The sequence below is a fragment of the Streptomyces sp. NPDC057565 genome (assembly GCF_042801455.1).
Taxonomy (GTDB): Bacteria; Actinomycetota; Actinomycetes; order Streptomycetales; family Streptomycetaceae; genus Streptomyces; species Streptomyces yanii.
Window position 1 is genome coordinate 57,672 of sequence record NZ_JBHVFU010000027.1, and the last position, 48,302, is coordinate 105,973.

Here is a 48,302-nt window from a genome sequence, read left to right on the forward strand (position 1 = left end):
GCTCGCGACGCCCAGTTGCTTCTTCTGCTCAGCAGTGAACGCACCGGCTGCGCGCACCGACTCCCACATCCGGACGGCGGCGAGCAGCGCGGTGGAGTTCTGCCCGGACTGGAGGCCGTTCACGGAGGTCTCGAAGTTGACGCCGGCGTCGAGGGAGGCCGCGTGCGCCAGGGTGTCCTCGATCTTCTGCAGGGCGTCGTTGCCCGAGAGCCCTTGCTGGCCCATCATCCCGGGCAGGTAGTTCGCCCGGTAGAAGGTGTTGCTGCGGATGATCTGTGCGTAGCTCGTGGGGCCGATCTCACCCCAGCTCGCCCTGGATTGGGCGTCCCAGGTGTTCGACGCGAGGTTGCTGCACTCGGTGATGAAGTTCTTGGTGGTGACCTGCCGGTGGACGCCGTTGACGAGCCGTGCGAAGCCGTAGCCGCCCCAGCCGTTGTAGCCGGTGCCTTCAAGGCCGTCGTAGGACGTGGCGTGGACGCCGCTGGTGTTGTAGGCGGTGGCCAGCCGGGTCGCGATCTCGTCGGTGATCGGCAGACTGGCCAGCGCGCCGCCGTAGCCGTTCTGGATGAGCCGGGCGACGGTGGTGCCGGCCGGGTAGTCCTTGGCGGCCGAGGACCACTGTGCCCGCTTGAGGCCGCCGACCTGCCACTCGGTGTTGCTGACCTTGGTGACGGAGCCGTAGGTGATGAACTCGTCGCCGATCCGCAGCCGTTGACCGTCGACGCCGGAGGCCAGCAGGCCGCTGGCATCCACATACAGCGTGGTGTCCGACCCGGCCAGCGGGCGGGTGAGCCGGGCGGAGCCGCCCAGCGCGAGCCGTGGATCGGCCGGCGCCTTCACGTACGGGTCGTTGGTGTCGATGAAGGTGGACAGGGTGTGCACCCCGACCTCGATGCCCTCCTTCGCCGCCGCGGCCACCAACTGGGCGGCCGCCGCGTCCGATCCGCCGAAGTTGCCGTTGAACTGGTAGTGCCCGTGCGACACCCAAGGCCCGTTGCCGCTGATCGCGTAGATGTTCCGCACCCCGGCCTGCGCGGCGAGCTTGGCGGCCGCGGTGACGTTGCCCGTGTTGAGGTCGTGGACCCAGAAATGGGTCTGTGAGGTGCGCTGGGCCACCTTCTGCCACTGGCCGTCGAGGGTGGGGTACGCCTGGCCGTGCTCCTTGGCTATCTGGCTGAGCACGGTCAGGGCGAGATCCGGCGCACTGCCGAACAGGGCGATCTTCGACCCGACGATCCGGCCCTCCGGCCCAGGCAGCGGGCCGAGCGGGATCTCGTAACCGTTGGTGCGCTGCCGGACGCGTGCCTTGCTGTAGTCGTAGGTAGTGGCGCGCAGGACACTGCCCCACGTGGTCTTCGCGGCGACGTTGCTCGCCAGCCACTCGTCCTTCTCGCCGGTCTGCAGTCCGTACGGATTCCAGACGAGATCGGGACCGAACCCGTACGCCAGATGCTCGTTCGGCCACCCGCCCACTGTCTTGTCGTTCAGCGGCCGGACCCCCATGACGAAATCGGAGTTGGCGACCACACCGACCGTCTCGCCGATGGTGTCGTCGAGCGTCGTCGGCAGCGGACCCCACAGCAGCGTCTGCACGTCCACACCCGAGGCGGCTGTCAGGCCGACGACTTCAAGTGTGGAATGCGTGGGAAACCCGACGGCCTCTACCTGGATCGTCACGCTCTCGCCGACGAACTCCAGGACCTGCCGGTGGTGCGCCCGGTCACGCGACACGACCCGCACCTTCGCGGGAACCACGTGCTTGCCGTCGGCCACCACGCTGACCAGCGGCACGGGGGTGTCCTTGGCCAGGTGGTCGGTGCCGTCGCGCAGGTCCACCAGGCTGTCCACGTGCCCGGAGCCGCTGATGCCCACCGACAGGAAGCCCGCCCCGATCCGTAGCGACGGGGATGCCTTGGGCCTGGCCGTTCGCGCGGCATGCGCGGGGCCGGCGGCCATGGCCACGGCCGTGGCCGAACTCAAGCCGCTGGCAACCAGAAAGCGACGCCTGTCCATATGTCCTCCTAGGTGAAGTGACTCTCGATGACGCGCGGGATCGCTGATCAACTGCCCGTGAACAGCGCAGAGGGCCGCAAGGCCGGCAAACGTCCAGCGACGAACGAGGTCACCTGGATAGTTCGTATTCTTCAGCGGAGATGGTTCGCGCTCTTCCGGGGAGCGGGATCGGTGGGCGGCCGTGAGCCGGAGGACCCATAGGCCTGCCCGTGCAGGGAAGAGCGCTTGCTTCTCCTGTGTAACTACCGCAGCACAAGTGCGGTCTAGCGTGCACGGCACGCGAGCGGCCGTCAAGGCTTAGTTCGGATCTATTCCCGATGGCGCGGGTGCTCCGTGGGGCGATCCGAGCACCCCTGAACCGGCGGCCCAGGAGGTATCTTGGGGGCCCAGCACTTGGCATTTCGTGGCCTGCATGCATCGGATACATGGAGCAACATGACTGGATCTTCCCGGCCCGCGTCCGCGGCATCGGATTCGGAGACGGAGGCGGCTCCCTACCGTCCCGGCTACGAGGTCGCGGCGGAGCGCATCCTGGAGTACGTCGCCCGGCAGGGGATGGGGCCCGGTGACCGGCTGCCGACGGAGAAGGATCTGGCGGCCGAAGTGGACATGAGCAGGACGGTGGTGCGAGAGGGCGTCAAGATCCTCTCGGCCCTCGGGAGGCTCTCGGTGGAGAAGGGGCGCGGCATTTTCGTGGCGCATCCCAGGAACGACCTGTGGTCCGACACTTTCTCCCGGTTCCTGCCGACCGACCCGAGCCGCGTCGGTGAACTGTTCGAGTTCCGGCGCTTCACCGAGGCCGAGACCAGCGGGCTCGCGGCCACGCGGGCCACACCGGTTCAACTCAGGGCGATCCGCGAGGCGGCGCAGCGCTCGGCGGAGGCCGCCGAGCGCGACGACCACGAGTCGTTCGGCCGGGCCGATGCGGAGTTCCATCAGGCGATCGGCGCGGCAGCGGGGAACGCATTCCTCTCCAGCCTGGTCGACGCGATCCAGCGGCTGCAGCGCCAGGTCACCATCGTGGCCCTGGCCGACTCCGCACCGGGATCACTCACCGGGGCCGCGGAGCAGCACCTGGCGATCCTGGAAGCGATCGGGGCCGGTGAGCAGGAACAGGCCTCCGCCCTCATGACCCGCCATATCGACACGACGGAACTCCAGGTCCAACGAGAGATCCGCAACCGCATCTTCGCCGCTCCCGCCGGCCCGGACGGCCCGGACGGGGCGTGACCGTGAACGACGGCCTCGATCAGTAGTGCCCCGTCGGCCCCCGCCCCGCCGCCCACGCCGGAAACGACCGGGCGACGGGGCGGGGGAAGCGTGCCGGGGTCGTAAACCGCGCCCCGACGCGTCTCGTTCCTGTGAAGCGAATCCGTAGGGTCCGGCGAAACCCTAGCGGCATGTATCAGATCTATTGCTTCTTGATTGAGGTAATAACTCCGTCTCATCTCTTGACATGCCGTCGTGCGCGGACTTCCATACTCCAAGGTGCCCTGAGGGGCGAACGCTGAGGAGAAGCAGTCGCCCCCGAGAGCAGCAGGACTCTGGGAAGAGTCTGAACCATGTGACGGATTCGGTGGACGGTCGGCAGCGGGATTCCCTCTCTCGTCTCGGTACGAGCAGACAGCGACTCGGTACCGCCCCCGGACAACGACGGGTTAGGGGAAGTTGGACATGACGCGCAATCCGATACTCACGAGAACCGCCGCCCTCGCAGGTGCCCTCCTCCTGGCCGGGTGCACGGCTGGCAGTTCCGGTACGAGTGCGTCCAAGGGCGACGGCGACAAGGTGACCCTGACGTTCCTCACCTTCGAGACGCCCAATCTGGACGCGAAGTACTGGGACGCCGCGATCGCCCGCGCCTCGGCGAAGGTGCCCGGAGTGACGATCAAGAAGCTCGTGTCGCCCAGTGCTGACCGCACCGGATACGCGAAGCAGCTGGACAGCACTGGGCAGTTCCCGGACGTCATGATTGGGCTGAACCCCGCCGGATTTGCCGAGGCGGGCAAGCTGGCGCCGTGGACGGACAAGGAACTGGCGGCGTACGAGAACCCGCACGCCAACACGTACGGCGGCAAGGTCTACCAGCTGCCCTATGCCGCCCAGACGACGCTGGTCTACTACAACAAGAAGGACTTCGCGGCGGCCGGCATCGCCACCCCGCCGCGCATGTACAGCGAACTGTTGGACGACAGCGCCAAGTTGAAGAAGAAGGGCATCAATCCCTTCGTGGTCGGCGGTGGTGGCAAGGATTCCTGGGCCGACATGTTCCCGCTGATCTGCACGGTGGCCACCGACGTCTACAAGAAGACGCCGGACTGGCTGTCCCAGCGCGGCCAGGGCAAGGTCAAGTTCACCGACGAGGCCTTCGTGACCGCCGCCCAGAAGGTCGCCGACCTGGCCGGCAAGGGCTACATCGACCGGGCGGGGCTGTCTCGTTCCTACGCCGACACCGAGCAGGCCTTCCGTGACGGCAAGGGCGCGATGTATCCGATGGGCAGCTGGTTCTCCGCCTCGGCCGACGCGAAGAAGCCGAGCTTCGACACCGGGGTGTTCGCATGGCCGACCGACCAGGGAGCCCCGGCACTTCCGGGCGTCCTCGGCGGCGGAATGACGGTGAGCTCCAAGGCGTCGGACGTGCCGCTGGCCAAGAAGTGGGCGAAGGCGTTCATGGAGGACCAGAAGAACCTGGACGCCGGCGTCAAGGCCGACGGGCTCATCATCGACATCAAGGGCTACACCGCGCCGGACAATATGGGTCCGGTCTACAAGGACACCGTGAACGCGTACCGGCAGGCCCAGAAGGGCGACGGAATCGTCAACTCCTTCTCCCAGGAGACCGGTGACGGCTCCCTGCCGCCGGGCATGGCCGACAAGGCCGCCACCGGCATGCAGAAGCTCCTCAGCGGACGCATGACGGCCAAGGAATTCGGCGCCTACATGGACGAGCAGTGGGACAAGGCCACCCGATAATGCGCATACGCACCCTGACCCGACCGGAGGGTTCCGCTGCCGCGCCCGCGGCGAAGGACACGGCAGCGGCCCGCCGACCACAGAACGCCCCCGCGCGGCGGTCGTCGCGACCGTCCCGGCGCTTCCGCCCGAACGGCGGACCGGGCCGCTTCGCCGTCTTCGCGGCTCCGGGACTGCTGGCCTATCTGGCCCTCGTCCTGGTACCGATCGGCATGACCGCCGGCTACAGCCTCACCAACAAGAACCCCTTCAACCCGCCGACCCGGTGGGTGGGCCTGGACAACCTGACGAACCTGGTCTCCGACGACGATTTCCTCAAAGCACTGCAGAACACCGTCGTCATCACCGTGATCGTGACCCTCGTGACCAACGCGGGCGGGCTCGCGATCGCTCTGCTCCTCGACCGGCGCGGCTGGCTGTACAACGCCCTGCGCAGCGTGTTCTTCGTGCCGGTCGTGCTGAGCGCCGTGGTGGTCAGCGTCATCTGGCAGGCGATCCTCGTCGACGACGGCCTGCTCAACTCCATGCTGAGCCAAATGGGCGTGAGCCATCCGCCGGGCTGGCTGTCCGACCCGAGCCTCGCCCTCTACACGGTCTCGTGGGTCATCGCCTGGCAGGGACTCGGCTTCTGCGTGGTGATCTACCTGGCCGGCCTGCAGGGAATCCCGCAGGAGTTGCACGAAGCGGCCGCGATCGACGGCTGCGGACCGTTGATGCGGTTCCGCCATGTCACCTGGCCGATGCTGGCACCCGCCGTCACCATCAACACGGTCATGTCACTGATCGGCGGATTCAAGGCCTACGACCAGATCCAGGTCCTCACCAACGGCGGCCCCGGCCCCGGCACCACATCCACCCTCGCCTTCCAGGTGATCCAGACCGCGTTCAACGGCAACCACGTCGGCTACGCCTCCGCGATGGCCGTGGCGATGCTGATCCTGGTCGCGACCGTCTCCGTGATCGCGCTCGGGTGGCTGCAGAAACGCGAGGTGTCCGCATGAGCACGAACACGAAGATGAACCCGGACCTGAACGCGAGCATGAACAGGGGTGGAACAAGGGCGTGGATACGCCCGGTCGTCGCGCTCCTCGCCGGCCTGCTGTTCTTCCTGCCGATCTACCTCGTGCTGGTCAATGTGTTCAAGGACGGTTCGGCGATCGTGTCGAACCCGGTCGGCCTCCCGGTCCCACCGACCCTGGACAACATCCAGAGCGTGCTGTCACGCCCGGACCACCTCTTCTGGTACGGGCTGGTCAACAGCACGGAGGTCACCGTGATCTCCATCCTCGTCATCACCGCGATCTCCGCCATGCTCGGCCACTACCTGGCCCGGTCGACCGGCGTCCTGTCCAAGGTCATCATGGTCGTCCTGCTCTGCGGTCTCATGGTGCCGCCCGCGGTGATCCTCACCCCGATCACCGAAGTCCTGCGCACGCTGGGGCTGATGAGCAGCGTGCCCGGACTGGTCCTGGCATACGTCGGCTACTACATGCCCTTCGGGGTATTCGTCTTCGCGGGCTTCGCCAAGACCATCCCCCGAGAGCTCGAAGAAGCCGCGGCGATCGACGGCGCCGGAGCGTTCCGCGCCTTCTGGCAGGTCGTCTTCCCGCTGATGCGACCGGCGTCGGCCAGCGTACTGATCTTCCTCGGCGTCTGGATCTGGAACGACTTCCTCAACCCGCTGATCGTCCTCGGCCCGGCCGCCGGCACCACGGTGACCGTCGGCATCTACCGCGCCATCGGCGAACACCAGGCCGACTACGGCTCCGTCTTCGCCCTCATGTTCCTGGCGACCCTGCCCATCCTCGTCTTCTACCTGGCCTTCCAGAAGCAATTCGTCAAGGGCCTCACCGGAGGAGCGACGAAGGGCTGAGATCGGCCGGTACGGCTGGGCATGTGACAGGGGGGCGGGGACCGACGCAAGCTCCGCCCCCCTGTCACATGTCGCGGACTTCGGACGCTCACGCCCCTTCACGCCCGTTCATGTCCGTTCACGTCCCTTCAGCGAGAGGCACTCCTCACCCCATGCACCCCATGCACCCCACAGCACCCGTGCGCACCGCCACCGCCGTCGACGCACTTTCACTGGGTGCCGCCGCCCTGGGGAACCTGTTCCACGCGGTCAGCGACGAGGACGCGGCCGCCACCGTGGAGGCCGCGTGGGCCTGCGGCATCCGTGCGTTCGACACCGCTCCGCACTACGGACTGGGTCTGTCCGAGCGCCGGCTGGGAGCCGCGCTGCGCACCCGGCCCCGTGTGCAGTTCACGCTGTCCACCAAGGTCGGACGCCTGCTGCGTGCACGCGCAGGGCTGCCCGGCGACGACCTGGCGAACGGCTTCGCCGTCCCGGCCACCCACGAGCGGGTGTGGGACTTCACCGCCCGCGGTGTACGCACCAGCGTCGAGGAGAGCCTCACCCGGCTCGGCCTCGACCGCGTGGACACCGTCTATCTGCACGACCCGGACGGCCACGAGCGCGAGGCCTTCGACTGCGCCTACCCCGAGTTGGAGCGGATGCGTGCGGAGGGGATGGTCGGTGCGATCGGTGTCGGCATGAACCAGACCGCGATGCCGACACGCTTCGTCCGCGACACCGACATCGACGTAGTCCTGCTGGCCGGCCGCTACTCCCTGCTCGACCAGAGTGCTCTGGCCGCACTGCTGCCGCAGGCGGCGCAACGTGGAGTGTCCGTGCTGGTCGGCGGGGTGTTCAACTCGGGCCTCCTCGCCGATCCCCAGCCGGGCGCGACCTTCGATTACGCACCGGCCCCAGCACACCTGCTGGACCGGGCGCTGGCCCTGCGCACACTGTGCGAGACCTTCGGGGTTCCGCTGCGGGCAGCAGCCCTGCAATTCCCGCTGGGGCACCCGGCGGTGGCCGGTGTGCTGCTCGGGGCACGCAGCGCCGCCGAGGTGACGGACGCCACCGCGATGATCAGTCACCCCGTCCCCGAGGAGATGTGGCTCGCCCTGCGTGCCCACGGTCTGCTGCCGCCGGGCGTGCCGGTGCCTGCACCGCGTCAGGACGGCGTACTTCCTTGATCGCGGACGGCGGTGTGCGACCGGGTCCGCGGACCGCAGGCTCCCCGTACTGTTTCGGCTTTATCCTTGCGCGCCTCTCGCGGGTCGCGGCATGGCACCGATACTGCTCTGAAACTTCCGTCGCGGAAACGCCTCGGGCATCGGGCGACGGCCAAGGCGACAAGCGTCGTGGAGTGGTTCGTATCAATCGTTCGCGGCACAGGGCCGGGTCCGGGCCTTGGCCCGGACCCGGCCGTTCTCTCTGTGCACCCGCTCCATCAGCACCTTCGCCAGATACAGGAACATCATGCCGAGCACATTGTCAGAAACAACCGACCTGACTGAGCCCGTCCCCGTGACCATCATCGACGCCCACCAGCACGTCTGGGACCTGTCGGTCCGCGACCAGGACTGGATCACGGGCCCCGAACTCGCCCCGCTGCGACGCGACTTCACCCTCGACGACCTGCGACCGCAGGCCGCGGCCGCCAGTGTCGACGCCACGGTGCTGGTCCAGACGATCTGCGTACCCGAGGAGACACCCGAATACCTGGCGCTGGCCACGGCCGACCCGCTGGTGGCCGGCGTCGTCGGCTGGACGGACCTGACCTCACCCGCGGTCGCGGACGCCCTGGCCGCACTGCGCGCGCTGCCCGGTGGCGACCGTCTCGTCGGCATCCGCCACCAGGTACAGGGCGAGGACGAGGCCGACTGGCTGCTCCGTCCCGACGTGGGCCGCGGCCTGGCCGCCGTCGCATCCGCCGGCCTCGCCTACGACCTGGTCCTGCGCCCTGAACAGCTGCCCTCGGCAGTCGCCGTGGCGAGGCAGCGGCCCGAACTCAACTTCGTACTGGACCACTTGGGGCAGCCACCGATCCGCCCTCGTCGACCGGACACCTGGGCCGCAGACCTGGCCGCCCTGGCCCGCCTCCCCAACACCGTGGCCAAACTTTCCGGGCTCGTCACCGAGGCCGACCGGCACACCTGGAGCCCCACCGACCTGCGGCCGTTTGTGTCGGTCGCGCTGGAGGCCTTCGGCCCGGAGCGGCTCATGTTCGGCTCGGACTGGCCGGTGTGTACCCTGGCGGCCGATTACGAACAGGTGGTTGCCGTCGGCCGCGAGCTCGTGGCGGACCTGTCGGAGCACGAGCGGACGGCGGTGTTCGCAGGCACGGCCGCGAGGGTCTACGGTCTGTGACCCGCGGCAGGCAAGCGGCAGGGGGCGGACGCAGCTGCGTCCGCCCCCTGCCGCTTGCCCCTGATGTCACTCGAGATGGAAGACCTCTTCGGCGGGTGCCCACCACTCGCCGTCGCCGACGCTGTCCAGTGGCTGCTGGCAGGGGTCGGTACGGGCCCACCAGGTGCGGGTGACCGGGCATTCGGCGATGAGCGCGGTGTCGGCCGCGTAGTCCTCGCCGGTGTATTCGAGGTAGCTGAAGAGCAGGCCGTCACGCAGGAAGATCGAGTAGTTTCCGATGTTGGCGCGCTTGAGGGTCGCGAGGACCTCGGGCCAGGCCGCCGCGTGCAAGGCACGGTATTCCGCCTCGAGTTCCCCACGCAGGCGTATGACCGAGGCGTAGCGTTGCACGGGCATGGTGTGGCTCCTTTCACGAGGCGCTGAGGCACTGAGGCGTTGAGACGCTGGAAGCTGAGACATCGTCAAGTACATTCTGTAGCTGTCCTGTTGGTTCGGGGAGGAGTCGTCACCAGCCCGGTTGGTCGAAGCCGATGCCGGGGGCTGTCGGTGCCCGCACCAGCCCGTCGGCACCGACCGCCGGCTCGCGCTGTACGGGGTTGGTGTACACGAGGGACTCGTAGTAGGTGGTGTTGGGGATCGCCATGCACAGGTGGGCGTTGACCACTCCGCTGCCGTGCACCTCGGCCCGCAGGTTGTAGCTCTCGGCCAGGTGTGCGATGCGCAGGGCTCCGGTGATTCCGCCTTTGTACTGCGCGCTGGTGCGGACCCGGCTCGCCGCGCCCGCCATGATGAAGTCGCCGGTGTTGAAATGCGCGCCGTCGGAGGTCTCCGCGACCAGCAGCGGAATGTCGACCTGCTCGGCCAGCCACCGGTGGGCGGTCACGCTGAACTCGCGCATGGGCTCCTCGTACCACAGGTAGTCCGCCTCGGACAGTGCGCGGCCGAGGTACACCGAGTCCGCGAGGTCGAACCCGGCCGAACCGTCGTACATGAGCGGGACGTCGTCACCGACGTGGGCCCGCAGCTTCTGGCACAGGTCCGCGTCGGCTCGCGGGTCTCCCCACGCGTGCAGCTTGATGGCGGAGTAGCCGAGCTCCAGGCACTGGTCGGCCACATCGAGGTACTCCTCGACGCTGCCGAAGGTGACCGTGCTCGCGTAGGCGGGGATGGCCTCGCGGTAGGGGCCGAGCAGCCGGTGGACCGGCTGCCCGGCCGCAAGGCCGGCCAGGTCCCACAGCGCTACGTCGATCAGGCCGAGCGCGTAGATGGGGAATTCCTCTATGCGGTCCAGCTCCCACAGTCGATGCCACAGCAGCTCGCGCATCAGCGGGTCGCGGCCGAGCAGGTCCTCACGTATACGGCGCTTCACTAGATCGGCGACGATCAGCCCACGTCTCGTGTGCGCCTCGCCCACCAGGCCTTCGTCCGTGTGGACCCGCAGGATCCCGCCCACGACCGCCGGCTCCGAACCGGGCAGCCCTGCTCGCCACCGGAAGGGCGGCTGAGCGGGCAGATCGACCAGTTCCACAGTCACGTCGGTGATTCGCATGGATGTCCTTCATGGGTGGTGGTGTGGGGTTCAGGTGTGGGGGTGGAGGTGGTGGGGGGTGATGCGGTGTCGGATGTGTTGTTGGAATTGGTGGGTGGTCTGGTCGATGTGGTGGGCCATGAGGGTGTGCGCGTGCGTGTGTTCGCCGGTGGCGATGGCGTGGGCGATGGCTTCGTGCTGGGCGGCGGCGTCGTGCAGGGAGCCGCCCGCGAGGCCGGCCAGTCCTATGGCGGTGACCTGGTGTTGCAGGCGACGCAGGGTGTCGATGGTGGCGGTGAGGAAGGAATTGTTGGTTGCGATGGCAATGGCGGTATGGAAGGTGTCGTCGGCGTGGCTGAAGGCGTCGATGTCACCTTGCTGGGCGGCTCGGGTGGACTGGTGGGCGGCCGCTCGGACGGCTTTGACCTGGGCGGGGGTGGCGCGTTGGGCGGCCAGGCGGGCGGTGGTTGTTTCCAAGTGTCGCCGGAATTCGAAGAGTTCGTCGACCTGGTGCAGGTCGGCGGGCAGGAAGTGGGTGAGGGAGTGCTGCCAGGAGGACTGGTCGGGCTGGGCGACGTAAATGCCGCGACCCTTGTGCACGGAAAGCCGGCCCAGCGCGGCGAGGATCTTCACCGCCTCGCGGACCACGGTCCGGCTCATCCCCACCTGGTCGGCCAGGTCCTGCTCGGTGGGCAGCCGGGCGCCGGGCTCCAGACCGGCCAGGACGAGGTACTCGAGGATGCGTTCGGCCGCGACCTCGTAGCCGGGGCGGTAACCGGGCCCGTCGCCCGGGGGTTGCGGCGCGGGTGCGATGCTGCGGGCTGCGCGGGTCAACGGCGCTCCCCTTTCACGTCGATCCATGTCACGGCGGTCCGGACGGCACAGCGGTCCGTGTCGGGCGTGAGGTCGCCAAGCGACATAGAGGCGCCTCATGCGCGATATGTTTCGGATACATCAGCCAATCCGGGGCCAGTGAATCACATTCAAACTCTTGACGCCAGGATCCGGCGAGCCCAGACTCGTTCCGTCCCACACCGGCCGCCCCGCCCTACCTCTCACCGGGTCGGCATCTCTCCCCCGCCGGGCCGCAGCACCCCCGAGAGCCTGGCTGCCCTGGCGATCGACGTCACCCCGACCCCCTCGGAATCAGGCACAAACCCACCACGCAACCGGATATGTTCCAGATCTATCATCCGGTCATCCTGGCCCTGCTGGGGTCGAAACCTTCTGAAAGGGCAAGCACCTTGGACGACATCAGGCTCGGCGTCATCGGCCTGGGCAATCGCAGCGACCTGGCCGACCTGGCCCACCAGCCCGGATCGGGCTCACTGGTGGCCGCCGCCTGCGACCGCGACCGACAGTTGCTGGCGCGCGCCGAACAGCGATTCGGCACCCAGGTGCGGACCGCCGTGGATCACCACGAGCTGCTCGACGCGGGACTCGACGGCGTGATGGTGCTGACTCCGGACCACACGCACGAGGAGATCGGCCTGGACTTCCTGGAGGCCGGTGTACCGGTGTTCCTGGACAAACCGATGGCGATCACTACCGAGGGCTGCGACCGGCTGCTCGCAGCAGCCGGCCAGTACCGGACCCCGCTGTACGTGGGCCACAACATGCGGCACATGCCGGTCGTAGTGGCCATGCGTGAACTGATCGTCAACGGGGCGATCGGCGAGGTCAAGGCCGTCTGGTGCCGCCATTTCGTCGGCCACGGCGGAGACTTCTACTTCAAGGACTGGCACGCCGACCGCCGCAATACCACCGGCCTGCTGCTCCAGAAGGGCGCCCACGACATCGACGTCATCCACTGGCTGGCCAGCGGATACACCCGGCGGGTGAACGCCATGGGCGGGCTGACGGTCTACGGGGGCATCGACTCACACCGCGACCGCAGCGGGGAGCGGATGACCGAGTGGCTCTCGACGGAGAACTGGCCACCACTGAGCCATACCGGTCTCCACCCGGTAGTGGACGTGGAGGACCTGAGCATGATGCAGATGCAGCTGGACAACGGAGTCTTCGCGAGCTACCAGCAGTGCCACTACACACCGGACTACTGGCGCAACTACACGGTGATCGGCACCGAGGGGCGCCTGGAGAACTTCGGCGACTCGGAGGGAGCTGAGGTCCGCGTGTGGAACCGCCGCTCCGACTACCGCGCCGAGGCCGATCTGGTGGTGCCCGTGCACACACCGACCGGCACGCACGGGGGCGCCGATCCCGTGCTGATCACGGAATTCCTGCGGTTCGTACGGGACGGCGGAGCCACCGTCACCTCGCCCGTCGCGGCCCGCGAAGCGGTGGCCGCCGGCTACGCGGCCACCATGTCGCTGCGGGACGGCGGCCGGGCCGTCGAGGTCGAGGCCCTGGACCGGAAGGTGGCCGCGTACTTCGGGCACGGCCAGAGCTGATTCAGGCGGAAGCCGGCGGAAGCGTAGGCTGGAGTCCTTGTGTGTCGTTCCCGCCCTTCGGCACGGGCCTTCAGACGCGCAAGGTTGCCACTTGTGCCGGCCATGTCTTCAGCGTCGGGCAACGCGCTGCTGTGCTTCTTCGCGGCGGGTGTGTTCGCAGTCCGGGCACAGACCGCCCTGCGTGGGGCGGTAGCTGTCGAGGCCCGTCCTGCCGGGCTCGACATGGGCCTGGCAGGACGGGCACGCCCAGACCGCGTCCAACCGGGCCGGTTCCCCGCCCCGGTACTGCTGCTCCAGACCGCGGGTGGCCTCGTGCTCCTGGCGGCGCTGCTCCTCGCGTGCGTCGTACTCGTCCTCCGTTCCCGTGTCGGTGAGGGCGTCGGTGATCGACTGCCAGTCGCTGTGGCCGAAGCGCCATACCTGAGGTACTGACATCACGGTGCCGAACACCACCGGCAAAAACCCACGGATCATCGCTCACGGCCGCGTTCATCGGCGTCGTCGCGGCCCACCCGCACAAACCCATCCTTCGGATGGCGGATCCACGATCCCGCACCCCTCAACCAAAACCAGGCACCTGACCAGCAGGAATGGCGAAACGCACTGGACTGCCAACGCGGGCCGAATACCCGCTCAGCGAGGATGATGGCGCTTGTGCGGGCGTTCCGAGCGGGGGCGGGTTGTGCGGATCTGATTGCTGAGGACGAACCGTTCCTCGCGCGGGCCCTGGCCGCTGGGCTGCGCCAGCAGTCCCTGGCGGTGGACGTGGCCGCGGACGGGGCGCAGGCGCTGGAGCGGCTCGCGGCCATCGCTTTCGACGGGGTGGTCTCGGTCTCGGAGCACATCGCGTACCGGACCGACGACGCCCGGCGTTCACCCACTGGCACGTGAGACATCCACGCCGGGGGTTCACAACTGCTGGGCCGGCACATCGTTTTGGCGAACATGAACACGATGGGGTGAACGGCGCGACGAGCTGCGGGCATGCCCGGCGGGGTGTGCGTAACGTTCTCGGTGCGATCCGGGACGCCGGGTGTGGTGTCAGCGGTCGGGGCCCCCGTGTCACCAGCGAGATGGTTCGGGGCCTCCCCGTCGCCTCCGGCCACACCCACATGGCCAGGTCGTAGGGATTCCGCCCGCCCGGGACGGACCGCATACGGGATATGCGCCGCCGACCGGGACGCGAAAGCGGAGGACCAGTGCGCCCAAGACCGTTCGGGGCGTGCCGGTGAGCCAGGACTCACTCCCGCTCACTGCCCAGGAACGGTCGGAGAAAGCCTGGCGGGGGACCGCCAGCCCCCGCTGAAGTGACGAGCACGCCGCCTGCCGTAGCTGACCGAACCAAGGAGCAGCCCGGCAAGATCACCAAGGCCTCTGGGCCCGAGGACCAGCGCGAAGGCATTGCGCCCGTTGCTGACCAGGGCGGACGCCGCGCCCTCATGCAGCACCTCGCTCGACAGCGGAACCGCAGGAATGCCCTTCCTGGACCGTTCCGAGGCAACGGCGATCAGGCCGAGCGCCTCATCGTTCGGCGCGGCCGCATGCACGAGGTGGAGAGGGACATCATGTCGGACCGCCTCGTCGACGGCCCAGTCCACCGCCTCAAGGCTCGCCTCGGATCCGTCGATGCCGACCACCAGAGGAAGCGCCATCGCTCATGTCTCCTCTCGTGCCGGGTCCCGCGTGCGCTCCAGGACAGTTTGGGGTACTCCTCGGATGAGGAGCGGTTGTGCTTCGACGAGCTGACACAGACGCTCGTACATCGAGTACCCCTTACGGTCGCCTGCACCGCCTATGACAAGGGCAGCGGGATGGCAGCAGGCTGGACAGACGGACTCGGTCACCGCCGTTCCAGCTTCTTGAGAGACGGAGGAAGCCTCCATGGCGCCAGTGATCACCGTGGGTCTCGACGGCTCACCCGAGAGCCTTGCCGCTGCCCGTTGGGCCGCTGACGAAGCCGAGCGGCGCCGGCTCACTCTGCGCCTGCTGCACGCGTGGCCTCTGCTGGTCCCGGAACCGACCCTTGTCCCCGCGGAGGTGGATCAGAACTACTGGGCGAAGCGGCTCGTGCACAACGCGCGAGCGGAGCTCCAAGCACGCCACCCCGGTCTCTCTATTGTCGGCAACCTGGTTGCCGACGACGCCCAGGACGCATTGCTGCGGGCGGCCTCGGAGTCCGAGATGATCGTGCTCGGCTCGCGGGGGCTGGTGCCCGTCGAGAGCTACTTCCTGGGCGACATCAGCATGCCCGTCGTGGCTCGGGCTGACCGGCCGGTGGTTCTGGTACGTGCCGAAACGCAGGAGGAGTGGCCGCCGCCCATGCCAGGTACCGCAGGCGACGTAGTGGTGGCACTGAAACTGCACGGCCCATGCGAAGACCTGCTCGAATTCTCCTTCGCCACCGCCGCAGCGCGGGGCATGCCCCTTCGGGCCCTCCATGGTCGAAGTGTGCCGCTCCATGCATATGCGCCCTGGGGTGTGGACCACGATGTCACCCATGAGATCAGGCAGGACGCACAGCACCACCTGAGCCAGGCTCTCCGACCCTGGCTCGAGAAGTTTCCGCAGGTCGCAGTGACCGACAGCATCGACCTCGAAAGCCCCGCCAAGACCGTCGTACGAGCCGCCGAGGGCGCCGGGCTGCTGGTGGTCGGCCGACGCAAGCACCGTCCCGCCCTGGCACCACGCCTGGGGCCTGTTGCCCAAGCCGCCATCCATCACGCGCGATGCCCTGTTGCCGTCGTTCCCCATGACTGAGCCGAGCCGCCGCGGGGAGCCGATGACGCCAGTACACGAGCCCTGATGCTCCCCAGCCACCATGCCTCCCGGCGGGATGCCGCCGACGGCTGGTGCCTGACCGGTGACTTGGTCAGGCGGAGCGGGCGGCTGGTACCGGTTCGTCGGCCGCGCCGACGACGTCATCAGGTCGGCCGGTCACCTCATCGGCCGTTTCGAGGTCGAAAGCGCACTGATGGAGCACCCGGCCGTCGCCGAGGCCGGGGGCATCGGACGAGCGGACCCCGTGGCGGGGAACATCGTCAAGGCGTTTGTGCCGTTGAACCCCGGCGTCGAGCCGACTCCACACGAGCCAGCTGCTGAGCGGTTGCGCAAGTCGCTGTGCACCATTGGTAACGGCGGCTTCACCACCCGTGGTGCGGTGCCGGGGAGCAGGGCAGGCCTGGTGCACTGCCCTGCGATGCCCAGGCCGTGAGTCATGCGTGACGACCTTCGACGCACAGGCTGATGGCGATCTCGGGCGGCGAGTCCAGAGTGTTCTTGACCGTAAAGTGAGACACGACTGCGTGCAGGGCCTGTTGCCGCTCCCTGGGCAGAGCAGGTGCACGCACCTTGAGCTGGGCGCGCCGGGTACGGATCACGTGGTGTGCTTGATTTCGATGTGCTTGGCCTCCGCCTTCTCCTCACGGAGTCCCACACTGATGGTGAGCATGCCGTTGGTGTAGTCGGCCTGGATGTCGTCCTCGTTCGCGTCGGCGGGCAGGGCGACGCTGCGGCTCATGGACCCGTAGCGGATCTCGCTGCGGTTCTTGTCCACTTCGCGTTCCGTGCGCTCAGCCTTGACAGTGAGAATGCCGTCGTCGATGACGACGTCGATGTCCGCGGGGTCAATGCCCGGGAGTTCCGCGCGTATGGCGTAGCGGCCGTTCTCGATGTAGTCCTCGATCCGAACCGTCGAGAGGTCGCTCATCGTGGGCATGGCGAATCGCGTGGGGAAAGCCTCGAACCAGTCGGGCAGGTCCGGGAACGAGAACCTTTGCCTGCGTGCAATGGTGGTCATGGCCGTGCCTCCTCGGCGTGTACGCCTGTTGGCACGTCCAGTCCACCACGCCCGATCCGCACATGCTGGGGCCGAACAGTCCGTAGTGGGGCCCGAAGGTCCCGCCTGTGAGGTGGCGGAACCTGGGGGCTCAGACCAACGGGTGGTCTCGCGTCCCGGCCGCCCAGCACCGCCGTATCGACTCTTCATGTTCCGCGGTCCGCAAGCCGGCTTTCAGGCCACGCGGCTCGGTGCCTGGTCGGTTCCGCGGCCACCAGCAATGTCGCCGCGGCCACCGCTCTGGGGATCACGGCTTCGGGCACCATGGTCCACTCCTGCATCGAGGCATTCCCCAGCGAAGAAGAGGCGTTCCGCGCCTCCGTGCGAACCCACCCAGGCCCGGTCACCTTCCTCGTCGATACCTACGGCACCGATCGGGGAGTCACGACCGCGGCACGAGTCCTCAGGGAGATTCACCGCGGGCCGGGCTGTGCGATCCGGCTGGACAGCGGTGACCTCGCAAAGTTGGCACAACGGGCACGCAAGGTACTCGACGTCGCAGGCCTGCCCGACGTTCGCATCATTGCCAGTGGTGGTCTGGACGAGTACGCCATCGACGATCTGGTGCGGGCAGGAGCCCCGATCGACGTGTACGCGTGGGCACGCGTGATGGGTCGACCGCCGACCGGAGGACACGGGCTCGGCCGCGGCGACGCATCCGGTCAGGCTGCCCGGACAGCTCATGGTGTGGGCGATAGAGGGCGACGACATGCTGGGGCCGGCGTCCACCGGCCGTCGAGGCCGTCCCCCCGTCCGCTCGGCCGGGTCGGTGGAGCAGCCGAAAGACGTCGTGCGGCACGTGGACGAGGCGACGCGAGACCGCGAAACATTCCACCGGGCCGGAGCCGCGCGGGCCGGGTTCAGGCACACAGCACACGCGGACGTTGTCGTGCGTCCAGCAGCCCGCGCGAAGCAGTGGGCCGGTCGGTCCCCGCCCCTGCCCGGTCGGCCTCTCGGCGTGCGGGCGTCACGGCCGGAAGCTGAGTAGGTCAACCGGAGCATCGGAGCGACGAGATGACCGACGAGAAGAGCCGGGTACACGCCCTCCTGGCCGACGGTACGACCGTGTCGATACGGGCCGTCGGCCCGGACGATCACGACGGCGTACAGCGCCTGTATGAAGAGATGTCGCCGGAGAATCTGCGGCTGCGGTTCTTCGGGGCGAGCCGCAGGTCGACGGAGCAAGCCGCCGCCCGGCTGGCCAAGGCCGCCCTGCCCGGCTACCGCGCGCTGGGCGCCGAGCACGCCGGCTGCCTCATCGGGATCGCTGAGTACGAGGAGCTGCCGGAAGCTGCGACCGAGGCCTTCCGAGATCTCCCGTCAGGCTCACGCACCGCCGAAATCGCCCTCGCCGTCGCCGACCCCTGGCATCACCGCGGTGTCGGAACGCTGCTGCTGGAGCACCTGATCTCGACGGCCCGCGCCGACGGTATCGCCGCCTTCACCGCGGACGCGCTCGCCGAGAACCATGAGGTGCTCAAGGTCTTCGCTGACCTGGGGCTGCGCACCAGCCGCCACTTCGACGGGCCGGAGGTCCGCTGCATCGTACGGCTGGCCGAGACCGACGATTATTTGAGCTGCGTGGAAGAGCGCGGGCGGGCTGCGGATGTGGCGAGTCTGCGCCCGCTGCTGCGCCCGCAGTCGGTCGCGGTCGTGGGCGCGGGCCGGAGGCCCGGATCCGTCGGCCGGGCCGTCCTGCACAATCTGCGGGGCGCGGGCTTCCCGGGCAGACTGCTCGCCGTCAACCCGAACGCCGACGCCGTCCTCGGTGTCCCCGCCTCCCCAACGGTCGGCTCCCTTCCCGAGACCCCGGACCTGGCCGTGCTCGCCGTTCCCGCCCCGGAGATCCCGGCCGTCGCCGAGGACTGCGGGAAGCGCGGCGTCCACGCCCTGGTGGTCGTCTCCGCCGGGCTCGACGAAGGGCAGGCCCGCACCCTGCTCGCGCACTGCCGTGCGTACGGCATGCGGCTCGTCGGGCCCAACTGCCTAGGTATCGCCAACCCCGAGGACGGCACACGCCTCGACGCGACGTTCGCCGCCGCCCACCCCCTGCCCGGCACGGCGGGTGTCGCCGCGCAGTCCGGGGGAGTCGGCATCGCCCTGCTCGGCGGCCTGGCCAGGCTCGAAATCGGCGTGTCCAGCTTCGTCTCCCTGGGTGACAAGTACGACGTCAGCGGCAACGATCTCCTGCAGTGGTGGGAGTCCGACGAACGCACTGACTTGGCGCTGCTGCACCTGGAGTCCTTCGGCAACCCGCGTGCCTTCTCCCGTACCGCTCGCCGGGTCACCCGGCGCATGCCGATCTTGACGGTCGACGCGGGCCGTACCGACGCGGGCCGCCGCGCCGCCGCCTCGCACACCGCGGCCGCCGCCACCACGCCCTTGACCCGGCAGGCCCTGTTCACCCAGGCCGGCATCACCGCCACCCGCTCCGTCTCCGAACTGCTCGAGTCAGCGGCCCTGCTGCACGCCCAGCCGCTGCCCACCGGACGCCGCGTCGCCGTCGTCACCAATGCGGGAGGTGCTGGGGTCCTCGCCGCCGACGCCTGCGCCGAAGCCGGGCTGACCCTGCCACCGCTGGGCGCGGACCTGGTCGGCGACCTGCTGGACGTACTGCCCCGGGGGGCAACCGCCACCAACCCCGTCGATGCCACCGCAGCCGTCACCGAGGACCAGCTTGGAGGCTGCTTGGACCGGCTCGCCACGAGCGAAGCCGTCGACGCGGTGCTCATGGCTCTGGTGCCCACCGCGGTCTCCACAGCGACCGGCGACGTCCTGTCGAGGGTGCTCACCCGGGCCACCGCACGCCGCTCCCACACGGTCGCCGCGGTCCTGCTCGACCAGGAACAGCCCGTCACGCTGCTGTCCGGCGCCACGGCCGCCGTACCCGCATACACCGATCCGCAGGCCGCCGCACGCGCCCTCGCGCATGCCGCGGCCCGCGCCGCGTGGCTGGCCCGCCCGCCCGGCACGGTCCCCGACCTCGCGGGCGTCGACACGCCCCGCGCCCACACCGTCGCCCAGGCCTACCTGGACCGTCATCCGGAAGGCGGCCTGGCCGACCCGTTCACCTGCGCCGAACTGCTCGCCTGCTACCGCATTGCGCAGCTCCCGTGGGCCTGGGCCGAGACAGAGGACGAGGCCGTGTGTGCCGCCGAACGGCTGCGGGACAGCGACGGGCGTGTCGTCCTCAAGGCCTACTGGCCCGGGCTGGTGCACAAGACGCAGGAGGACGCCGTCCGCCTCGACCTGCTCGGTGAATCTCAAGTGCGGGCCGCCTACCGTGACTTCGACGTCCGATTCGGGCACTTCATGACCGGCGTCGTCATCCAGCCGCTCGCCGCGCGCGGAACCGAACTGTTCGCGGGCGTCGTTCAGGACGAGGTCTTTGGCCCCCTCGTGCTCTTCGGACTCGGCGGCACGTCCATGCAGGTGCTCGCCGACCACGCCGCCCGGCTCGCGCCACTCACCGACCACGACGTGCACGACCTGATCACCGCGCCGCGCTGCGCACCGCTGCTCTTCGGGTACGGCGGCTCCGGCCCCGTCGACCTCGAGGCGCTCGAACAGCTGCTGCTGCGGCTGTCCCGGATGGCGAGCGACCTGCCTCAGCTCGCCGAGGCGGACCTGAACCCCGTGGTCGCCCGTCCCGACGGCGTCACCACGCCCGACATCCGGCTGCGCCTCCTGCCACGGCGTGCCCACGACCCGTATCTGCGACGCCTCCGCTGAGAAGTCGCGCGCCGAAGGAGACAAAAGACGAAGCACAGCAAAGTCGGCTCGGTGATGTCGAAGGATGTCGTGCGCGCCGATTGCGACACGCCCTTACGGGAGACCGTGTGGCCTCTGCCTTCGGACGGGCCCCGCAAGGCGTGCTCGCGGGGCGGCCCAGGCCCGGGACAGCTCACGCGGCGGTCGTTGTCACGCCGAATCGGGGAGTCGCGTGCTTCGCCGTCGTGGAAACCCGGCGTGCCGACGGCGGTCGACGGCAGCCGCGTCCCCGGCAGCCCGGACCACTCAACGGAAGGAAGTCTTGGCCATGACTCTGCACACCAGCACCGAGAAGCCACGCAGCAAGCAGTGGAGCGTGCGTCTGGACCTCTTCGAGGAAGGTGACCTCACCAAGGTGCACGCCGTCCTCGACACCGGTGACACCACCCTTCGGAGTCGCGCCTCCGCCCGGCGCAACCCTCACGACACACCCGTTCCCGAGATCGGCGACGAGTTCGCCGCCGGCCGAGCCCTGATCGACATCGGTAACCAGCTGCTCCGCGCCGGAAGAACCGACTCCGCGTCGGGTGACCTTGCCGCGCCCGATTGAACGGACGTCGAAAGCAGCCGTCCCGGCCGGTGGGCAGGAAAAGGCCCGCCATGGCCGAACGGTCCATGCCCCTGGAAGAGCCGCTTCTGCAGGGATCAGCCGGAGTTGTGGCACCGCCACCGCACAACGAGTCGGCCGCGCCGGGATGCACCTGCACGCGGCCCCGATGCGTACCGTGCCGCACTCCCCCGCGGTCTGCGCAGTTCGCGGGCGCGGCTGACCTCCACCGAGGTGCACGGACGGCCGTTGCAGTTCGGACGCAACGAGCTATGTCGGCGCGGCGGCCGACGCTCGACCGGTGAGCCGGCGCGCGATTCACACACTTCCCCGTTCACCTTTCAGGTTCGCTCGAAGGTGAGGTCGAGGAAGTGGGCCGAGCATGAGATGCACGGGTCGTGATTGCGGATCGCCCGTTCGCACAGGGTGGTCAGCTCCGCGTCGGTGAGATCGCCGTGTCCCAGGCGTTCCTGCACGATGCGGCGGAGGTGCTCCTCGACCGCGCCGAGGTTCTGCGCGGTCGGCGGGACAAGGCCGGCGTCGGTGACGGTCCCTTCGGAGTCGAGGGTGTAGCGGTGGTACAAAAGACCGCGCGGCGCCTCAGTCGCCCCGTGCCCGGTACCGGCTCGTGCGGGCACGTCGACGTATGAGCGCGGCGGGGGTTCGTAGGCGCCGATGATCCGCAGTGCCTCGTCGACCGCGTAGAGCACCTCAACCGCTCGGACGATGATGCTGCGGAAGGGGTTTCGACAGACAGTGCCCTGCCGGGGGTCGCCGAGTCCGGCCTCGTGGGCGGCCTGGAGGGCGATCGGGGTCAGCCAGCGGCCGCTGATGGCGTACCGGGCGAGCGAGCCGGTGAGATGGCGGCGGCCGTCCAGCAGGGAATGGAGGGCGGTGGAGTGGGGTGCCTGGCTCTCGGCGACGTGGGCGTCGAAGTCGTGGACCCCAAAGGTACGGGTGGGCAGCGCGCGGTCGGATTCGGGGGGAAGACTGGCTGTGTGCGGCGCGGCCATGACGGTCGGGGTGCCGGACTCGATGGCGTAGGTTCCGGGCTCGGACAGGGCGAACAGGTCGTTGTCGCATCCGGCGTCGGGGAACTCGAAGCCGGCCACCCAACGCACGGTTTGGGCCGCGTCGTCGCGTGCCCGGCGCAACCGTTCGGCCAGCGGGCGCAGTTCGTTCGTGGCCGGGATGCGGTGGAAGCCACCGAGGCGGACATTGATCGGGTGGATCGCCCGGCCGCCCAGCATTTCGAGGATCGCGTTGCCGGCCTGCTTGAGCCGAAGACCGCGTTCAATGTCGGCGCGCCGGGTGCGTGCGAGGTCGATGACGCTGTCGCAGCCGAAGAAGTCGGGCGCGTGGAGAAGGTAGATGTGCAGCGTCTGGCTCTCGATCCATTCACCGCAATAGAGCAACCGGCGCAGCGCCGCCAACTGCCCTTCCACGACGACGCCGCAGGCGTCCTCGACCGCGCGACAGGCGCTCAGCTGGTACGCCACCGGGCAGATCCCGCACACTCGGGAGGTGATGTCGGGCGGCTCGGTGTAGGAACGTCCGCGCAGGAATGCCTCGAAGAAGCGCGGCGGTTCGTAGATCGCCAGTCGGGCCTCGGAGACCTCGGCGCCGTCCATGCGCAAGTACAGCGCGCCCTCTCCCTCGACGCGGGCGAGCGATCCGACGTGCAACACCCTTGAGCCGCGGTGAGTCACCCTTCCAGTTCCTTCCGGGAGGCCGCGTCGAACTCGGGAGCGGCGGTATTGAAGGTGCGCAGCACCCGCACCACGTCGAGAGTGTCCATACCATCACGGCGCAGAAGAGGGATGAACGAGGGGAAATTGGTCGAGTTGGACGGGCCGAAGCAGCCGTAACAGCCGCGCCCGTACACGGGGCAGATCGCACCGCATCCGGCGTGGGTGACCGGCCCCAGGCAGGGCGTGCCGTGGGCCACCGTCACGCAGACCGTGCCGCGCTGCTTGCACTCGAAGCAGACACTGTGTGCGGGTACGTCCGGTTCACGGCCGGCCAGGTAAGCGGTGATGACCTCCACCAGTTGGCCTCGGTCGATGGGGCAGCCGCGCAGCTCGAAGTCCACCGGGACATGGGCGCTGATGGGTGTGGAGGTGGCGAGCGTCTCGATGTAGTCCGGTCTGGCATAGACGGCAGCCTGGAAGTCGGCGACGTCCGCGTAGTTGCGCAGCGCCTGGACGCCACCTGCGGTCGCACACGCCCCGATGGTCACCAACCGCTTGGAGAAGGCCCGGATGTGCTGGATCCGGTCGGCGTCCTGCCGGGTGGTCACCGATCCCTCGACAAGTGACAGGTCGTACGGGCCTGGCACGTCGGCGCTGGAAGCCTCCAGGAAGTGAGAGATCTCCACCTTCTCGGCGATGCCGAGGAGTTCGTCCTCGCAGTCCAGCAAAGTGAGCTGGCATCCGTCGCAGGAGGCGAACTTCCAGACGGCGAGTTTCGGGCGATCGCTCATGGTCATGTCACAACTCCCTGACCATGAGGAGGGGTTGTGCCCTGGTCCAGCTGACGACGGGGCCATCGCGGCAGAGCAGGAGGGGGCCGAGCTGGCAGTGCCCGCAGTGGCCAGTGGCACAGTGCATATTGCGTTCCAGCGAGACCCGGATCAGCTCCGGATCGACGCCGCGGTGCACCAGTTCGCCGGCGGTGGCGCGCATCATCGGCTCGGGGCCGCAGATGAACGCCGACGACGCCCCGGGGTCGAAGGCAGCCCGGTCGAGCATAGCCGTGACGACGTCGACCTCGCCCTGCCACAGCGGGTCCGCGCGGTCCACGGTGGTCAACACCCGGGCAGCCGACTGCCAGCCGCGAACGTCCTCGCCGTAGAGCAGCTCGTGGGGCGTGCGCGCTCCGATGAGGATGTTCAGCCGTCCGTAACACCCGGGTTCGGCCAGCGCGTCGCGTACGAGCGGGCGCAGCGGCGCCAGACCGATACCTCCAGCCACGACGAGTAGGTCGTTCCCCACTGCGGCAGGTAGTTCCCAGCCGGTGCCGAACGGACCGCGCACTCCGACGGTGTCACCACGCCGCAGCCCGTGCAGGCGGCCGGAGACCGCTCCGACCGTGCGGACGGTGTGCGTCAGCCGGTGCCCGTCGATCCCCGAGACCGACAACGGGATGTCGCCGACGCCGAAGGCGTAGACCATCGCGAACTGCCCAGGGGCGAAGGGCTGCAGGGTCGAGCGGACCGGTTCCAGGACGATCGTGGCGGTGTCGGGCGTCTCCGTCTCGCGTTCCACCACCCGGTACGGAACAGGGACAGTTCCCGGCCGATCAGTCGATGTTGCGGCCATCATCACGACTCACCGGCGTCAGGGGCCCGTACAGGTCGAGCAGGCGGATTCGGGTGGACTTCAGCCGCCGTGCGATCACCTGCGCTACGCAGTTGGTCAACGCCAGGCCGAACGATGGATCCTTCTCACACGCGGCTCGGACCCGCTCCGCGTCGAACTCCGACGCCGAAACCGTGCTGCGGGCCTGCGCGCCCAGGTGCCAGCGGTACGGCTCGAACAACCACGACCAGCCCAGCAGATCGCCTTCACCAAGGGTCTCCAGGACTGCCTCGCGCCGGCCCGGAACGTGTACGTCGAGCGCAACGATCCCGGAACGGATGATCCAGAACCGGTCGGCGACACCGTCCTCGTCAAAGATGCGGGTGCCACCGGGGAAGCAGACGTCGTGGGCGAACGTGACCAGCCGCTCGCGGTGGCCGGGCGACAGGGCGCCGAGAAACCCGTGGCGAACAACGGTCATTGCGGGCCCTCCCCCGGCTCCTGCCGGGCGGCCTCCCGTTCCAGGTTCAGCGCATGGGCCTCCTCGGTGATGTCGATTCCGACCGGGCACCACACGATGCAGCGCCCGCAGCCGACGCATCCGGAGCTGTCGAACTGGTCGTACCAGGTGCCGAGTTTGTGGGTGGCCCACTGCCGGTAGCGACTGCGCGAGGAGTTGCGGACCGGACCCGCCTGCAGGTGGGTGAAATCCAGGTCGAAGCAGGACTCCCAGCGCCGCCACCGCTCGGCGTGGTCACCGGTGAGGTCCGTGACGTCCTCGGTGGTGGTGCAGAAGCAAGTCGGGCAGACCATGGTGCAGTTTCCGCAGGTCAGGCAGCGGGCCGCGACGTCGTCCCATCGCTCGGCCGTGAGGGTCTCGCGCATCAGCACCTGCAGGTCCACCAGCGGCATGCTGCGACCCATGCGATCCGCCGCGTCGGCGACACGCTCACTCGCCGCGGTCCGAGTCGCGGCATCGGCGGGATGGTGTGGCAGCTCGGCCAGGACCGACGCTCCCTCCTCGCTGCCGATCCGTACCAGGAAGCGGTGGCCGTCGGAATCGAGCACCTCGGTCAGCGCCAGGTCGTAGCCGGGCCCCACAGCCGGCCCGGTGCCCATGGACACGCAGAAGCAGGTGGCACCCGGCTCGGTACACTCCGCCGCGACCAAGAAGGCCCGCTCACGACGCCCACGGTACGCCGGGTCGCTGTACCTCCCGCCGGTCAGCACCCGGTCCTGGATCGCGATGGCCCGCAGGTCACAGGGGCGCACGCCGAGGAACGCGTACGACGACGAGGATGTCCGGTCCTCGGTCACTACCAGCTCGCCGTCGGCACCGCGATCGGCAGTCCACTGCCGCTCCCGCGGGGGGTGCAGAAACGTCTTCCAGGACTGAGGGCCTGCGCTGTGCGCGAACACGGCGCCGTCCTCGCGGGCACGCAGCCGGTAGACGCCTGCCTCCAACTCGACTCCCCAGCCGTAGGGGAGTTCCGCACCGTCGGAGATCTCGGACAGGACGATCGCCCCGTCACGTACGGTCGGTCCCACGACCGTACGGCCACGCCCGGCCAGGACCGTGATCAGCGCGTCCAGGCCGTCCTTGCCGATCACCGCGGCCGTGCCGCCGTCGTCCGCCACCGCCAACCTTCCGACGCCGCCGATGATGCCTTCCCGGCCAGTATGCGCACGGACCTGCTGCCCGACATGGGCCGACCGGCCCCTGCTGGTCCAGGTGGCTGTGTCCGTCACCCCGTACGGACCTTGCGCGGACCCGGTACAACTGGCGAGGCTGTCCGGCGGGAAGGGGCAATCGCGTGAACGTCACTACGCGGATCGCCGTCATCGGCGTCGGGAACGAGTTCCGCCACGACGACGGTGTGGGCTGGGTCGTCGTGGCCCAGCTGGCAGAACGGGCCGAGGAACGGCCACTGCCGAGCGGGACTGCCCTTCTGGCGTGCGACGGCGACCCCGCCCGGCTGATCACCCTGTGGGAGGAGACCGACCTCGCCATCGTGGTGGACGCCGCACACGCACACCCCAGGCATCCCGGTCGGCTACATCGTCTCAAGCTGGATGGTGGGCGGCTGTCCCAGACGGGCAGTGCGACGAGTACCCACGGGCTCGGACTCGGCGACGCCGTCGAACTCGCCCGCGAACTGGACCGCCTGCCCAAACAACTGGTCGTCTACGCCATCGAGGGAGCCAACAACAGTCTGGGCACCGGCCTGTCAGTACCCGTCGCAGCCATCGTGGAGCCGCTCACCGAACGGATCGCGAAAGAAGTCGCGCTGCACGTGAGTTCTGCCGGCAGCCCATAGGCACGAACTGGCTGCGTGCGACATGTACGTTCCCTTTTGCGCCGCCATCTCCTGCACCAGAGCGCTTCCGCACCGTTCCTGGGCAGTGAGCAGGAGTGAGTCCTGGCTCACCGGCACGCCCCGAACGGTCTTGGGCGCACTGGTCCTCCGCTTTCGCGTCCCGGTCGGCGGCGCATATCCCGTATGCGGTCCGTCCCGGGCGGGCGGAATCCCTACGACCTGGCCATATGGGTGTGGCCGGAGGCGACGGGGAGGCCCCGAACCATCTCGCTGGTGACACGGGGGCCCCGACCGCTGACACCACACCCGGCGTCCCAGATCGCACCGAGAACGCTACCCACACCCCGCCGGGCATGCCCGCAGCCCGTCGCGCCGTTCACCCCATCGTGCCCATGATCGCCAAACGATGTGCCGGCCCAACAGTTGCAAACCCCGGTTCACCCGGCGCACCCCCGACCACGCTCCCACAACCCTCAACAGGCGGATGCATCACACCCACCAGTCCTACGGCCCGATGACACCTGTCCTCCTTCTTCTGCCCGAGTCGTACGCGGACCTGTCGGAGCAGTGGCCCGAAACGCGTCGAATCGGTTCGCAGAACCGACAGGATCCATGCCCTCGTCGTGTGGGCAATCGGTCGAGGTCATCACTTGAGAGAAGCGCTTACGTGCGAGAGCACGACACAGCGGCGGCAACAGGACGATCCATATCTGAACGGAACGCGTGGTCGAGAGTGGTCGCCGAGCCGGTGAAACCGATCCGCTCGCCGACCTGCCTCATCGAGCACGCCGTACCGGGTCCGCGCAGCGAAGCCCGTTCGGCGCTGACGCTTGACTTCGAGCATGGTCTCCTCCATAACGTCATCCATGTCGGACAGGAAAGGCTCGGGCGAGCCCGGAAAGCTTCCGCGCTCGCTGTACGAGCGGGAGCTGTACCGGCTCCAGACCGAGCTCGTGAAGCTCCAGGAGTGGGTGCGGGTCGAAGGCGCACGGCTCGTCGTGGTGTTCGAGGGACGTGACGCGGCGGGTAAGGGCAGCACGATCAAGCGCGTCACCGAACACCTCAATCCCCGGTTGGCGCGTATCGTCGCTCTGCCGCGGCCCACCGAGCGCGAGCGCGGCCAGTGGTATTTCCAGCGCTACGCCGAGCATCTACCAGCCGCAGGGGAAATGGTTCTGCTCGACCGGAGCTGGTACAACCGCGCGGGCGTCGAGCGCGTCATGGGTTTTTGCACCATGGAGGAACACCAGCGGTTCCTTCGCCAGTGCCCGATCTTCGAGCGAATGCTAGTGGAGGACGGCATTCTGTTGCGTAAATACTGGTTCTCGGTGAGTGACACGGTGCAGGAGGAGCGGTTCCGACGCCGGCTGCAGGATCCCACCCGCCAGTGGAAACTCTCGCCAATGGACCTGGAATCGATCACCCGCTGGGAGGCCTATTCGCGGGCGAAGGACGAGATGTTCGTCCATACCGATATCTCGGAGGCCCCGTGGTACGTCGTCGAGAGCGACGACAAGCGCCGGGCCCGCCTGAACATGATCGCCCATCTCCTGTCGACCGTGCCGTACGAGGCAATCACTCCGCCACTGCTCGAACTGCCTGAGCGGCCTCCGGCCACCGGGTACCAACGGCCGCCGAGGAACCTCCAGACGTACGTCCCCGACCACGCGTCACAACTCAGGAAGTGAGGCGAGGGGTCTTGCACGATCGGGCCGTCAGAGGTACGACAGCCACCGGACACTCGGCGTGGTGGAGCAGGGTATGAGCAACTCGGCCGAGTTGGAGTCCGAAGTGGCTGCGGCGGCGATGCGCGCCGACAAGGATCAGGTCTGCAGCGGCCGAGCGCCGGACCAGCACTTTGCGGCCGTTCCCTCAACCGCCGTCGAGTGCAGCCGGACCGTCGGGTAATCGCGTGCGGGCTCGGCCACCGCTTCGTCAATCAGGGTCGCCGCACGTTCCTTACGCTAAAGGTGCGGCTCACCGGCAGTGCCCTGATGATCGGCGCGGTCGTGCGAGGGGCAGCGTCAGGCATGTACGGCATCCAGCTCGCAGCCCCCTGCCCCAGCCTCGTGGAAGGCAAACCAGACCGCCGCCCCTCCCCTCCCCGGTTCCCCGACACACACGAGGATCCGCCCGTGCATGCCTTCGATACCGGCCCGTCACCGCGCACGACGATGACGGAACAAGTGGCCCGGGCGGCCACGGCCAGGCTGACCGAGCCGAGCAGAAGTCCGGTGAGCCCGCCACGGCCTCGCTCCCCCGTGATCTGCGCCTGAGCATTGCGCCCCTCGTACAAAAGGCGATCACCGCGTCCTCGGGCATCACCTCGACCGAGACGTCGACGTCCGGATGACGGCGGCGGGCACGTTCAGCGGCAGATTCGACGATGCTGTCGGCGAGCGCCTGGTCCGGAGGGCGCCCCAGGCTGAGCGCTGGCACGGCGCCCTCGTACTGCTGACCGCTGTCGGCACGACGGCCCACTCGTACATCTAATACTCCAGCCGGACTTCTTCATTAGCGCTGGTCAACGGCTTGGGTGTGGGGAGTGTAGCGGGCTGGAATGGGGGTGGGGCGGTCTTTGCCGGGCCGTCCCACGAACGTGTGGCCGCGGTGCTTGTAGTGGCAATGTTCGGGGCAGTCCGCCCGCATGAACGATGCACCAACGAATCTGTGGGAAGAGGGACTTGGCGATCTTCTCTTGCGGATCGGGGGTCGTTTCGCCCGGGTGGAGCCTCGTCGCCGGATGCGGGACTACGTCCGTGGGCTCCTTGGTCCGGTGGGCCGCAAGAACGGGTGGCAGCTCGCCGAATACGCCGGTCATGGCACCCCCGACGGGCTGCAGCACCTCCTGTCCCGGAGCCGCTGGGAGGCCGACGAGGTCCGCGACGACCTGCACGCCTACGGGCGGGACAGTATGTGTGGCACTGCCACATGCTCGAACACGAGGACAACGAGATGATGCGGCCATACCGTGTCGGCCCTCAATGAACACCAAGACACCTCGCTCAACGCTGCCATCGCTATGCGACGGTGACCGTTTCAGCCACCCTGCGTGACGAGCCGGCTCCGGCCGCCACCTTGTTCCGGTCGCCGGTGACCCGGCCCAGTTGGAGATCGTGCGGCAGCTCGCGGTCAGCGAAGCGAGAATGGTGAAGGTTCGAGCACCTGTCCTGTCTGTGCGACGCCCCGAAGCGCGTCAGGTGACACCAGGACAGCCTCACCGTGTGCCACCTGGGTAAGAGCGCCTCAACTCAGTGGCGGGCGCTCAGGGCACCGCCGTTCCACGGTAGCCCCGCCGAGGCGGGAGCCCAGGCAACACCGTGGACGGGGCCCGCGGCCGCATATCGGCGGGCTCCTTCTGCACCGGACGACCCGCGAGGGCCGCGACGATGTCGGCTGCGGCCAGCACCCCGGCGAGACGCCCGTCTTCGTCCAGCACCGGCAGGGCGTCGGCTTCGGTATAGCTCATGAGGTCGGCTGCGCGGCGTACGGTCTGCTCGACATGTACGAGCGCCGACCTGCGGGCGGGCAGAAGGTCGCGCACGCGCAGGCCGGACAGCGAGGCGGCCGGTGCCGCACAGACAACCGCCACATCGGCCCTGTCCAGCAGGCCGGCACAGCGACCGTCCGGATGTACGACCGGAAGGTGACGGGAGCCGGATCGCTCTAGCAACTCCCAGGCCACGAGCACGGTTTCGTCGACATCGATCGTGACCACAGCGGCGCGCATCACGACGGCGACCGTCCGCGCCAAGACCTCCTGCTCACCGTGGACCGCCCCCGGCTGCTGCTCCTCCATGGTCGCCTCCTTCATCTTTGTGAGTCTCGCGCGGGGCCCCGGTTTGGCCGAGCGTGACAGATGCCGGCCTGACAGACGGGCTGATCTGATCACCGGACGACTCCCTTGACGGAAGGACGAACCTCGGGCGAGACCGTTCCCGCAATTCGAAGGGGCGTGGATCGCGGGTGGGCGTCCCACTTCCAGAATCAACGCCTTCTCCGCCACCGGCAGGAGCGAACACACCGGGTCGCGGTCCGGTCACGCACGGTCCTGACGGGAGACACCGGCCGACCAGGACCAGGAGCTCAAACCGTCACGTGACGATGGCAGTCCCGCTCCGACCACCGCCCGCCTCATACCCTCGGGACGATGTGAGCGCACAGATCCCAATCCCCATGGCAGTGCCGCGGATCGGCGCGGAGGGACACCGCTACCTTGTGGGGACGGCCTCCAGGTCACAGGCCTCCATCCGGCGGGCTCATCGGGACTGATACGCGGTGTGCGCCACGTCATCGTTGATCACGCGTACGCCTCAGATGTCGCTGCGCAGATCCTCCTGACTTCCAGTACACGCTCGGGCCTATAGCTTCGCGCGCTGGAGGGGTCCTGCAGGGCGCGGTGCGACCGCCTCCGTCCGGTCGCAGTGCCGCCGGGCACATGCCCCCTCAACTGGCATGTCCGACGGGTTGGTTCCTACACTGTCAGACGTGGTCCGCCCCAACGAGGAGGTCGAGGCACTCCTTCAGGAGTACGCAGACCTCATCGCCATCACCGGAGGCGACGCGTTCAAAGCGCGCGCCTACGAAAAGGCCGCCCGCGCGATCGGCGGCTACCCCGCCGATGTCTCCCACCTCGACATCAAGGGTCTGAAGGAGATCCCGGGTGTGGGCAGGTCGATCGCCGAGAAGGTCATCGAGTACGTCCGCACCGGCAAGGTCACAGCGGTCGAGGAGAGGCGGGCCCGGATTCCCGCAGGGGTACGGCAGCTCATCACCATTCCCACCCTCGGCCCCAAGAAGGCGACGGCACTCTACGAGGATCTGCACATCTCCTCGGTCGGCGAGCTGGCCGACGCCATCAAGGCGAAGAGGCTGCGCGACCTGAAGGGCTTCGGGGAGAAGACCGAGGAGAACATCCTGCACGGTATCGCCCTCATGCAGCAGGTCGGAGAGCGGTTTCTGCTGAGTACCGCCATGGAGGCCGCCGAGGACATCGTCACGGAACTCTCCCGGATCACCGGCTGTGAAAACTGTGCGTACGCCGGATCGCTGCGCCGCGTGAAGGAAACCATCGGCGACATCGACATCCTCGTCGCCGCCGAACGGTCAGCACCCTTCATGGACGCACTGACCGAACTGCCCTCCACCGCCGAGGTCATCGCACACGGCCAGAAGAAGACCTCGATCCGTACCGCCAAGGGCATCCAGGTCGACCTGCGCGTGGTGCGACCGGAATCGTGGGGCGCCGGCCTGCAGTACTTCACCGGTTCGAAGGCACACAACATCCGCACCCGCACGATCGCCGTCCACTTGGGGCTGAAGCTCTCCGAGTACGGACTATTCGAAACCGAGGGCGGAAAGCGGGTCGCCTCCCGCTCCGAGCGCGAGGTGTACGCCAGGCTCGGCCTGCCCTGGATCCCGCCCGCGCTGCGCGAGGACCGGGGGGAAATCGAAGCCGGCCTGCGCGGCGAGCTGCCCGAGGTGTTGACGGAAGGCGACATCAAAGGCGACCTGCACACGCACACCGACCTCACCGACGGCCTCGCCCCGCTGGAAGAGATGGTGACAGCGGCCGCCGAGCGGGGCTACGCGTACTACGCGGTCACCGACCACGCACCGGACCTGTACATGCAGCGCATGACCGACGAAAAGGTCCTCGCCCAGCGCGAGCTCGTGCGGTCACTGGACGGCCGACAGCACGGGATGCGGCTACTGCACGGCACCGAGCTCAACATCGGCCCGGACGGGGAAGTGGACTGGCCCGGCGAGTTCCTCCAAGGCTTCGACATCTGCGTGGCCTCGGTGCATTCCCACTTCAACCTCGGCCGGGAGGCGATGACCCGGCGGATCGTACGTGCCTGCGAGAACCCGCACATCAACGTCATTGGCCACCCGACCACCCGTCTGCTCGGCAGGCGCCATGGCATCGACGCCGACCTCGACGAGGTGTTTGCTGCCAGCGCCCGCACAGGCACAGCCCTGGAGATCAACGCCCAGCCCGAACGCCTCGACCTGGGCGACGAGGACATCCTCCGGGCCAGGAGTCACGGGGCAAAGTTCGCCATCGACACCGATGCCCACTCCGTCCTACACCTCGCGTACCTCCGCTACGGACTCGGCACGGCACAACGCGGATGGCTCACTTCGGAAGATGTGATCAACACGTGGCCACTGCGGCGGCTGCGCCGGTTCCTGCACAAAGACCGGGCGGACTGATACACACACGCATCCCCACAGGCATCGCGTAGTGGCCGTGGCCAGTGCTCACACGTCGAGCATCACCGGGCACATCCGGCCCTTCGGCCCGGGTAAAGTCCAGTTCGTGCAGCGTGACCGTCTTCGGCGCGGCCCCCGTCCCCGGAAGCGACCGGGCATCAGCCGTCTTCAGACCGACCATCCCGGCGTCACCCTGGCCGTGCCTAATGCAATTCCCTGTCTGCGGGGTCGCCTACTCGCGTCACCCGAGGTGCGGTACACCAACGGGTGGTTCCCGCGGTCATCGGCAAGCGGCAGGAGTCACCCGCGTGGGACGACGGCCACCGAGCAGTGCGCATGCTGCAGCACGGCGTGTGACCCGGCCGAGCGCACGGCCCACGTGGTGCGCGGGCCTGCGTGCGCCCACCGCGGTACCCCGTGTCGGTGTACCGCAGCAGCGCGCCGATCTCGTCCTTCAGAGACATTTCCTCCCGCTCCACGGCCACCAGCTCCGCACCGGTGCGGACCAGTGCGAGGATCGAGGCCGCGCCGGGCGGTTCCTCCTGGAAGCCGAGGACACCGAAGGACTCCAGGTCGGTGGCCGACAGGGCGACCTGGGTCGGTTTCGAGTCGGCCCACAGCCGCACGGGGCGCCGTTAATATCCTTCGGCCTTGACGGAATCTTTCGCGCGTGCCCGGGTGGTCGCGCGGCGGTGGACACCTCTTGCAGCATCGTGAGCCGGTCGAACACTGCCCTCGATCACGCCTGCGCTCCCCCAGGGTGTGGTCAGACCGGCGATCACAGCGTCGCGGCCGCGGTTGACGCCCGCGGCGAGGGTTCACAACTGCTGGGCCGGCACATCGTTTTGGCGAACATGGGCACGATGGGGTGAACGGCGCGACGGGCTGCGGGCATGCCCGGCGGGGTGTGGGTAGCGTTCTCGGTGCGATCTGGGACGCCGGGTGTGGTGTCAGCGGTCGGGGCCCCTGTGTCACCAGCGAGATGGTTCGGGGCCTCCCCGTCGCCTCCGGCCACGCCCACATGGCCAGGTCGTAGGGATTCCGCCCGCCTGGAACGGACCGCATACGGGATATGCGCCGCCGACCGGGACGCGAAAGCGGAGGACCAGTGCGCCCAAGACCGTTCGGGGCGTGCCGGTGAGCCAGGACTCACTCCCGCTCACTGCTCAGGAACGGTATGGAGGCCTGACAGGTAGTCCTGGCGGACGGCGATGTGCCTCTATCGCCCGCCTGCCGCCGGTGGACGAGGGTTACCACCTGGGCACGTGGGCGCCGAAGCACGTTCCCCGCTCTCCGGCCCGGCCATCTGTTCGATCGACGCCCTTGTCCACTCCTCCGGCTCTGTCGCGGGAAATGCGTACACTCCGCTGCGGCACTCGGGGATCACAGTCGAACATGCGAGGCCATTGCGGGGGCGCGAACCTTGGGTTCAAAGGTACTAGCCGGAGTGGATCCGTATTTTTTACGCGGCAGGACGGACGGGTGCCAACAACGCCGACCGTTGTCCGCTCGGCTTGTCCGTAACGGTCAGTTTCACGGGCGTGGAGACCGCGAGCGGGGCGCCAGGTCGAGGGGAAGGCGGAACGGCGAGTGGAGGGCGAGTGCCGGGGCCCGCTGAGGTGGGTTCGCGCATCGAGTGGAAGCCGTGCGAGGTCGATGCCTCGGCGGAGTGCGGCGCACTTTCGGTGCCGGTGGACTGGGGCAAGCCGGACGGGGAGCGGTTCGACCTCCAGCTCGCCCGGCGCAGGGCCACAGGACCTGGCACGCGGGTCGGCTCCATGGTGTTCGGGCCCGGCGGACCTGGGGATTCGGGCGTGGACCGGATCGTGGGTAAGGGCAAGATGGGCCGCTTCAGCGACAACCTCCGCAGCCGATTCGACATCGTCAGTTTCGATCCGCGTGGTGTGGGGCTCAGCAACCCCATCCGTTGCTCGCAAGAGCTCCTGGACAGGCGTCCGTCACCGGTCATGAAGAGCCGGGCCGAGTCCGACGCCACGGCGAAGTACAACCGTGACCTGCGAGAGGACTGCAGGAAGAACACCGAGAACGGACTCCTCGACCATGTCGACACCCTCAGCATGGTGAAGGACCTCGACGCCATCCGGGCAGCTCTCGGCGAGAAGTCCCTCACCTTCCACGGCAGTTCGTATGGGCACGCTGCTCGGCGAACTGTATGCGGAGCAGTATCCGAAGCGGGTCCGTGCCCTGGTCCTGGAAGCCGTGGTGGACCACAGCCTGGGCACAAGGGAGTTTCTCTCCACGCAGGCCGCCACGCTCCAGGACTTTTTCGACGAGTTCGTGGCGTGGTGCGGACGGACCGAGAGCTGTGCCCTGCACGGATCGGACGTGCGGGCCCGATGGGCGGATCTGCTGGACCGCGCCGAGCGGGGGAAGCTGTCGGACAACGGCACGGCGCTGGAATGCGCTCCGTGCGGCTGCCGCCGAATCCGAGCGGGATCGCAAGTGTCGCTTGAGGAGATTTGAGCATAATGACCATATGGATATATGGGGCAAACGTGACAACATGGTCGTGCACGAGAGTGAGCCGTACAACGCTGAACCACCGCCCGGCACCCTCGTAGACCAGGTCACCCCCCTGGACACCTTCTACTGTCGCAACCACGGACCGTTCCCTCGCATGGATACAGCAAGCTGGCGACTGCGGGTGGACGGTCTGGTCGATCGCACGCTGGTGCTCTCGATCGACGAACTGCAGCGCCTCTTCCCCGAGCGGGAGCTGGTGGCAACGCTGCAGTGCGCAGGCAACCGCCGCGCCGACCTCATAGAGTTCCGCGACATACCGGGCCAGGTCCCATGGGGCCCCGGAGCCACCTCCACCGCATCCTGGGGCGGGGTGCGTCTGGCGGATGTGCTGGCCGAGGCCGGACTGCAGCCGGAAGCATCCCACATCGCCTTTACCGGCTCAGACATGTCACAGGACGCCGACCCACCACAGCCCTTCGGTGCCTCCATCCCGGCGGCGAAAGCCACCTCCGGCGAGGTGCTCCTGGCCTGGGCAATGAACGGTCAGACCCTGCCCACCGCGCACGGCGCCCCGCTGCGCGTAGTCGTACCGGGCTGGATCGGCGCCCGCAGCGTCAAATGGCTCCAGCGCATCACCGCGCAGGCCGAACCGACCGACAACTACTTCCAAACCGAGTACAGCGTCCTGCCTCCCGAAGCCGACCCTCACAAGGTCGAACCGCGCGACGGCATCACCCTTGGCCCGATCGCCATCCACTGCGCCATCCTGCAGCCCGACAAAGGCGCCCACCTGCCGTCCGGGCCGACCGAGGTCACCGGCTTCGCGTTCGCTGGGGATGACCGAACCGTGGCACGCGTGGACGTATCCCACGACTGCGGAAGCACCTGGATCCACGCCCATCTGGACAAACCGGAAAATCCATGGACATGGCAGCACTGGCACGCCACGCTCATCCTGCCGGCAGGCGCGACGGAGCTCATCGCCCGCGCCTGGGACGACACCGCAGCCGTACAGCCTGAATCACCGGCAACTGTCTGGAACCCCAAGGGATACGCCAACAACTCCTGGGCCCGACTGCACGTCACATGCCACCCCTGACTGGACGCTCCGGTGTTCGAGAGCTGAAGCCCGTCGAGCAGCACAAGGCCACATGGCGAGCCCGGCATGTACGCAGCCCAGGCGAGACACATAGGCGCAGAAGCGCGTCCGAGCAGCACAGATGCTGATGGGCCCACCCTTGAGGACGTGCCTGAAGACCCCGTGACCGGTCAGACCACTGGCGGCAGGTCTTCGCGTGCGTGCGGGCGGAGGCCGCCGGAAAGTCGATGGCAGTGACCGCGTTGTCATGACGTGATGGGCCTGGTGCGCTTCACCGCAGGTCAATACCGCTGTTGCGGCGAGTGTAGCCCCGTGGACCGCTCGTGAACGGATGAAAGCCACGGATCGATCGCTCCGACGCGACCAAGGCGGCACGGCGGGCCGCTCCGGCCCCCTGCCGGTGGGCGGCAAGGTCGACCTCGTCGCGCGAACGGTCCACCCAGGTCGCGTACGACTTCGGCCGGCCGCTTGCTGATGGTGAGCTACGCGTGGCCTGGGTGCCCACAAATGAAGGGTGTGATGCGATCCTGCTCCTAACTTGACTCTGACGCATAAATAACTGTGGGTGGGTGCTGTCTCGGGCAGCGGTGTCGGCCCGGTCGGAGTCATCTCCGCCGGGCCTCGGTCGCGCTCGGTCATCCAGCGGCCTCCATCGGATCGAGGGTGACCCGATAGCCGAGTTCGTTCAGCCGGGACACGGCTCGACGTGCGGCGCCCGCTGAGTATCTCGCCGAAGTCGCGGACATGCCCGGCGGCCGTGTCCAGTTCGGGACAGCGGGCCAGGACGTTCTTCAGGCCGGCGCGGTCCTCCTCGGTCAGGACGGTGGGGTGACGAGTAAGCCAGCCGGTCACCTGCCGCACCGTCGGCGGCCGGGGCAGCACGGCGGCCGGAGCGCCGCGCAAGGTAGCGATGTGGGCGCGGACCATGGCGTAGGTGACGGAAGCGCGCTCGGCAACCAACGAGTTGGGGAGCGATTGATGTCAAGGCGTGCTGGCCTGGGCTTTTGGCTGATGGATGGTCAGCATGCGTTCTGTTGGACGAGCACCAGTTCGGTACTGGTCTTGCGGCGGGTGGCCCGGAGGGCGGATCGGTCGGAGACCAGCCCGGCGACTGCCAGGTGGGTTTCGGTGTAGGTCTCCCGGCGGCCGGTGTATCTGAAGGGGCCGCCACTGCTTGTACTCGGCGTTGGTGTGCTCGACGCAGATCCGGCGGGAGGGCTGGCGGCGACGGATCTCGCGCCAGCTGTACTGATCGCCGAGCAGGGCGTCCGTCTTGGGTTTCCTCGGCGGGGCGGTCACCTGGCTGGGGAACTCGTTGGCCAGGCCCCGGTAGCCCTCGTCGACCTCGGCCTTGAGGTATGCCTTGCCACCCCGACCGGGTGCACAGAGGGGGCGGGCAGCGAGGTTCGGGCGGCACAATGTCGGCCCATCGAGGGAGAGCGGGCTCGCACCTGGGACCATGAGCACATGTCCGAGGAGTTGAACCTGATGTCAAGCCTATGGCCGCTTGTGCCGTCCGGGGCCACCGACTGGCTGCTGGAGCTGTGCGGCGACGGCATCACAGGGTTCATGCCTCCGGCGATGCCCGACGCGGTGTGGGTGCTCAACGCCATGCACGAGCAAGAGCAGGGGCCGGTAGATGTGTCGTATCACGAGTACCACCAGGCTCGTCTTGCCGACGGAAGCGCCCTGCCCCACATCGTCGCGGGCCTCGACCTCGACGCCGTGGGCGTCGCCACGGGAGGAGGGCTGGGACGCGCCCGGCACCCGGGCCCCGGCTGGCGACGGCTACGCTGGGCCGAGCTTGCCAAGCGGACCGGTGACCCGGTCGTGCCCGACGGGCTGATGCCTTCCTACCGTTGCTTTCCCTCGGCCAAGAAGGAAGGCAGCTGGCCGCTGAGCATGGTCCCGCCGACCGAGGGGAGCCTGGACCGTGAGACCTGGAACCGGCTGATCGCCATCCTCACCCAGCATAGTCCCGCAGGCCCAGACACTCGCTGCCTGGCCTACTACAACCCGCTGATGCTCGGCGCCATCGACTTCGACAACCTCCACGTGCGTGCGGGTCGACTCGGCGACGCCGAAATCATCTACGACCACTCCGAGGCAGATTTCAGCCCGTCCAACCTCTGGGCTGATGACCGCTCCTGGGTCCTGTGCACCGACTACGACCTGTGGGCCACCAAGGTCGCCGGACCTCCAGCCCTCATCAACGCGTTGCTGAACGACTCCGAAATCGAGGCGGTTCGTCTGCCTTGGGCGCACTGACGACGAGTTGCCCCCCACCACGTCACCGCACCCGAAACGGTGCACCTTCGCCAATCGGTATGCATGCCACGGCGGAGCCGTTCACCAGCGGAGGATCACATGAGCCAGGCTGCTGGCGTCTGCAGTTCTCTCCGAGCTGTTGCGCTGGCAGAACTCAGGTTCATGGGTCCTCGTGGGTGGTTTCTGCCGGGAGGGATGTGCGTCGGTCAGCGAGGGTGACGACGCCGCTTCGGTTGTGCAGGGCGGATCTCAGGGTCGCGTTCTCGATGGTGAGGCGCGCGGTTGTCGCCCTGGCCCTTTCCTCGCCGGCCGTTCCCACCTCCGCCTCCGGCAGCACCGGCACGGTACGGGCCGGTATCGACTGCCCGTCCGGCTACGTGTGTATCTACCCGGAGATCAACTTCGGTGGGCAGCCATGGGTACGGCGTGCCGTGGACGGCGGCGTGAAGGACCTGCCGTCCGCGATCCGTGACCGCGGCAGCTCAATCCGCAACAACTCCGACCGCACCGCCCGCGTCTACGAGAAATGGAACTACAGCGGCCGCTGGGTCTGCGTCACCCAAAGCGGCGGCTCCATCCACGACCTGCGCGGCTACAACCTCAACGACCAGACCCGCTCCCTGAAGATCAACCGAAACGACTGCGGCTGAACACCCTGTCTGGCACCGCGCCACGGGCTGCTGGTGAAGCTGGTCCGGCACCCGAGCGCCACGTCCCTGGTCGCGGTCGGCCCCTGAGTTCGGTTCGGCCGCGAATGCGGTACGTGGCGTACGCACTTCCCTCGCGGCCGTGAGGCCGCGGGGGAAGTGTGCGCAGTCAGTGTCCTGCGACGATGCCCGACAGCTCGTTGGTGCTCTCCGGCAGGGTGACGGAGGTGATCTTCTTGCCAGTCGCCAGGTCGATGGCGTGCAAAGCCTTCTTGCTGGGGTCGGAGACGTACGCGGTGTCGTCGCGGACGAACAGGGTGGGCCGGGCCTGCTGCCAGTCCAGCGGCTCCTGCCACTTGCCCACGACGGAGATCTTCTTCTCGACTTCGCCGCTGGTCTGATCAATGACGTGGATGGCGCCGTCGGTGCCGAGGACAAGAGCTTCGCCCTCCGGGCCGCGGGCCAGCGAGCGGAAGGAGTAGCTGGTGCCCAGGTCGACCAAGCGCAGCTTCTTCTTCTCCGTGTCGATGAGGGAGATGCGGGTCGGCCGCTCCAGCTCGGCCTCTCGGTCGGTCTTGTAGTCGCCCAGGAGGACCGGGGAGGCGTCGCTGCCAGCCTGGTTGCCAATGCGGCCATAGCTGTCGGGGGCGTCGACCTTGGTGAACTTCCCGTCCTTGTAGATCAGGATGCCGTCCTCGCAGCCGACGGCGATGGCCTCGTCCTGGGCGGCCGCCTCACCGTGCACGCCGGGGCACTTCACGTTGCGGGTGATCTCCTTGTTGTTTTCGTCCAGCACCAGCACGCCGGTCCGCTTCTCCTCGGTGCCCAGGGTGCTGAGAAGTTCGCCGTTGGCCAGTTCGATGGCGACACCATGGTGTGCCTGGGCAGAGGTGTAGGTGCGTCCTTCCGGCTTCTTGCCGCCGCTCAAATCGGCGGGGTCGAAGACGTTGACCTCTCCGGTGCCGTCGGTGAAGAGCACCGTCTTCCCCGCGTGACGTACAACGTGGCCGGGCTTGGAGCCCTTGTACTCCATGCCGGTGAGGGCCTGCCCGGTGGCATCCAGCACGCGGAAGCCCGTGTCGGTGGAGACGATGACGTGGTTCTCGTCACCGGCGGGGTTGACCCGGTTGAAACCGGACATCTCGATGGTCTTGGTCAGCTTGAGGTTCTCGCCGTCCAGGATGTACAGGCCACCGTCAAAGGTGGCGACCAGCGGGTCCTTGACCACGACGGCGGGCGTGGCGTTCGCGGTGCCCTCAGCCTTGGCGTCGGAGGAGGCTTCATCCCCTCCGCAGGCAGTCAGGACCGTGGACACCGCCAGGGCGAGTGCCGTCCCGGGGAGGGCTCTGGTGCGTATCGACTTGTTCATCGGTGTGTTCCTTTCCGCGCCGCTCGGCGGCGGCAAGTGGTGTGTCGCGTGCGGCATGTGGTGCATGACGGTTCCGGTCCGGTCGCCCGGTGTCCGTCTGGGGGTTGAGGGGGGTCAGTCGCCGCTTGTTCCGGCGGTCAGGCCGTCGGTCATGGCGGTGGTGTTGGCGCGCATCATCCGCAGGTAGGTGTCGACGCCCTCGCCCTTGGCGGTCAGCGACTCCGAGTAGAGCTCCACGACCTGGACCTGGCCACCCAGTTCCGTGCGCAGGACCTCGGCGAGCCGGGTGGGCTGGGAGGAGTCGGCGAACACGGTGCGTACGCCGGCCTCCTCCATCGCCTCGGTGAGCGAGCGCAGGTCGGAGGAGCTGGGTGAGGCCAGCGTGGTGCCGCTAGGGATCACCGCGCCGATCACCTCGAAGCCGAAGCGGTCGGCGAGGTAGCCGAAGACGTGGTGGTTGGTCACCAGGGCGCGCTTGTCCTCGGGAATGTGGTCGAAGGACTTCTCCATCCAGGCGGTGAGGTCCGTGAGTGCCTCGTCGTAGCGGTCGGCATGTGCGCGTATCGCGCTGTCGTCCACGCCGTCGACGTGCTTGATCACCTGGTCGGCTATCAGGCCGGTGGCCTTGCGCACCCGGTCGGGATCGGTCCAGAAGTGCGGGTCGGGTTGTCCCTCCTCTTCCTCGGGGCCGACGCCGTCGGCCGTCCGGAAGGTGAGCGGGTCGACCGCGTCGCCGACTGCGAAGGTGGCGACGCCGGAGTCGCGGGCAGCGTCCACGTGCCGCAGGACGTTCTCCTCCAGCCCCAGGCCGTTGTAGACCACCAGGTCGGCGCGCTCCAGCTCGGCGGCCTGCGCCGCCGACAGGCCGAAGGAGTGCGGATCGGCGTTGGGCTTCATCAGGACGGTGACGTCGGCTGCATCACCGACGATCTCCCTGGTGATGTCGCCGAGGATGTTGGTCGTGACGACGATGCTGGGCTGGTCCTCACCGGTGGTGCAGGCGGAGGCAGCAGCGACCGTGACGAGGGCGAGCAGGCCCACGATCAGACTGCGCAGCCGTGCCACTCTCACCCGCACGAGCTGCTTCGCCGCACTCCGGCTCATCGGCCGGTCTCCGCCATGAGGACCGGCTCGATGTCCAGATCGAAGGAGCGCGCGATGCGCAGGTCGTCGTTGTAGTCGATCTCGAACACCTTCTTGCCCTCGGGGTCGTTGACGTAGGCGCGGCTGCGGTCGACCTCGATCACGGGAGCGCTGTCATCGGTGTCGGCCCGCTCTTCTCCGGTGAGGAGCGCCTTGGTCCGGGCGATCTGCTTTCCGGTGGCGATGTCGTATCCGTGAAGTGAGCCGTCGGTCTCCAGGACGAGCAGCGGGGAGCCCTCTCCGGCGGTGTTGGCGGCGACTACGGGCCCGGTGTCCACCCGGGTCCAGGTCCGTGCGCTGACGTCCAGGACCCATACGGCGTCGTCTCCGGCCGGTGCGGTGAGGGTGTCGCTGCCGGGTCGCTGGCGGAAGGAGGTGGCCCGTTCCTTCGCCGGGACTTCTTCGCCGTAGGGGATCTCCTGGGCGGTGAACGCGCCGTCCTCCATACGGACGAGCAGGGCGCCGTCGGCGCAGCCGAGGACCACGCCACGCCGGGTGACGGCGTCTCCTCGCGGTTCCTCGCACTCCACGTCCGGGGATGCGGCGCGCTTGCCCTTCCGGTCGAACACGACGAGCTTCGTGGTGCTCGCCTCGTCGGCGAAGGCCAGCAGATGTTCCTCGTACGGCAAGACGGCGCCGGTGTAGGTGCCCTCCAGTGTCCGGGACGACGCGATCTCGCCCTTCTCCAGCTTGCTCCGGTCGTACAGAACAGTCCGCCCGACCTCGTCGGTCACCGCGGTCACGACGACGTCGCTGCGCACCTGCGCCTGGCGGCCCACGGCAAGCTTGCCGACGTCACGTATCGCCGAGCTGTAGTAGTGGATGTGGTCCCCGTGGTCCACCGTCCAGGCGCCACTGTCGAGCACCTGCGTGCCGCCGGAGGCGTGGAGGTAGCCGAATCTTCCGTCCGTGCCCAGCCGGACGGCACCTTCCACCCGGGCCGTCATGTGCACCTTGCCGGTGATGAGGTCGAGAACCCTGCTGTCTCCGCGGTGGGGGTCGTTGAGGAGCAGACGGGACTGCTGCTCGGCGGACTCCTCCGCCCCCTCGACATACCCGTGCGGAGTGGCGGACGAGAAACTCGCCGCGGGTCGTGAGTCGTTGTCCTTCTCCCCCGCGCAGCTCGTGGCGAGCAGCGCGGTGAGCACCAGTGTGGCCGAAGCCCACGGAGCGACGTTTCTGCGGACGGTCATAGCGATCGCCTCAGGCTTCTTTCAGTTGGCTTCAAGGGCGGGGGCGGGGGCAAGGCGCGGACGACGGTGACGCAGGCCCGACACCACGTGGGAGAGGAAGAACAGGCTCACCGCGAGGGCCGAGACGGTCGCGCCGGCGGCGGTGCCCAGGTGCCAGGACAGCAGCAGGCCGCCGAACGTGGCGGCGACGCCGAGAAGTGCGGCAAGCGCCATGACCCCACGGACGCTGCGCGCCCACGGCAGGGCTGCCGCCGGCGGAGCGATGAGCAGGCCGAGGACCAGCAGCGTTCCCACGATGTGGAACGAGGCGACGATCGCCAGACCGAGCAGGCCGAGCAGCACGGCGTTGGCCAGGCGCGGACGCAGCCCCAGGGTCTGGGCCTTGCGTGAGTCGAACGCCAGGGCCAGGAAGGCGCGGTGACCGAGGACCGACACCATCAGCGCCGCGGACAACGCTCCCGCGAGCAGAAAGAGGTCCTGCTGCTGGACGGCGAGGACGTCACCGAACAGGAAGCCCGTCAGGTCCACCGCAAAGGACTGCGAACGCGAGACGATGATCACGCCGAGCGAGAGCATGCCAACGAAGAGCAGTCCGATGCCGGTGTCCTGGGACAGCCTCGGTGTACGTCCGAGTACGGTGACGCCAGCCGTCATGAGGGTGGCGCTGGCCACCGCGCCCACCAGCAGGTTTCCGCCGAACAGCGCGGCCAGCGCGACCCCCGGCAGCAGACCGTGGGACATGGCGTCACCAAGGAAGGCCATCCCCCGCAGAACCACCCAGGTGCCCGCCAGCGCACAGATCGCGGACACCAGGACTCCGCCCCATAGGGCTCGCTGCACAAAGGTCACTTCGAACGGGGCCGTCAACCAATCCATGGCGAGGACACTACAATGAAAACCATGTTCAACAAATCACTCCCCTCGCCCACTTCCCCCCAGGACCGGACTCCTCACATCCGCTTCACCGACTTGTGTGCCGGCTACCCAGGACGCCCCGTTCTCCGGCAACTCACCGCAGAAATAGCGAGGTTGACCACGACAGCACTCGTCGGACCGAACGGCAGCGGCAAGTCGACCCTGCTCGCCGTTCTCGCCCATGTGATCCATCCGACATCCGGCGACGTTCAGCACGCCGGAGAACGGCCACCCGCGTTCGTACCGCAGCACGGAGCCGTCGGCGACACCCTGCCGCTCACCGTTCGGCAGACCGTGGAGATGGGACGCTGGGGCGAGCGCGGACCATGGCGTCGGCTAACCCGCCGGGACCACTCAACCGTGGATTCCGCGCTCGAACGGCTCGGCATCGGCGACCTCGCCCCACGCCAACTGGGGGTACTGTCGGGCGGACAGCGTCAACGCGCCCTCATCGCACAGGGGTTGGCGCAGGAGTCGGACCTGCTGCTTCTCGACGAACCGACCACGGGTCTGGACCCGGAGGCGCGGGAACGGATCGGGGCACTGCTGACGGCACTCGTCGCCGACGGTGTGACGGTCGTCCAGGCCACGCACGACCTGGAGGTCGCACGTGCGGCGGACGCCTGCCTCCTGCTCCAGGACGGCCGCCTCGCCGGACAAGGGCATCCCGACCAAGTGCTCACCACATCGACGCTGTCCCGAATCTGGCAACCACTTTGAAGTACGGTCTCCCGCCTCACGGGCAGCTGGCAGCCACGTTTCCCATCTCGGCTCCGGACCGGCAGAGCTCCGGTGCTGGAGGAAGGTTCAGGTCGGGCGCCCACTCTCGGGGAGCGGACTGTGGCCCTCGGACCAGTCGTTGACCCAGCCGCAACCCGCGCACGCATACCGGCCATCGAGACCCGCGATCTGTGTCCCGCACTGAGCGCACCCTATAGAGGTGATCTCGGGATGCGGCAGAGGCTTCTCAGGCGCGGCTGGCCGTTCCGGTTCCGGGGCAATCGCCATGGTCGGACGCTACCGCCGTGGGCAGTGACGTCAGGGGCCGGAACCGACGCCACCACACTCTCTTTACAAGCGCCGGGCAAGCCGGTCCTCGCAGGCTTGCCCGCGGCTGGTGAAGGCTTGCCCATAGGGCTGGCGGCAGGCTTACCCAGGAGCAACCAGGAACGTGACCAACGACCGGTCCCGAAAACGAGACGACGGATAAGGAAACATGACTCTTCTCCGGGACTGCGCCGGTAGCCGCGCTGAAAACGAGGCCGGTACCAGCGCAGTAATCTGACCTGGCAGCAGGTCAGTTGAGGACCGGACCTCACCGACCCACGCGCCGTAAGCGGTCTGCCGGGTCTCGGTAGACTCTCCACCGTCACTGAGAGTCGGCGCGGTCCACTTCACGGTCCAGGTCGCGGTCGCATGCCCCGGTACTGCGCCATCCGCCACCATCCCGAGGCGCTCCGCACCACCACGTGAGCACGCCGCAAACGCCGTCCCCCGGACGGCGATTGCCACTGTCCTCATCACCGTCGCCCAGGCACTGGCCTGCCTCCCAGGCTCCCACGCGAACTCGTCCACCAGGCAAACAAAGGAGGTGACCTCCCAGATCCCCCTGAGAAGAACGGACATATCCGCCGAGCTGGGAGGTGCCGACCACCGGGCCTGTCCTGACCGGATGCCAAGCCGCGAGAACGGTGGGCGGCAGGCTCGTAGCACCGTCCGTCGCAGAGGAAGCTCCAGAGGACGTCGACAGCGGCGAGCGAGGCGTCACCCATTCGGCCCGTAATGATTGCAGCAGAGCGGAGTTGGGGGTGGGCTGTCAGTGCGCCTGGCGATAGTCGCCGGCGCCAGGAGCGGCCCCGCCGAACGGGCAGGGCCAGCCCCCACCGACCCACACGAGACTTGGAGATTCCCATGCCCTACCGCAAGGGACAGTACGTGGAGTACCGCGACCAGCAGGACGAGCTTCAACGCGGCGAGATCCGGAGTGCCGAGGGCAGCGGGGCACAGACTCGCTACGCCGTCCAAAACGAGGTGACCATGCGCGAAGACAAGGTCAGCGAGAACCAGATCGAGCGGGAGCTGTAGTAACCCCCCTGCTGACGCAGCCCGCCATTGCACCAACCAAAGTGCAACGGCGGGCTGCCAGCTGTCCTGGCCGGAGCCGCGCACGAAGTTGCCGCCCCGGGCCACCAGGTTGGATCCGTGCAAACCGGTGATCGAGGAGATTCTGCGGGCGGATCTGGACGCGCCACGCAAGCAGCGGCACGCGGTGACCCGGATCTTCCACCGGCTGGTCGAGGAGCACGGGGCGGATGTCTCCTACGGGGTAGTGCGCTACTACGTCACTGGCAGGAGACCCGAGATCTTGTTCGAGTCAGGCAAGGCGCCACTGGAGGCGTTCGTCCCACAGACCCACCTGCCCGGCCATGAGGCGGAGGTCGACTTCGGTGACGTCACCGCGCGCCTGGCCGGCGAACGAGGGAGCGATCCGTCGGCGGGTGCAGCGGATCATGGCCACCAACGCGGACACCGCCACTCACACACCGCCCAACCCTGCACCGTCCACGCCCAGGCGCCACGACCACGGCCACCACGCGGCGCCGCAGCCCGGGCACCCCGGCATGCTGCCGTGACTTACGCCCGCCCGGGCCCTGGCGAACACAGGCGTCTGCCGGTTCCCTCCTGCACGAGGGTGGCCGTCAGCCGCTCGGGCTCGTGCCGGTGCCGTTCTTCTTCATGCATGTGTCGTCGAAGGCCATGAGGGTGATGACGCCGTCCTCCCCAGCGTTCCGGTATTCCGCCCCCATCGTCCAGCCGCGCTGCTTCAGGACGACGTGGGCTTCGTACACCGCCCCGTCCGTGCCCTTGTACTCTTTGCGGTCCCCGGGCTGCTGCCAGTCGCGTTCGCGCAGCTCGTCCACCACCTTGTCGAAGCGGGCCGTGTCGGCCGGAGTGGCCTTGGTGCCGAAGCCCTTGAAAGCGATGCCGCACGCCCGCGCCGATCCGGCCGGAGCGTCGGCGTTCACGTCAGCGAATTCCGGTGCGTTTGCCGGAAGGCCCGCGTCGGCGGCTGCGGTGTCGAGGTCGGTGCGCACGACGTCCTTCGTGAGCGGCCCGGTGCCCGTAGGCCGTGGTGACGCCGACATCGGCGCGGCGGTCGCCCCGGTGCCGGTTCCAGCACCGGTGTTGCTCGTGCCGCAGCTTGTGGCTCCGAGTGCGACGACCGCTGCGGCCACGGCGGCGGCCCTCTTCGTCCTGCTCATAGGTGTCCCCTCCCAGGTCGCACGGGTCATGCACCCCGCGATCAGGGGAGGAGTGTGCCACGGCGCGCCGACGAGCGGCCCCCTGGCCCCACCGGGTGGGACGACTCAGCGAAGGAGTAGCCCGGCTGTCATGCCTAGTAGTGCTTGGTCAGGTCGGCTGTGGTGGTGAGTGTCTTTGGGGTTCGGTTGGCGTTGAGAGTGTGTGACTGCGGACGAGATTGCTGTGGTACGTGGTGAGTTGGACGCGTTCGCGGCGGAGGTGTGGGTCTTCGTTGTATCCACCTGCCCGTTCGCCCTCCCCAGGAAGCGCGTTCGGCCATGAGTCGGGCGTAACGTTCGCGGGCTGCGACGTCGGTTGCGTTCTCCAGATCGCTGGTGTCGTGATCCCATGCCTTCAGCGCGTCCAAGATGCGGTCTCGGTTGTGGCAGTCAGTGCTGGTGGCCAGCAGACGGCGGACGTGGTCGACCAGCTTGTCCCGGTGCTCGGTGAGGAGCGGGTGTTCTGCGAGGAGGGATGGCGGCGACGAGGCTGCGTCGCGCCGCGCTCTCGTGACCAAAGAGGGGCTGGACAGCGGAGAAGATCGCCGGCCGCAGGTCCCGAAACGCGCGCATCTCCTCGTACTCGTGGAGGAACCGCTCGCCGTAGTGGCGTTCGCCGATGGCGACGCTGCCCTTGCCGAACCTCATCCATCCCTCTTCTTCGGAGGGAATCCCCGCCTTCAGGACTCTGCTGAGGAATGCGTGATTCGAGCAGGACTGGGTCGTTGTTCCTCCGTGACTGTTGTGGT

43 protein-coding genes and 4 pseudogenes (1 of these 47 only partly in view) are annotated in these 48,302 nt (G+C 68.2%); 26 read left to right on the plus strand and 21 right to left on the minus strand.

All coding sequences use genetic code 11. From position 1 onward, the window contains the following. On the minus strand, positions 1-2,013 hold the 5' portion of the coding sequence (locus ACFU8W_RS32705) for an Ig domain-containing protein (RefSeq protein WP_384044872.1). It extends 369 nt beyond the left edge of the window; the window shows 2,013 of its 2,382 coding nt (coding positions 1-2,013); the start codon lies at positions 2,011-2,013; the stop codon falls past the left edge of the window. A gap of 435 nt (positions 2,014-2,448) precedes the next feature. Here ACFU8W_RS32705 and ACFU8W_RS32710 point away from each other — a divergent pair, with 435 nt between their 5' ends. From ACFU8W_RS32710 to ACFU8W_RS32735, 6 genes are all read left to right on the plus strand, one after another. Beyond that, a complete protein-coding gene (locus ACFU8W_RS32710; protein WP_384044875.1) occupies positions 2,449-3,243 on the plus strand; it encodes a FadR/GntR family transcriptional regulator in 795 nt (264 codons plus the stop codon). Between the two features lie 444 nt (positions 3,244-3,687). Beyond that, positions 3,688-4,986: an ABC transporter substrate-binding protein gene (locus ACFU8W_RS32715; RefSeq protein WP_384044878.1), complete on the plus strand. Its 1,299-nt coding sequence runs from the start codon at positions 3,688-3,690 to the stop codon at positions 4,984-4,986. Next, positions 4,986-5,987 (plus strand): carbohydrate ABC transporter permease, encoded by a 1,002-nt coding sequence (locus ACFU8W_RS32720; protein WP_384044881.1) that lies wholly within the window; start codon positions 4,986-4,988, stop codon positions 5,985-5,987. Before ACFU8W_RS32715 ends, ACFU8W_RS32720 begins: the two co-directional genes overlap by 1 nt. 38 nt (positions 5,988-6,025) lie before the next feature. After that, positions 6,026-6,859 carry a carbohydrate ABC transporter permease gene (locus ACFU8W_RS32725; protein ID WP_345513389.1) on the plus strand — a complete coding sequence of 278 codons (834 nt, stop codon included), beginning with the start codon at positions 6,026-6,028 and terminating at the stop codon, positions 6,857-6,859. A 161-nt stretch (positions 6,860-7,020) separates the two neighbouring features. Then, complete coding sequence (locus tag ACFU8W_RS32730; RefSeq protein ID WP_384044884.1) at positions 7,021-8,028, plus strand: aldo/keto reductase; 1,008 nt, start codon at positions 7,021-7,023, stop codon at positions 8,026-8,028. A gap of 286 nt (positions 8,029-8,314) precedes the next feature. Continuing rightward, positions 8,315-9,205, plus strand: coding sequence for an amidohydrolase family protein (locus ACFU8W_RS32735; RefSeq protein ID WP_384044887.1), 891 nt, complete (start codon positions 8,315-8,317; stop codon positions 9,203-9,205). A gap of 66 nt (positions 9,206-9,271) precedes the next feature. On the opposite strand, the gene ACFU8W_RS32740 is transcribed toward ACFU8W_RS32735, so the two are convergent. From ACFU8W_RS32740 to ACFU8W_RS32750, 3 genes are all read right to left on the minus strand, one after another. Continuing rightward, positions 9,272-9,601 carry an L-rhamnose mutarotase gene (locus tag ACFU8W_RS32740; RefSeq protein ID WP_345513327.1) on the minus strand — a complete coding sequence of 110 codons (330 nt, stop codon included), beginning with the start codon at positions 9,599-9,601 and terminating at the stop codon, positions 9,272-9,274. Positions 9,602-9,710: 109 nt separating this feature from the next. Further along, the gene (locus ACFU8W_RS32745; RefSeq protein WP_384044890.1) at positions 9,711-10,754 is read right to left on the minus strand and encodes an enolase C-terminal domain-like protein; all 1,044 of its coding nucleotides are present in this window, start codon (positions 10,752-10,754) and stop codon (positions 9,711-9,713) included. A gap of 30 nt (positions 10,755-10,784) precedes the next feature. Continuing rightward, positions 10,785-11,567, minus strand: a complete 783-nt coding sequence (locus tag ACFU8W_RS32750; protein ID WP_384044893.1) for a FadR/GntR family transcriptional regulator — start codon at positions 11,565-11,567, stop codon at positions 10,785-10,787. 410 nt (positions 11,568-11,977) lie between these two features. On the opposite strand from ACFU8W_RS32750, the gene ACFU8W_RS32755 reads away from it, so the two are divergent. After that, positions 11,978-13,147, plus strand: a complete 1,170-nt coding sequence (locus ACFU8W_RS32755) for a Gfo/Idh/MocA family protein (protein ID WP_384044895.1) — start codon at positions 11,978-11,980, stop codon at positions 13,145-13,147. A 108-nt stretch (positions 13,148-13,255) separates the two neighbouring features. Here ACFU8W_RS32755 and ACFU8W_RS32760 read toward each other — a convergent pair whose 3' ends face one another. After that, entirely contained in the window at positions 13,256-13,582 is a 327-nt protein-coding gene (locus tag ACFU8W_RS32760; RefSeq protein WP_384044898.1) for a hypothetical protein, read from the minus strand. A 219-nt stretch (positions 13,583-13,801) separates the two neighbouring features. On the opposite strand from ACFU8W_RS32760, the gene ACFU8W_RS32765 reads away from it, so the two are divergent. Then, positions 13,802-14,038 (plus strand): hypothetical protein, encoded by a 237-nt coding sequence (locus tag ACFU8W_RS32765; RefSeq protein WP_384044901.1) that lies wholly within the window; start codon positions 13,802-13,804, stop codon positions 14,036-14,038. A gap of 359 nt (positions 14,039-14,397) precedes the next feature. On the opposite strand, the gene ACFU8W_RS32770 is transcribed toward ACFU8W_RS32765, so the two are convergent. After that, positions 14,398-14,784, minus strand: a complete 387-nt coding sequence (locus tag ACFU8W_RS32770; RefSeq protein WP_384044904.1) for a universal stress protein — start codon at positions 14,782-14,784, stop codon at positions 14,398-14,400. A gap of 244 nt (positions 14,785-15,028) precedes the next feature. On the opposite strand from ACFU8W_RS32770, the gene ACFU8W_RS32775 reads away from it, so the two are divergent. Then, the gene (locus tag ACFU8W_RS32775; RefSeq protein ID WP_384044907.1) at positions 15,029-15,904 is read left to right on the plus strand and encodes a universal stress protein; all 876 of its coding nucleotides are present in this window, start codon (positions 15,029-15,031) and stop codon (positions 15,902-15,904) included. Between the two features lie 78 nt (positions 15,905-15,982). Then, positions 15,983-16,226 (plus strand): annotated as a pseudogene (locus tag ACFU8W_RS32780) (acetate--CoA ligase); the annotation flags it as partial. Between the two features lie 294 nt (positions 16,227-16,520). Here the strand turns inward: ACFU8W_RS32780 and ACFU8W_RS32785 are convergent. After that, positions 16,521-16,943: an Hsp20/alpha crystallin family protein gene (locus ACFU8W_RS32785; RefSeq protein ID WP_345513361.1), complete on the minus strand. Its 423-nt coding sequence runs from the start codon at positions 16,941-16,943 to the stop codon at positions 16,521-16,523. A 190-nt stretch (positions 16,944-17,133) separates the two neighbouring features. Here ACFU8W_RS32785 and ACFU8W_RS32790 point away from each other — a divergent pair. The 3 genes and pseudogenes from ACFU8W_RS32790 to ACFU8W_RS32800 form a co-directional block, all read left to right on the plus strand. After that, positions 17,134-17,608 (plus strand): annotated as a pseudogene (locus ACFU8W_RS32790) (nicotinate phosphoribosyltransferase); the annotation flags it as partial. 388 nt (positions 17,609-17,996) lie between these two features. After that, on the plus strand, positions 17,997-20,714 hold the full coding sequence (locus tag ACFU8W_RS32795; RefSeq protein ID WP_384044910.1) for a GNAT family N-acetyltransferase: 2,718 nt from the start codon (positions 17,997-17,999) through the stop codon (positions 20,712-20,714). A gap of 307 nt (positions 20,715-21,021) precedes the next feature. Then, entirely contained in the window at positions 21,022-21,303 is a 282-nt protein-coding gene (locus ACFU8W_RS32800) for a dsRBD fold-containing protein (protein ID WP_384044913.1), read from the plus strand. Between the two features lie 338 nt (positions 21,304-21,641). On the opposite strand, the gene ACFU8W_RS32805 is transcribed toward ACFU8W_RS32800, so the two are convergent. Genes ACFU8W_RS32805 through ACFU8W_RS32825 form a run of 5 tightly spaced genes read right to left on the minus strand, consistent with a single transcriptional unit; the run spans position 21,642 to position 26,261 of the window. Continuing rightward, positions 21,642-23,009 (minus strand): Ni/Fe hydrogenase subunit alpha, encoded by a 1,368-nt coding sequence (locus tag ACFU8W_RS32805; RefSeq protein WP_384044916.1) that lies wholly within the window; start codon positions 23,007-23,009, stop codon positions 21,642-21,644. Continuing rightward, positions 23,006-23,788 (minus strand): oxidoreductase, encoded by a 783-nt coding sequence (locus ACFU8W_RS32810; RefSeq protein WP_384044919.1) that lies wholly within the window; start codon positions 23,786-23,788, stop codon positions 23,006-23,008. Before ACFU8W_RS32810 ends, ACFU8W_RS32805 begins: the two co-directional genes overlap by 4 nt. Before the next feature lies 1 nt (position 23,789). Beyond that, positions 23,790-24,620: an FAD/NAD(P)-binding protein gene (locus tag ACFU8W_RS32815; RefSeq protein WP_384044982.1), complete on the minus strand. Its 831-nt coding sequence runs from the start codon at positions 24,618-24,620 to the stop codon at positions 23,790-23,792. Continuing rightward, complete coding sequence (locus tag ACFU8W_RS32820) at positions 24,601-25,080, minus strand: Crp/Fnr family transcriptional regulator (RefSeq protein ID WP_384044922.1); 480 nt, start codon at positions 25,078-25,080, stop codon at positions 24,601-24,603. The genes ACFU8W_RS32815 and ACFU8W_RS32820 overlap by 20 nt, the downstream gene beginning before the upstream one ends. Beyond that, positions 25,077-26,261, minus strand: coding sequence for a 4Fe-4S dicluster domain-containing protein (locus ACFU8W_RS32825; protein ID WP_384044985.1), 1,185 nt, complete (start codon positions 26,259-26,261; stop codon positions 25,077-25,079). The genes ACFU8W_RS32820 and ACFU8W_RS32825 overlap by 4 nt, the downstream gene beginning before the upstream one ends. A gap of 152 nt (positions 26,262-26,413) precedes the next feature. Here ACFU8W_RS32825 and ACFU8W_RS32830 point away from each other — a divergent pair, with 152 nt between their 5' ends. Next, positions 26,414-26,917 (plus strand): hydrogenase maturation protease, encoded by a 504-nt coding sequence (locus ACFU8W_RS32830; RefSeq protein WP_384044925.1) that lies wholly within the window; start codon positions 26,414-26,416, stop codon positions 26,915-26,917. Positions 26,918-27,783: 866 nt separating this feature from the next. Next, complete coding sequence (gene ppk2 / locus ACFU8W_RS32835) at positions 27,784-28,605, plus strand: polyphosphate kinase 2 (RefSeq protein WP_384044928.1); 822 nt, start codon at positions 27,784-27,786, stop codon at positions 28,603-28,605. On the opposite strand, the gene ACFU8W_RS32840 is transcribed toward ppk2, so the two are convergent. Beyond that, complete coding sequence (locus tag ACFU8W_RS32840) at positions 28,595-28,744, minus strand: universal stress protein (protein ID WP_384044988.1); 150 nt, start codon at positions 28,742-28,744, stop codon at positions 28,595-28,597. The two genes, ppk2 and ACFU8W_RS32840, sit on opposite strands and share 11 nt — an antisense overlap. Between ACFU8W_RS32840 and ACFU8W_RS32845 the strand changes: the two genes are divergently transcribed. Then, a complete protein-coding gene (locus ACFU8W_RS32845) occupies positions 28,679-28,825 on the plus strand; it encodes a hypothetical protein (protein ID WP_384044997.1) in 147 nt (48 codons plus the stop codon). The genes ACFU8W_RS32840 and ACFU8W_RS32845 overlap by 66 nt on opposite strands. A gap of 31 nt (positions 28,826-28,856) precedes the next feature. Here ACFU8W_RS32845 and ACFU8W_RS32850 read toward each other — a convergent pair whose 3' ends face one another. Then, the gene (locus ACFU8W_RS32850; RefSeq protein ID WP_384044931.1) at positions 28,857-29,213 is read right to left on the minus strand and encodes a universal stress protein; all 357 of its coding nucleotides are present in this window, start codon (positions 29,211-29,213) and stop codon (positions 28,857-28,859) included. Positions 29,214-29,564: 351 nt separating this feature from the next. Between ACFU8W_RS32850 and ACFU8W_RS32855 the strand changes: the two are divergent. Continuing rightward, a pseudogene (locus tag ACFU8W_RS32855) lies at positions 29,565-29,798 on the plus strand (transposase); the annotation flags it as partial. Between the two features lie 50 nt (positions 29,799-29,848). Beyond that, positions 29,849-29,905 (plus strand): hypothetical protein, encoded by a 57-nt coding sequence (locus ACFU8W_RS32860; RefSeq protein WP_384044991.1) that lies wholly within the window; start codon positions 29,849-29,851, stop codon positions 29,903-29,905. A 277-nt stretch (positions 29,906-30,182) separates the two neighbouring features. Here ACFU8W_RS32860 and ACFU8W_RS32865 read toward each other — a convergent pair whose 3' ends face one another. Further along, complete coding sequence (locus ACFU8W_RS32865) at positions 30,183-30,731, minus strand: HPP family protein (protein WP_384044934.1); 549 nt, start codon at positions 30,729-30,731, stop codon at positions 30,183-30,185. Between the two features lie 674 nt (positions 30,732-31,405). Here ACFU8W_RS32865 and polX point away from each other — a divergent pair. The 6 genes and pseudogenes from polX (at position 31,406) to ACFU8W_RS32895 (ending at position 39,634) form a co-directional block, all read left to right on the plus strand. Continuing rightward, positions 31,406-33,133, plus strand: a complete 1,728-nt coding sequence (polX, locus tag ACFU8W_RS32870) for a DNA polymerase/3'-5' exonuclease PolX (RefSeq protein WP_384044937.1) — start codon at positions 31,406-31,408, stop codon at positions 33,131-33,133. Between the two features lie 1,778 nt (positions 33,134-34,911). Next, positions 34,912-35,220: pseudogene (locus ACFU8W_RS32875) on the plus strand (alpha/beta hydrolase); the annotation flags it as partial. Positions 35,221-35,281: 61 nt separating this feature from the next. After that, on the plus strand, positions 35,282-35,617 hold the full coding sequence (locus ACFU8W_RS32880) for an alpha/beta fold hydrolase (protein ID WP_384044940.1): 336 nt from the start codon (positions 35,282-35,284) through the stop codon (positions 35,615-35,617). A 40-nt stretch (positions 35,618-35,657) separates the two neighbouring features. Next, positions 35,658-36,716, plus strand: coding sequence for a sulfite oxidase (locus ACFU8W_RS32885; RefSeq protein WP_384044994.1), 1,059 nt, complete (start codon positions 35,658-35,660; stop codon positions 36,714-36,716). Between the two features lie 1,488 nt (positions 36,717-38,204). Next, positions 38,205-38,984 carry a hypothetical protein gene (locus tag ACFU8W_RS32890; protein WP_345513366.1) on the plus strand — a complete coding sequence of 260 codons (780 nt, stop codon included), beginning with the start codon at positions 38,205-38,207 and terminating at the stop codon, positions 38,982-38,984. Positions 38,985-39,250: 266 nt separating this feature from the next. Further along, complete coding sequence (locus ACFU8W_RS32895) at positions 39,251-39,634, plus strand: peptidase inhibitor family I36 protein (protein ID WP_384044943.1); 384 nt, start codon at positions 39,251-39,253, stop codon at positions 39,632-39,634. A gap of 166 nt (positions 39,635-39,800) precedes the next feature. Here the strand turns inward: ACFU8W_RS32895 and aztD are convergent, their stop codons facing one another. The 4 genes from aztD to aztB form a co-directional block, all read right to left on the minus strand. Beyond that, positions 39,801-41,000 carry a zinc metallochaperone AztD gene (aztD, locus tag ACFU8W_RS32900; protein ID WP_384044946.1) on the minus strand — a complete coding sequence of 400 codons (1,200 nt, stop codon included), beginning with the start codon at positions 40,998-41,000 and terminating at the stop codon, positions 39,801-39,803. 114 nt (positions 41,001-41,114) lie between these two features. Continuing rightward, positions 41,115-42,104 (minus strand): zinc ABC transporter substrate-binding protein AztC, encoded by a 990-nt coding sequence (gene aztC, locus ACFU8W_RS32905; RefSeq protein ID WP_384044950.1) that lies wholly within the window; start codon positions 42,102-42,104, stop codon positions 41,115-41,117. Next, positions 42,101-43,336 carry a hypothetical protein gene (locus tag ACFU8W_RS32910; RefSeq protein ID WP_384044953.1) on the minus strand — a complete coding sequence of 412 codons (1,236 nt, stop codon included), beginning with the start codon at positions 43,334-43,336 and terminating at the stop codon, positions 42,101-42,103. The genes aztC and ACFU8W_RS32910 overlap by 4 nt, the downstream gene beginning before the upstream one ends. A gap of 21 nt (positions 43,337-43,357) precedes the next feature. Further along, entirely contained in the window at positions 43,358-44,212 is an 855-nt protein-coding gene (gene aztB, locus ACFU8W_RS32915; RefSeq protein ID WP_384044956.1) for a zinc ABC transporter permease AztB, read from the minus strand. 15 nt (positions 44,213-44,227) lie between these two features. On the opposite strand from aztB, the gene aztA reads away from it, so the two are divergent. Together aztA and ACFU8W_RS32925 are read left to right on the plus strand one after the other, a co-directional pair. Beyond that, the gene (aztA, locus tag ACFU8W_RS32920; protein WP_384044959.1) at positions 44,228-44,971 is read left to right on the plus strand and encodes a zinc ABC transporter ATP-binding protein AztA; all 744 of its coding nucleotides are present in this window, start codon (positions 44,228-44,230) and stop codon (positions 44,969-44,971) included. A 1,191-nt stretch (positions 44,972-46,162) separates the two neighbouring features. Next, positions 46,163-46,336, plus strand: a complete 174-nt coding sequence (locus ACFU8W_RS32925; protein ID WP_345513374.1) for a hypothetical protein — start codon at positions 46,163-46,165, stop codon at positions 46,334-46,336. 289 nt (positions 46,337-46,625) lie between these two features. On the opposite strand, the gene ACFU8W_RS32930 is transcribed toward ACFU8W_RS32925, so the two are convergent. Both ACFU8W_RS32930 and ACFU8W_RS32935 read right to left on the minus strand, forming a co-directional pair. Further along, positions 46,626-46,781, minus strand: coding sequence for a hypothetical protein (locus ACFU8W_RS32930; protein WP_384044963.1), 156 nt, complete (start codon positions 46,779-46,781; stop codon positions 46,626-46,628). Between the two features lie 169 nt (positions 46,782-46,950). After that, positions 46,951-47,514 carry a hypothetical protein gene (locus tag ACFU8W_RS32935; protein ID WP_384044968.1) on the minus strand — a complete coding sequence of 188 codons (564 nt, stop codon included), beginning with the start codon at positions 47,512-47,514 and terminating at the stop codon, positions 46,951-46,953. Positions 47,515-48,302: the final 788 nt, after the last annotated feature.

Coding starts and splice junctions, on each gene's coding strand:
- ACFU8W_RS32710 (WP_384044875.1), top strand. CDS start 2,449: ATGACTGGATCTTCCCGGCCCGCGTCCGCGGCATCGGATTCGGAGACG.
- ACFU8W_RS32715 (WP_384044878.1), top strand. CDS start 3,688: ATGACGCGCAATCCGATACTCACGAGAACCGCCGCCCTCGCAGGTGCC.
- ACFU8W_RS32720 (WP_384044881.1), top strand. CDS start 4,986: ATGCGCATACGCACCCTGACCCGACCGGAGGGTTCCGCTGCCGCGCCC.
- ACFU8W_RS32725 (WP_345513389.1), top strand. CDS start 6,026: ATGAACAGGGGTGGAACAAGGGCGTGGATACGCCCGGTCGTCGCGCTC.
- ACFU8W_RS32730 (WP_384044884.1), top strand. CDS start 7,021: ATGCACCCCACAGCACCCGTGCGCACCGCCACCGCCGTCGACGCACTT.
- ACFU8W_RS32735 (WP_384044887.1), top strand. CDS start 8,315: ATGCCGAGCACATTGTCAGAAACAACCGACCTGACTGAGCCCGTCCCC.
- ACFU8W_RS32740 (WP_345513327.1), bottom strand. CDS start 9,601: ATGCCCGTGCAACGCTACGCCTCGGTCATACGCCTGCGTGGGGAACTC.
- ACFU8W_RS32745 (WP_384044890.1), bottom strand. CDS start 10,754: ATGCGAATCACCGACGTGACTGTGGAACTGGTCGATCTGCCCGCTCAG.
- ACFU8W_RS32760 (WP_384044898.1), bottom strand. CDS start 13,582: ATGTCAGTACCTCAGGTATGGCGCTTCGGCCACAGCGACTGGCAGTCG.
- ACFU8W_RS32775 (WP_384044907.1), top strand. CDS start 15,029: ATGGCGCCAGTGATCACCGTGGGTCTCGACGGCTCACCCGAGAGCCTT.
- ACFU8W_RS32785 (WP_345513361.1), bottom strand. CDS start 16,943: ATGACCACCATTGCACGCAGGCAAAGGTTCTCGTTCCCGGACCTGCCC.
- ACFU8W_RS32795 (WP_384044910.1), top strand. CDS start 17,997: ATGACCGACGAGAAGAGCCGGGTACACGCCCTCCTGGCCGACGGTACG.
- ACFU8W_RS32800 (WP_384044913.1), top strand. CDS start 21,022: ATGACTCTGCACACCAGCACCGAGAAGCCACGCAGCAAGCAGTGGAGC.
- ACFU8W_RS32810 (WP_384044919.1), bottom strand. CDS start 23,788: ATGACCATGAGCGATCGCCCGAAACTCGCCGTCTGGAAGTTCGCCTCC.
- ACFU8W_RS32815 (WP_384044982.1), bottom strand. CDS start 24,620: ATGGCCGCAACATCGACTGATCGGCCGGGAACTGTCCCTGTTCCGTAC.
- ACFU8W_RS32820 (WP_384044922.1), bottom strand. CDS start 25,080: ATGACCGTTGTTCGCCACGGGTTTCTCGGCGCCCTGTCGCCCGGCCAC.
- ppk2 (WP_384044928.1), top strand. CDS start 27,784: ATGTCGGACAGGAAAGGCTCGGGCGAGCCCGGAAAGCTTCCGCGCTCG.
- ACFU8W_RS32845 (WP_384044997.1), top strand. CDS start 28,679: ATGAGCAACTCGGCCGAGTTGGAGTCCGAAGTGGCTGCGGCGGCGATG.
- ACFU8W_RS32865 (WP_384044934.1), bottom strand. CDS start 30,731: ATGAAGGAGGCGACCATGGAGGAGCAGCAGCCGGGGGCGGTCCACGGT.
- ACFU8W_RS32880 (WP_384044940.1), top strand. CDS start 35,282: ATGGGCACGCTGCTCGGCGAACTGTATGCGGAGCAGTATCCGAAGCGG.
- ACFU8W_RS32885 (WP_384044994.1), top strand. CDS start 35,658: ATGGTCGTGCACGAGAGTGAGCCGTACAACGCTGAACCACCGCCCGGC.
- ACFU8W_RS32890 (WP_345513366.1), top strand. CDS start 38,205: ATGTCAAGCCTATGGCCGCTTGTGCCGTCCGGGGCCACCGACTGGCTG.
- ACFU8W_RS32895 (WP_384044943.1), top strand. CDS start 39,251: ATGGTGAGGCGCGCGGTTGTCGCCCTGGCCCTTTCCTCGCCGGCCGTT.
- aztD (WP_384044946.1), bottom strand. CDS start 41,000: ATGAACAAGTCGATACGCACCAGAGCCCTCCCCGGGACGGCACTCGCC.
- aztC (WP_384044950.1), bottom strand. CDS start 42,104: ATGAGCCGGAGTGCGGCGAAGCAGCTCGTGCGGGTGAGAGTGGCACGG.
- ACFU8W_RS32910 (WP_384044953.1), bottom strand. CDS start 43,336: ATGACCGTCCGCAGAAACGTCGCTCCGTGGGCTTCGGCCACACTGGTG.
- aztB (WP_384044956.1), bottom strand. CDS start 44,212: ATGGATTGGTTGACGGCCCCGTTCGAAGTGACCTTTGTGCAGCGAGCC.
- aztA (WP_384044959.1), top strand. CDS start 44,228: ATGAAAACCATGTTCAACAAATCACTCCCCTCGCCCACTTCCCCCCAG.
- ACFU8W_RS32925 (WP_345513374.1), top strand. CDS start 46,163: ATGCCCTACCGCAAGGGACAGTACGTGGAGTACCGCGACCAGCAGGAC.
- ACFU8W_RS32935 (WP_384044968.1), bottom strand. CDS start 47,514: ATGAGCAGGACGAAGAGGGCCGCCGCCGTGGCCGCAGCGGTCGTCGCA.